51 protein-coding genes, 3 pseudogenes and 1 riboswitch are annotated in these 49,532 nt (G+C 36.0%); of the genes and pseudogenes, 15 read left to right on the forward strand and 39 right to left on the reverse strand.

Translation table 11 applies throughout. The features are described 5' to 3' along the window. Window positions 1–15 precede the first annotated feature (15 nt). Complete coding sequence (locus tag AC4D4A_RS09255) at window positions 16–714, reverse strand: Crp/Fnr family transcriptional regulator (RefSeq protein WP_490995625.1); 699 nt, start codon at window positions 712–714, stop codon at window positions 16–18. Window positions 715–892: 178 nt separating this feature from the next. Next, a complete protein-coding gene (locus tag AC4D4A_RS09260; protein WP_490995626.1) occupies window positions 893–1,681 on the reverse strand; it encodes an HAD family hydrolase in 789 nt (262 codons plus the stop codon). Between the two features lie 270 nt (window positions 1,682–1,951). On the opposite strand from AC4D4A_RS09260, the gene AC4D4A_RS09265 reads away from it, so the two are divergent. The 3 genes from AC4D4A_RS09265 to AC4D4A_RS09275 all read left to right on the forward strand — a co-directional run bounded on the left by AC4D4A_RS09265 (window position 1,952) and on the right by AC4D4A_RS09275 (window position 3,924). Then, the gene (locus AC4D4A_RS09265) at window positions 1,952–3,136 is read left to right on the forward strand and encodes a NupC/NupG family nucleoside CNT transporter (protein WP_066102060.1); all 1,185 of its coding nucleotides are present in this window, start codon (window positions 1,952–1,954) and stop codon (window positions 3,134–3,136) included. A gap of 182 nt (window positions 3,137–3,318) precedes the next feature. Continuing rightward, the gene (locus tag AC4D4A_RS09270; RefSeq protein WP_490995627.1) at window positions 3,319–3,447 is read left to right on the forward strand and encodes a YpzI family protein; all 129 of its coding nucleotides are present in this window, start codon (window positions 3,319–3,321) and stop codon (window positions 3,445–3,447) included. A gap of 66 nt (window positions 3,448–3,513) precedes the next feature. After that, complete coding sequence (locus AC4D4A_RS09275) at window positions 3,514–3,924, forward strand: putative ABC transporter permease (protein WP_490995628.1); 411 nt, start codon at window positions 3,514–3,516, stop codon at window positions 3,922–3,924. Between the two features lie 28 nt (window positions 3,925–3,952). Here the strand turns inward: AC4D4A_RS09275 and AC4D4A_RS09280 are convergent, their stop codons facing one another. Then, window positions 3,953–5,176, reverse strand: a complete 1,224-nt coding sequence (locus AC4D4A_RS09280; RefSeq protein ID WP_490995629.1) for a BRCT domain-containing protein — start codon at window positions 5,174–5,176, stop codon at window positions 3,953–3,955. A gap of 258 nt (window positions 5,177–5,434) precedes the next feature. Between AC4D4A_RS09280 and AC4D4A_RS09285 the strand changes: the two genes are divergently transcribed. Beyond that, a complete protein-coding gene (locus AC4D4A_RS09285) occupies window positions 5,435–6,373 on the forward strand; it encodes an alpha/beta hydrolase (RefSeq protein ID WP_490995630.1) in 939 nt (312 codons plus the stop codon). 49 nt (window positions 6,374–6,422) lie between these two features. Here AC4D4A_RS09285 and AC4D4A_RS09290 read toward each other — a convergent pair whose 3' ends face one another. The 13 genes and pseudogenes from AC4D4A_RS09290 to AC4D4A_RS09350 form a co-directional block, all read right to left on the reverse strand. After that, window positions 6,423–7,034 carry a DedA family protein gene (locus AC4D4A_RS09290; protein WP_490995631.1) on the reverse strand — a complete coding sequence of 204 codons (612 nt, stop codon included), beginning with the start codon at window positions 7,032–7,034 and terminating at the stop codon, window positions 6,423–6,425. A 1,001-nt stretch (window positions 7,035–8,035) separates the two neighbouring features. Next, window positions 8,036–8,524 carry a GNAT family N-acetyltransferase gene (locus AC4D4A_RS09295; protein WP_490995632.1) on the reverse strand — a complete coding sequence of 163 codons (489 nt, stop codon included), beginning with the start codon at window positions 8,522–8,524 and terminating at the stop codon, window positions 8,036–8,038. Between the two features lie 368 nt (window positions 8,525–8,892). Next, a complete protein-coding gene (locus AC4D4A_RS09300) occupies window positions 8,893–10,074 on the reverse strand; it encodes an MFS transporter (RefSeq protein ID WP_490995633.1) in 1,182 nt (393 codons plus the stop codon). A gap of 73 nt (window positions 10,075–10,147) precedes the next feature. Beyond that, complete coding sequence (locus tag AC4D4A_RS09305; protein WP_490995634.1) at window positions 10,148–10,987, reverse strand: MerR family transcriptional regulator; 840 nt, start codon at window positions 10,985–10,987, stop codon at window positions 10,148–10,150. 109 nt (window positions 10,988–11,096) lie between these two features. Further along, window positions 11,097–11,570 carry a methylated-DNA--[protein]-cysteine S-methyltransferase gene (locus AC4D4A_RS09310; RefSeq protein WP_490995635.1) on the reverse strand — a complete coding sequence of 158 codons (474 nt, stop codon included), beginning with the start codon at window positions 11,568–11,570 and terminating at the stop codon, window positions 11,097–11,099. Between the two features lie 39 nt (window positions 11,571–11,609). Beyond that, a pseudogene (locus tag AC4D4A_RS09315) lies at window positions 11,610–12,054 on the reverse strand (GNAT family N-acetyltransferase). Beyond that, complete coding sequence (locus tag AC4D4A_RS09320) at window positions 12,020–12,616, reverse strand: HAD-IIIA family hydrolase (protein ID WP_490995636.1); 597 nt, start codon at window positions 12,614–12,616, stop codon at window positions 12,020–12,022. The pseudogene AC4D4A_RS09315 and the gene AC4D4A_RS09320 overlap by 35 nt, the downstream one beginning before the upstream one ends. A 103-nt stretch (window positions 12,617–12,719) precedes the next feature. Further along, on the reverse strand, window positions 12,720–14,846 hold the full coding sequence (locus tag AC4D4A_RS09325; RefSeq protein WP_490995637.1) for a heavy metal translocating P-type ATPase: 2,127 nt from the start codon (window positions 14,844–14,846) through the stop codon (window positions 12,720–12,722). Next, a complete protein-coding gene (locus AC4D4A_RS09330) occupies window positions 14,839–15,207 on the reverse strand; it encodes an ArsR/SmtB family transcription factor (RefSeq protein ID WP_490995638.1) in 369 nt (122 codons plus the stop codon). The genes AC4D4A_RS09325 and AC4D4A_RS09330 overlap by 8 nt, the downstream gene beginning before the upstream one ends. Window positions 15,208–15,708: 501 nt before the next feature. Next, window positions 15,709–16,608: an EamA family transporter gene (locus AC4D4A_RS09335; RefSeq protein ID WP_490995639.1), complete on the reverse strand. Its 900-nt coding sequence runs from the start codon at window positions 16,606–16,608 to the stop codon at window positions 15,709–15,711. A 966-nt stretch (window positions 16,609–17,574) separates the two neighbouring features. Continuing rightward, window positions 17,575–17,907 (reverse strand): zinc ribbon domain-containing protein YjdM, encoded by a 333-nt coding sequence (locus tag AC4D4A_RS09340; RefSeq protein ID WP_066102117.1) that lies wholly within the window; start codon window positions 17,905–17,907, stop codon window positions 17,575–17,577. Between the two features lie 225 nt (window positions 17,908–18,132). Next, complete coding sequence (locus AC4D4A_RS09345; protein ID WP_490995640.1) at window positions 18,133–18,729, reverse strand: protein kinase domain-containing protein; 597 nt, start codon at window positions 18,727–18,729, stop codon at window positions 18,133–18,135. A 610-nt stretch (window positions 18,730–19,339) separates the two neighbouring features. Beyond that, window positions 19,340–19,540: a cold-shock protein gene (locus AC4D4A_RS09350; RefSeq protein ID WP_066102120.1), complete on the reverse strand. Its 201-nt coding sequence runs from the start codon at window positions 19,538–19,540 to the stop codon at window positions 19,340–19,342. A gap of 467 nt (window positions 19,541–20,007) precedes the next feature. Here AC4D4A_RS09350 and AC4D4A_RS09355 point away from each other — a divergent pair, with 467 nt between their 5' ends. Further along, entirely contained in the window at window positions 20,008–20,238 is a 231-nt protein-coding gene (locus AC4D4A_RS09355) for a hypothetical protein (protein ID WP_490995641.1), read from the forward strand. A 110-nt stretch (window positions 20,239–20,348) separates the two neighbouring features. On the opposite strand, the gene AC4D4A_RS09360 is transcribed toward AC4D4A_RS09355, so the two are convergent. The 3 genes from AC4D4A_RS09360 to AC4D4A_RS09370 form a co-directional block, all read right to left on the reverse strand. Then, the gene (locus AC4D4A_RS09360) at window positions 20,349–20,531 is read right to left on the reverse strand and encodes a hypothetical protein (RefSeq protein WP_490995642.1); all 183 of its coding nucleotides are present in this window, start codon (window positions 20,529–20,531) and stop codon (window positions 20,349–20,351) included. A 249-nt stretch (window positions 20,532–20,780) separates the two neighbouring features. Beyond that, on the reverse strand, window positions 20,781–21,182 hold the full coding sequence (locus AC4D4A_RS09365; RefSeq protein WP_490995643.1) for a cytidine deaminase: 402 nt from the start codon (window positions 21,180–21,182) through the stop codon (window positions 20,781–20,783). 59 nt (window positions 21,183–21,241) lie between these two features. Next, complete coding sequence (locus AC4D4A_RS09370) at window positions 21,242–22,393, reverse strand: MFS transporter (protein ID WP_490995644.1); 1,152 nt, start codon at window positions 22,391–22,393, stop codon at window positions 21,242–21,244. A 92-nt stretch (window positions 22,394–22,485) separates the two neighbouring features. Between AC4D4A_RS09370 and yeiL the strand changes: the two genes are divergently transcribed. Further along, window positions 22,486–23,148, forward strand: coding sequence for a transcriptional regulator YeiL (yeiL, locus tag AC4D4A_RS09375; protein WP_490995645.1), 663 nt, complete (start codon window positions 22,486–22,488; stop codon window positions 23,146–23,148). A gap of 91 nt (window positions 23,149–23,239) precedes the next feature. Here the strand turns inward: yeiL and arsC are convergent, their stop codons facing one another. From arsC to AC4D4A_RS09395, 4 genes are all read right to left on the reverse strand, one after another. After that, window positions 23,240–23,659, reverse strand: coding sequence for an arsenate reductase (thioredoxin) (gene arsC / locus AC4D4A_RS09380; protein ID WP_490995646.1), 420 nt, complete (start codon window positions 23,657–23,659; stop codon window positions 23,240–23,242). Between the two features lie 4 nt (window positions 23,660–23,663). After that, on the reverse strand, window positions 23,664–24,755 hold the full coding sequence (gene arsB / locus AC4D4A_RS09385; RefSeq protein WP_490995647.1) for an ACR3 family arsenite efflux transporter: 1,092 nt from the start codon (window positions 24,753–24,755) through the stop codon (window positions 23,664–23,666). Window positions 24,756–24,780: 25 nt separating this feature from the next. After that, window positions 24,781–25,083, reverse strand: a complete 303-nt coding sequence (locus AC4D4A_RS09390; RefSeq protein ID WP_490995648.1) for an ArsR/SmtB family transcription factor — start codon at window positions 25,081–25,083, stop codon at window positions 24,781–24,783. A 170-nt stretch (window positions 25,084–25,253) separates the two neighbouring features. After that, window positions 25,254–25,478 (reverse strand): hypothetical protein, encoded by a 225-nt coding sequence (locus tag AC4D4A_RS09395; RefSeq protein WP_490995649.1) that lies wholly within the window; start codon window positions 25,476–25,478, stop codon window positions 25,254–25,256. A 630-nt stretch (window positions 25,479–26,108) separates the two neighbouring features. Between AC4D4A_RS09395 and AC4D4A_RS09400 the strand changes: the two genes are divergently transcribed. Next, window positions 26,109–28,238, forward strand: coding sequence for a beta-glucosidase family protein (locus AC4D4A_RS09400; RefSeq protein WP_490995650.1), 2,130 nt, complete (start codon window positions 26,109–26,111; stop codon window positions 28,236–28,238). Between the two features lie 59 nt (window positions 28,239–28,297). Here AC4D4A_RS09400 and AC4D4A_RS09405 read toward each other — a convergent pair whose 3' ends face one another. Together AC4D4A_RS09405 and AC4D4A_RS09410 are read right to left on the reverse strand one after the other, a co-directional pair. Next, complete coding sequence (locus tag AC4D4A_RS09405) at window positions 28,298–29,047, reverse strand: hypothetical protein (RefSeq protein ID WP_490995651.1); 750 nt, start codon at window positions 29,045–29,047, stop codon at window positions 28,298–28,300. Window positions 29,048–29,529: 482 nt separating this feature from the next. Next, window positions 29,530–29,730, reverse strand: coding sequence for a cold-shock protein (locus tag AC4D4A_RS09410; RefSeq protein WP_066102150.1), 201 nt, complete (start codon window positions 29,728–29,730; stop codon window positions 29,530–29,532). Window positions 29,731–30,216: 486 nt separating this feature from the next. Between AC4D4A_RS09410 and AC4D4A_RS09415 the strand changes: the two genes are divergently transcribed. The 3 genes from AC4D4A_RS09415 (at window position 30,217) to AC4D4A_RS09425 (ending at window position 32,771) form a co-directional block, all read left to right on the forward strand. Next, window positions 30,217–31,398 (forward strand): DUF418 domain-containing protein, encoded by a 1,182-nt coding sequence (locus AC4D4A_RS09415; RefSeq protein ID WP_490995652.1) that lies wholly within the window; start codon window positions 30,217–30,219, stop codon window positions 31,396–31,398. 359 nt (window positions 31,399–31,757) lie between these two features. Continuing rightward, window positions 31,758–31,964 carry a hypothetical protein gene (locus AC4D4A_RS09420; protein WP_490995653.1) on the forward strand — a complete coding sequence of 69 codons (207 nt, stop codon included), beginning with the start codon at window positions 31,758–31,760 and terminating at the stop codon, window positions 31,962–31,964. Window positions 31,965–32,036: 72 nt separating this feature from the next. Further along, window positions 32,037–32,771, forward strand: a complete 735-nt coding sequence (locus tag AC4D4A_RS09425; protein WP_490995654.1) for a TMEM164 family acyltransferase — start codon at window positions 32,037–32,039, stop codon at window positions 32,769–32,771. 219 nt (window positions 32,772–32,990) lie between these two features. Here AC4D4A_RS09425 and AC4D4A_RS09430 read toward each other — a convergent pair whose 3' ends face one another. The 6 genes from AC4D4A_RS09430 to AC4D4A_RS09455 form a co-directional block, all read right to left on the reverse strand. Further along, complete coding sequence (locus AC4D4A_RS09430; RefSeq protein ID WP_066102150.1) at window positions 32,991–33,191, reverse strand: cold-shock protein; 201 nt, start codon at window positions 33,189–33,191, stop codon at window positions 32,991–32,993. Between the two features lie 347 nt (window positions 33,192–33,538). Further along, window positions 33,539–34,162, reverse strand: coding sequence for an FMN-dependent NADH-azoreductase (locus tag AC4D4A_RS09435; protein WP_490995655.1), 624 nt, complete (start codon window positions 34,160–34,162; stop codon window positions 33,539–33,541). Window positions 34,163–34,340: 178 nt separating this feature from the next. Then, a complete protein-coding gene (locus tag AC4D4A_RS09440) occupies window positions 34,341–35,384 on the reverse strand; it encodes an LLM class flavin-dependent oxidoreductase (protein WP_490995656.1) in 1,044 nt (347 codons plus the stop codon). Window positions 35,385–35,397: 13 nt separating this feature from the next. Next, complete coding sequence (locus AC4D4A_RS09445; RefSeq protein WP_490995657.1) at window positions 35,398–35,742, reverse strand: DoxX family protein; 345 nt, start codon at window positions 35,740–35,742, stop codon at window positions 35,398–35,400. A 12-nt stretch (window positions 35,743–35,754) separates the two neighbouring features. Continuing rightward, a complete protein-coding gene (locus AC4D4A_RS09450; protein ID WP_490995658.1) occupies window positions 35,755–36,399 on the reverse strand; it encodes an NAD(P)-dependent oxidoreductase in 645 nt (214 codons plus the stop codon). 220 nt (window positions 36,400–36,619) lie between these two features. After that, the gene (locus tag AC4D4A_RS09455; RefSeq protein WP_490995659.1) at window positions 36,620–37,480 is read right to left on the reverse strand and encodes an SDR family oxidoreductase; all 861 of its coding nucleotides are present in this window, start codon (window positions 37,478–37,480) and stop codon (window positions 36,620–36,622) included. 183 nt (window positions 37,481–37,663) lie between these two features. On the opposite strand from AC4D4A_RS09455, the gene AC4D4A_RS09460 reads away from it, so the two are divergent. Beyond that, window positions 37,664–38,218 carry a TetR/AcrR family transcriptional regulator gene (locus AC4D4A_RS09460; RefSeq protein WP_490995660.1) on the forward strand — a complete coding sequence of 185 codons (555 nt, stop codon included), beginning with the start codon at window positions 37,664–37,666 and terminating at the stop codon, window positions 38,216–38,218. A gap of 251 nt (window positions 38,219–38,469) precedes the next feature. Here the strand turns inward: AC4D4A_RS09460 and AC4D4A_RS09465 are convergent, their stop codons facing one another. Further along, window positions 38,470–38,670 (reverse strand): cold-shock protein, encoded by a 201-nt coding sequence (locus AC4D4A_RS09465; RefSeq protein WP_066102150.1) that lies wholly within the window; start codon window positions 38,668–38,670, stop codon window positions 38,470–38,472. Window positions 38,671–39,119: 449 nt separating this feature from the next. Next, entirely contained in the window at window positions 39,120–40,106 is a 987-nt protein-coding gene (locus AC4D4A_RS09470; RefSeq protein WP_490995661.1) for a DNA/RNA non-specific endonuclease, read from the reverse strand. A 502-nt stretch (window positions 40,107–40,608) separates the two neighbouring features. Here AC4D4A_RS09470 and AC4D4A_RS09475 point away from each other — a divergent pair. Beyond that, window positions 40,609–41,136, forward strand: coding sequence for a hypothetical protein (locus AC4D4A_RS09475; RefSeq protein WP_490995662.1), 528 nt, complete (start codon window positions 40,609–40,611; stop codon window positions 41,134–41,136). 235 nt (window positions 41,137–41,371) lie between these two features. Further along, a complete protein-coding gene (locus tag AC4D4A_RS09480) occupies window positions 41,372–41,860 on the forward strand; it encodes a hypothetical protein (protein WP_490995663.1) in 489 nt (162 codons plus the stop codon). A gap of 241 nt (window positions 41,861–42,101) precedes the next feature. On the opposite strand, the gene AC4D4A_RS09485 is transcribed toward AC4D4A_RS09480, so the two are convergent. Beyond that, on the reverse strand, window positions 42,102–42,314 hold the full coding sequence (locus tag AC4D4A_RS09485; RefSeq protein ID WP_490995664.1) for a hypothetical protein: 213 nt from the start codon (window positions 42,312–42,314) through the stop codon (window positions 42,102–42,104). A 573-nt stretch (window positions 42,315–42,887) separates the two neighbouring features. On the opposite strand from AC4D4A_RS09485, the gene AC4D4A_RS09490 reads away from it, so the two are divergent. Further along, on the forward strand, window positions 42,888–43,613 hold the full coding sequence (locus tag AC4D4A_RS09490) for a CBS domain-containing protein (protein ID WP_490995665.1): 726 nt from the start codon (window positions 42,888–42,890) through the stop codon (window positions 43,611–43,613). Window positions 43,614–43,984: 371 nt separating this feature from the next. Here AC4D4A_RS09490 and AC4D4A_RS09495 read toward each other — a convergent pair whose 3' ends face one another. Both AC4D4A_RS09495 and AC4D4A_RS09500 read right to left on the reverse strand, forming a co-directional pair. Then, complete coding sequence (locus AC4D4A_RS09495) at window positions 43,985–44,281, reverse strand: hypothetical protein (protein ID WP_490995666.1); 297 nt, start codon at window positions 44,279–44,281, stop codon at window positions 43,985–43,987. After that, window positions 44,253–44,366 (reverse strand): annotated as a pseudogene (locus tag AC4D4A_RS09500) (SpoVR family protein); the annotation flags it as partial. The pseudogene AC4D4A_RS09500 and the gene AC4D4A_RS09495, both read right to left, overlap by 29 nt. Before the next feature lie 568 nt (window positions 44,367–44,934). Continuing rightward, window positions 44,935–45,035: riboswitch (purine riboswitch) on the forward strand. A 141-nt stretch (window positions 45,036–45,176) separates the two neighbouring features. Here AC4D4A_RS09500 and AC4D4A_RS09505 point away from each other — a divergent pair. After that, window positions 45,177–46,472: an NCS2 family permease gene (locus AC4D4A_RS09505; RefSeq protein WP_490995667.1), complete on the forward strand. Its 1,296-nt coding sequence runs from the start codon at window positions 45,177–45,179 to the stop codon at window positions 46,470–46,472. A gap of 142 nt (window positions 46,473–46,614) precedes the next feature. On the opposite strand, the pseudogene AC4D4A_RS09510 reads toward AC4D4A_RS09505, so the two are convergent. The 3 genes and pseudogenes from AC4D4A_RS09510 to AC4D4A_RS09520 all read right to left on the reverse strand — a co-directional run. After that, a pseudogene (locus tag AC4D4A_RS09510) lies at window positions 46,615–47,247 on the reverse strand (SpoVR family protein); the annotation flags it as partial. Window positions 47,248–47,373: 126 nt separating this feature from the next. Then, a complete protein-coding gene (locus AC4D4A_RS09515; RefSeq protein ID WP_490995668.1) occupies window positions 47,374–47,775 on the reverse strand; it encodes a CDI toxin immunity protein in 402 nt (133 codons plus the stop codon). Between the two features lie 627 nt (window positions 47,776–48,402). Beyond that, the gene (locus tag AC4D4A_RS09520) at window positions 48,403–48,873 is read right to left on the reverse strand and encodes a CarD family transcriptional regulator (RefSeq protein WP_490995669.1); all 471 of its coding nucleotides are present in this window, start codon (window positions 48,871–48,873) and stop codon (window positions 48,403–48,405) included. Window positions 48,874–49,532: the final 659 nt, after the last annotated feature.

A 49,532-nucleotide genomic window follows, 5' to 3' on the forward strand; every position in this document is an offset into this window, starting at 1 on the left:
ACTCTTTACTTGCCGTTATTCATAAATATTATTTTTTGCTATTTCCTTTAGCCTATTGAGATCCTTAACAAAAAGTTTTCCGTTCGACCTACTGATTATATTCTCATTGCAAAGGGTTTTTATGACACGGTTTAAATGTCGATAGCTTGTTCCTACCATGTCCGCAATATCCTTTAAGCTTGAGCCTACAGCTTCTTCATGATAAACCGGACGCTCACCATCTGTAGTTGTTGATAATAAGAAACTAGCTAATCTCACTTCTACAGGATACAAAAGATTTAATGTTGCTGCATCAGTTTTAGCGCGAAATCTACGTGTAACCACATCTAGTAAAAATGACAGAAACCTTGCATCATTACCTACTGTATGTCTAATGGTTTGAAACGGTATTTTAAGCACCAGACAATCGGTACTAGCTTCAATCGTGTGAAGCACAAGCGTACCTTGTATATATTCAATATCACCAATGATCCCTAATGATTTTTGGAAGCGCAATATTAAACGTTTATCATCAGGCGTAATGGTGTATATTTTAACTTTTCCTTCAACGAGAAAATACATATCATTGATTTCATCGCCTTTAGAACAAATCAACTGTCCTTTTTTTATTTGCACAACATCAATCTCATTTAAATCAATGCCAGAAAAAATCTCGCACATATCATATTTTTTTAGATACTTTAAAATGAACTTCTCTCTTTCAGCTTTTTGCATCAGATGTTTCACCTTCAATTATTTAACCTTCGTTTGTCAGTAATCTTCCCTATTCCATCACGAAATACGAGTAGAAGTATAGCTTTTAAATTTGCGATGGTAAATATATAATCATTTCCAACCAAAATAAGAGTGACTTTTTCTACCAAAGTCACTCTACTTTAAATCTATCAAATTGTTATGCAATCAGTATATGCTCTTTAATCGTTTCGGTCACGCCTGATTGATTATTTGTTTTTGTTTCAAATCTGGCTGTATCCTTTATTTGATCATGGGCATTTCCCATCGCAAAGCTGTAATAAGCACTTTGCATCATTTCAAGATCATTTAAATAATCACCGAATACCATTGTTTCATTGGGGTCTATATTTAAAAGCTCTTGTACTCGCTTTATGGCAATACCTTTATTGGCACCCGCATTCATAATATCCATCCAAAAATATCCACCCATTGTTACTTGATAATTATTTTTATATGAAGTAAAGAAGGTTGCACTGTTTTGCTCAGCCCCTTTGAAATCAAGAAGGCTTACCTTTAAAATTTCATCTTCTACAAGCATCAAATCTTCCACCAACTCACATCGGGCATAATATTTATTTATTTCTGCCAAAGCCTCTGGTTCCGACCTTTCAATATAGGCTGCTTTTTTTCCACAAAGGACGATATGCACTCCCTCGATGGTTCTTGCTATATTCACAAATTTTTTTGCCTCTTCAATGTTTAGTGTATGAGAAAATAACTCTTTCCCTTTATATACAACATACGTTCCATTCTCAGCAATAAACAACATTTGTTCTTTTATATCATGAAACCTCTCTACGAGATTATAATATTGACGTCCACTGGCTGCTCCAAAAATAATCCCTTTCTTTTTTAATTTATCAAAAACTTCATAAAAGTCCTCAGGGAATTGATTATGATCATCTAAAAATGTGCCGTCCATATCTGTTGCTATTAGTTTAATCATGTACTGCCCTCTCTCCTCGATGCTATTTATAATTTATTATAATTGACTTCTACCTGTTTTACATGATTCAAGGCATTCTCCATTCTTATAAAAATAAATAAACGGCCTCATTTTCAGAAAATTTTTATATTTATTTTGAAGCTTTTTTAGGACATATGTCCTTGTAAGCCAATATGTTATATAAGTATAATTCTTCAAGGCTGATGGTTAATTTTATTGCCATTGAGCAAAATGATTGTAAATAAATAAAAAGATTGAGAGGTTTTTTTAATGAGCATTATTCTCGGTATTCTCGGAATCGCATTGCTAATAGGAATTTCCTATTTATTTTCCAATGATAAAAAGAATATCAATTTTAAAGCTGTTGCCATCATGATTGGCTTCCAGTTAGTTCTAACTTTCTTATTACTAGGTACAACTGTCGGTTTAAAGGTAGTTGATGCAGTAGCTGGAGCGTTCAATAAGTTATTAAGTTACTCCCAGGAAGGTATCGAATTCGTAATTGGTGGATGGATTCCTGAAGGAGGTTCTCCATTCTTTGTAAATGTCTTAATGCCTGTTATTTTTACATCTGCATTATTATCTGTTCTTACACATTACAAAATTCTTCCTTATATTATCAAATATATTGGCGGACTTATTTCAAAAATCACTGGTTTACCTCAGGTAGAAAGTTTCAATGCAGTTAACTCTATCTTTTTCGGTCAATCAGAAGCAATTCTTGCAATTAAAAGTCAAATTGGCAAGTTAAATTCAAACAGACTATTTATTGTTTCAACATCAGCAATGGCAAGCGTATCTGCAGCGTTGATTGCATCCTATATGACCATGCTGCCTGCGAAATTTGTATTAATCGCTATTTTCCTTAATATGTTCAGTGCATTAATCATTACTTCCATCATGACACCAGTTAAAGCAACGAAGGAAGATACTGAAATCGATATTAACGATATGGTTCAAACAAAAAATGTATTTGAAGCCATTGGTGCCGGAGCATTAGACGGTGGAAAAGTAGTGGTAATTGTTGCTGTAATGCTAGTTGCATATTTAGCAATCCTAGGACTTTTAAATGGTATTGTTGGCGGAATTGTTGGAGTTGATTTAACTACAATTGTAGGATATCTCTTATCTCCAATCGCTTTCATTATGGGTATTCCAGCAAGCGAAATGATCACAGCTGGATCTGTAATGGGTACAAAATTGTTAGCAAACGAATTTGCGGCGATTTTACAATTCCAACCTTTAATGGCTGACATGTCTGAAAAAGCAGTTGCCGTTATTTCTACATTCTTAATTTCATTTGCAAACTTCTCTTCTATTGGTATCATTAGCGGATCTATCCAAGCGATCAATGGTGCAAAAGCAAAAGAAGTAAGCGCATTTGGTTTCAAACTATTCATCGTAGCTACAATGGCATCTATCTTGTCTGCTACAATTGTAGGATTATTTATTTAATAGTTACCTCGGATAGGATTCTTGGAGATAACCCAAGAATCCTATCTTTTTTTATTAAAATTAGCGATCCCTATTCCTACGATTTCTCCTAACTTGTACTTGTATATTTTCCCTTTAAAAATAGTAATGAAAAACCAAAGAAAGGTTACCCTAAGCTTAATCCACAAAAAGGAGTGAGTAATATGGGTAAAGACAGACAAGAAAAGAAGCTGAGAAACAGCAAGCGCGTTGAATCCGACCGTGATCAAGCACTACATAATAATGGTTCAACTCGTTTGGACACACCTGATGAAGCACGAAAAGACCAATAAATGAATTATTACTTTGGTTAAAGACAGTATTTTATCCTATTGACCTTAATGCCAGGAGGTGTCCCAATGTTTTATAATCTGATGAAAACCTTACATCTCGGGATTATTGGCGGTGCTCTTTATCTATTTGTAGAGTTACTATGGCGAGGACATACACATTGGACGATGGGGGTGCTCGGGGGCATTTGTTTCACTTTGTTCGGCTTGCTTACTCTAATTAAAATCCCCCTATATATGAAAGCTTTGGCAGGTACTCTTTTAGTGACCTTCCTAGAACTATGCGCCGGTCTTATTTTAAATATATGGCTCAAGCTTTCTATATGGGATTACAGTGCCCTTCCTTATAATCTCTATGGACAAATTTGTGTGCCATATGCTCTATTATGGTTGCCTTTATCAATAGCTGGAATCAGTCTGTATCCCCGTTTACACTCTTGGTTATTCCAGAAAAATCACTCAAACCTTCGCATAAATTAATAAAGGACCAATGAAATTCATTGGTCCCTCATCTAATCATCAATCGGAATTGTTCTTCCGTTATGATAGGCACATTAAGAGATTTTGCCTTTCTATATTTGACTGTCCCTACCCCTTTTGACCCCATTAATAAGTAATCTGTTTGGTTCGTAACCGCTCCCGCCAGTACTCCACCCGCTTGTTCAATTAATTTCCTGAAATCATACCTTCTTATTGAAAGTGTTCCAGTAATAACAACGGTCTTACCTTTTATTCCATGCTTTTGAGGCACTTGATGGAATACCGGTTTATGAATACAAACGCTATTTGTACAATATAGTTGCTCACCATCATTCTTTACTTTATTCCCACAATCAGGGCAATATTCAGGTAGTACAAAGCAAGTTTCTGTACCTGTCCGTTTTTCTATTTCCACACCAATAATAGTTTGTACATCCGACATTAAAACCTGGTCGCCAATTCGAATATCCATTAACTTGATTAAAGAGAATCCAGGCATCTGAAGAGAATAATAACGTTCTCCTGCTAAATCAATCGCTTTTATTCTGACAACAGGCTCAATCCTTCCAGATGAACTTACCTCAGGACAAATATCATCAACTGTTAAAATTGCTTCATCAGGTGAAAAAGGTAATATGAACCCTTCGTTGCAGTCATGTGAATCAGCAGAAAGTATTTGCAGACCTGATACGGAATAGCCTATCCCTTGACGGTGATATTCCATAAAAGTCTCGTAAAATAAATGAATTCCTTCAATACTATTTTCTATTTGCTCATAATAGACCACGTGAAATCCTTGATTCTTTAGAAACTCTAGCTGTTCAATCTCGTTATAACCACTGTCATTATCCAAGCCGAATAGATCAATAATATTTGAAACAATGACCCTTAGCTTTCTTTGCTCATAATCCATCTGCTGCTGGAGTATTTTTTTCGTTAAATCTTTATGATGTAAATACAAGCCATTTCGATTCAACTTTTCAAAATCCGAGAAAGTGTGAATGACATATGCCCTCACCTTTAATAATCCCTTAAACAAAATCTTGTCAGGGACATCCACACTGTTTCGAACCACTTGAGTTACATCCACTTCAAAATGGTTTTGATCAACCATGATTATCTTATTAAGAAGTCCGTTTTGATAGGTCATTTCTACTGTTAAACCATTGATGAGTAATTTGATAAGTAAAGGATTGCCAGCTTGCTTTAAGTATTCTTTAAGTCGTTGTTGGTATTTATCTGTATGAGTCATTGTCAGTTCCTTTATAAAATCCTATTAGACTTGTAAATTGTGTATCTATATTTTAACAGGTTGTTTGGCCATTTTATTTAAGGAAATTTTAACATCTATTAACTGCAATGATGTGAAAATTTCTCTTAAGATAAGTCTTCCAAGTATTCAATTGCACACTGGTACAGTCCTTACTGCTTTATAGATATACCTTATACCAAAAATTCATTTTTAGATGTATGATAGTTGTTATGACAATTTAGAAGAAGGATGTGGACTATGAAAAAGTGGATTGCAATTATCACCATACTCATACTAGCCATTCTGACTGCAGCCAGCTTCTACTTTTATAAAGTAGCCGTTAATCGTTCTGATAAGGATTTTCTAGATGATAATCCAGATTTAGATGTCTCAACCGACAACTCTCTACTGGAACAGGCACTTTCATGGATGAGCAAATCAAACTTTGAGACTGTATCAATTACTTCTATGGATGGTCTGAAATTAAGTGGCTATTATTTGGAAGCTAATGAACCAACCAATAAAACCGTTATTATTGCGCATGGATACGCAGGCAAGGCTAAGAATATGGCTGCATACGCAAAATATTATCATGAAACCTTAAATTATAATGTACTTATGCCGGATGCGCGTGGACATGGTGCTAGCGAAGGGGATTATATTGGTTTTGGTTGGCCAGAGCGCAAGGATTATCTTCAATGGATTGATTATATGATCGATCGTAAAGGAGAAGATTCAAACATCGCCCTGCACGGTGTTTCGATGGGAGCATCTACTGTCTTAATGACAAGCGGCGAAGAGCTGCCAAATCAAGTAAAAGCCATTATTGCCGATTGCGGATATACTTCTGCTAAAGATGTTCTATCCTATCAATTGAAAAGAATGTACCATCTTCCAAGTTTCCCAATTATCCAAACTACTAGTTTGTTAACAAAAATCCGGGCAGGGTACTCTTTTGGAGAAGCTTCAGCCATTGAACAGGTGAAGAAAACAAACCTGCCTATTCTCTATTTTCATGGTGGGTCAGATACTTTTGTTCCAGTAGAAATGGTACATGAGCTTTATGAGGCTACTTCTTCTGAAAAAGATATCTATTTAGTACCGAAAGCAGAGCATGGCAATGCCTATGATATAAATCCAGCTTTATATGAAGAAAAGGTTAGCTCGTTTTTAACAAACTATATGCCAAACAAATAATAAAAGCCCTTGTCCTCCATTTCATCTGGAGAATAAGGGCTTTTCAAGTTTACTTCCGTTCTTTTCTTTTTCGAATATACCAAACAATACACAGGATAAATAGTACAAAGAGTATGACATAGATTACATTTGAGAAAGTGTCCATATAGTTTACAATCTCATGCCAATTTTCTCCCACACTTGCTCCCAGATTGACCAGGATGGTATTCCAGACAACTGTCCCTATTGTTGTAAACAAAATGAACAATGGAAAATTCATATTGGACATCCCTGCAGGTATAGAAATCAGGCTCCGAATTAAGGGAATTAGACGGCAAAATAAGACTGTCCAAATACCATACCTATCAAACCAGGCATCAGCCTTATAAATGTCCTCTTTTGTAAGACGAAGGACCTTCCCATATCGATCAATGATTTTTTCTAAACGACTGACATCAAGCAATCGGCCAATGAAATATAAGATGATTGCACCAGAAACCGAACCTATTGTAGATACCATTATGACACCAACTACCGTCAACTGAGTTTTATGTGTTAAAGCTCCTCCAAACGTTAAAATCACTTCAGACGGAATAGGAGGAAATACATTTTCTAAGGCAATCAGGAAAAACACACCCCAATAACCAAATTGATTCATCAAGTCCATTATCCAAGACTCCAATTGGACCATCCTTTCTATGTATCAGTTATATGTTATGACCAATCAGAAATACCTTTAAAGCACTATCATAATATTCCTTCTTTGGACAATCATAGTAATCTTCATTATACAATATCAACATAAAGCAAGGAGAAAGTAAAATAAATACCCTTAGCCTCTCCTATGATATAGGCTAGGAAGAAAAACATATAGATGTATATTTCCAAATTACTGCTGGTGTCTTTCCTTCTAGTACACCAACTCAGCAGATATCAACCGATAAAATTTATGCAACCTATGAACAAATCTCGATGCGTATAGACTTACTTTCTTTCCTGACTTGTCGATCTCATCTATGGAAGATTAAAGAGTAGCGATCTTGCTGCTAAGGGGACATGATAATTATGTTTTTAATTCTATTATTTATTGGTGTCCTTCTTTTTCTATGACTGTTTATGTATAGATTGTTGTATGTAATATATAACGAAATATCTTTAAATTGGTTTCAAAAATCTATTGAAGTAATGTTTTTAATCATATATTATATTAAAATAATGATTACCAAGTTATACACGGAGGACTAAATTATGCTTAAAAATCCAATCCTATGGACAAGCATCACTGCCATATTTACTGTTCTAGTTTATATCGATACTTTTTTTCTTGGCGTATTTTTATTCACTATTCCTATGGCAGTGGTAGTTGCTATTATTTCAACAATTATATCTGTACTACAAAAAAAATATAAATACATATTCTATAACTTAGTTTTAGCTATAATTGCATGTTTGTGTTATCTCATATTTCCGTGGTAGTAATTACTTTTCAAAAGGATGCCTATTTGGGTGTCCTTTTTTAGTTGGCTAGTTTCCATAAAAATGTCTTATTAATACGTTCACTCATTACTTAATATTCCTATATTCCATTACCATTTCTTCAACATTTGATACTTAAACTTTTTTTAAAATCTAAATATCTTTTATTACCAATCTTCTTTACTGCATCCTCTTGATTGCACCTTTTTAAATACTCTTTTCATATTTATTAAATTCTTCGGTGGATCCCACTAATTTGAATTGACAGTCCTGATAAAACTGGTTAAGTTTGGGGTTGCATGAGACACAATCAAGTCTTAAATACAAATATTGGCCTGAAAACTCCGCTTCAATCCACCGAATTATTTCACTTCCCATTCTCTGACCTCTATATTGATTATTTACAGCAAGGCGATGTAAATATAAGGAACTATCCTCTTGATTCCCCCATAAATCTAGATCCCATTCACTTTGAACAGATGATAAAGTAAACGTTCCTATCAAATTATGATCATACTTGACTACATAAGTCTCATTGTTAAGAATAGCACGCTCTATATCCAGATCCTCCCCTCCAGACAACAAATAAGACCATTGGTCAATTTCTTCTGATTTAAGCCAGGAGGCAACCCCTTTTAATAATTGGATAATCTCCATGGTTTCTGATTCTTTGGCTAATCGAATTTGAAGTTCCATCTATCGCTTACTCCTTTGCGAATTTAATAAATCTGGTTACAAGTTAATAGACAGGGTACAGCTTTTATTCAGGGACAAACTCCCTGTGAATCACTTTTGAAAACACTTCTATTTTAATCCTTATATAATTAGTGAGTTTATATCTTAATCTTACGATTGAATAGAAACGTGGATTACTACCTATGTCTTTTTATAATACCTCAAAAATACTTGTCCGATATTATTGGACGGACTTCCTTCACTACACGATTATATGCTAAAGGAGATAGAAAAATGAGCTTTAAGGAAATCAATACAGTCATATTGTCCGTAAATAATTTCAAAAAATAAAACCAGCCGCACAAAAAACACAGCTGGTTTTCCTCTATCTATGACTGGACTTCCGTTGTCCTTTCACGCCACACAAATGAAATCAGCAAGCTAATTCCCAATAATATAGCCGCAAACATATATGGGTAGATGAGATCAATATCAAATAAAATCCCGCCAATTGCCGGTCCGATAATATTCCCAACACTCGTGAATGCTGAGTTCATACCACTGACAAATCCTTGATCTTTTCCGGCTATACGAGATAGATAAGTCGTTATTGCCGGTCTGATTAAGTCAAAAGCAAGGAATACCATAAACGTTACCGCCAACACGCTCCAATAAGCAGATGCTCTTGTTAAAAGGAATGCAAAAACAGCTCCTACCAGTAAACATATCTTAACCAGCCATATTTCCCCGATTACTCTTGTAATTCGCTCGAATAAAAATACTTGTGCGATGACTCCTAATATGGCACTAACCGTAATGAGCATGGCTATATCTTTAGCAGTGAAGCCATACTTTTGATCAACGAATAAGCTATACATAGATTCAAAGGTTGATAGACCAAGTGAAGCTGATAAGATAATTAAGAACGGAATAAGGTAAATAATTGTAAATAGTTTATGATATCCTTTCTTGCCAGGAGCTTCTTTTGAAGAATTCGTCTCTACTGTGCGCTCAGGTTCCTTCAACATTAAAATGGAGAAGATTCCCGCGAATATCCCTAATCCAGCGGCGAAATAAAAAGGCACTCGCGTACCTATATCCGCTAAGAATCCACCAATTCCCGGCCCAATGATAAAGCCTGTATTAATTGCTGCTGACAAATACCCCAATGCTCTTGGACGTTCCTTCATCGTGGTAATATCTGCGATAAATGCTGTTACTGCAGGCATAATAAATGCCGCACTAACTCCACCTAAAATTCTGGACAGGAACAGTACCCATACCTGTTCTCCCAAACCGAATATCAACTCTGATATGCCAAATAAAAACATACCGATTATAATCATACGCTTACGTCCGTATAAATCTACCCATTTTCCTGCAAATGGTGAGAAAATGAGTTGTGCGACCGCAAACGCTGAAACGAGGTAGCCCATAATCGTGCCATCGAGGTTAAGTTCTCGCATAAGTGTAGGCATAACTGGTATTACAAGGCCAATCCCTAAAAATGCAATAAACATATTACTTAATAAAAGGATAAGTACTTTATTCTGATTCTTGCTGCCTGACATCGTTTTACTCCTTTTCTTGTATACTAGTTTATAATTCCTACTAATAAAAATAAACCCTATAGTTACTATAGGGTCAAGTAGATTTTATTCGTACTTTCAATTCAACGATAAAATCATCTTCATTGACTGCCGTATCGGTAAAAGGCATATACAACTCATAGACGATTTTTTCAGTTGGTATTTTTCTGTTTATAATATAAGAATAAAGCGTCTCATAAGAGGATTCATATACTCCTTCTGCTGAATGGAAGGCAATACATACGTATTCACCAGCAGGTAATTCACCAATCTCCATATATTTATTTGAGACCGTGATTTCCTCGTCTGTGAGAACTGGTGTAAAGATAGATGTATATTGCCAATCTAGCATAGAATCATATTTTTTTAATGGATACGTCGCACAATAGACACTATCAAATACCGTCCCATGGTCTTCTAATACTTTCATTAAATGGCCATATTCTTTTACTGGTATGGCAGTGGCGGATGAAGGTACCTGATTATATGTAAGGATACGCTGTTTATCATATTTTTTTATATACACTTTTTCTAATTGATCAGGAGAGGGTTGATTTAGTATTTGCTTCTTCTTATAACGCAGAATGGCCTTAACATCCTCCAGCCGACGCAGCTGCTGCTCAATTTTACTTTCCTGCGCTTCTAAAAATTCAGCCATCTCCCCCGCTGATAACTGTAATACAGATTTTATCTCACTCAACGGGACCCCGACATGCTTCAGTGATTTAATGATATCCAAATAAAACAGCTGCGTATTACTATAATATCGATACTGATTATTAGGATCGGTATAGGAAGGTTTAAATAAGCCAATCTTATCGTAAAACCGCAGTGTTTGAACGGATGTATTGGTTAGCTTTGACACTTCACCAATCAAAAAATATTGTTTCTCCATTTCTGACTCCTTATTGTCTCTTTCGTGCAATTAGATATACTTCATTATAGACTATCAGCCAAAATAAAACTGATTCTAAACGAATCAATGCGATCCGCTCAAATTACCTTTAATTTGTAATCCGTTCAAACTCCAGTCCCAAAAGCTTCTCTTTTATATCAAGTCCTCCACCATAGCCGACCAATTTTCCAGTAGCACCGATGACTCGGTGGCATGGAACGATAATGAAAATCGGATTCTTATTATTCGCCATCCCTACTGCTCGAGAAGCACTAGGATTCCCTATCCTCTCTGCCACCTGTTTATAGCTTCTCGTCTCTCCATAAGGAATCTGCAACAATTCCTGCCATACACTCTGTTGAAATGGTGTCCCATGAGGATTCAGCTTTAGAGTAAATTGCTCCCGCTCCCCTTTAAAATATTCCTCTAGTTGCTTGGCTGTTTCTTTGATTAACTGAGTTTCCTTCTCCTCAGCTTCTATTGGCTTTTCACCTAAAAACACATCTGTAATCCCGATCCCATCTTCTGCGATCCCTACTTTACCTATTAGCGTCGAATAATAATAGACATATTTATTCCCCACTTAAAATTTCCTCCTTTGTATTAATCATTCTGTTCATTATTATCTAAAATACCTAATAAATGAGTCATACTCATTATCTAAAGTAAAACCATTATTTTTATACAATCTTCGCGCATGTTCATTGTCAGGTGCTGTTTGAAGGGATAATGATTTTGCCCCCGTTTTTCGTGCATAAGTTAATAGCTGCATCCATTAACAGCTGTCCAATCCCCTCTCGTCTTGCTTCATGTATAACATACAAATCATTAAGTATCCAAGTTCGTTTCATGGCAATAGAGGAGAAAGACGGGTAAAGCTGTATAAATCTCACATACCTTGTATGATTCACAGCCACAAAAATAATTGAATCCCTCTTTTCTAAACGTTCACTAATAAAAGTCATCGCACCATCAAAATCACTAGGTTGATGATAAAATTCTCGATACGAATTAAATAAATGGCTAACCCCTTCACGATCTTTTTGAGTAGCCTGATAAATTTCCATCTATTTTGTCCTCCTCTTTATCAGATAAAAGGGATTGGAAAATCCATTGCACAGCATCCTTTAAATCCTCAGCAATAAACTCTATTGTCATTCCCTTAATTTTTTTCTGATGTTCCAATAATGTTGCATATCCTGATCCTGTTTTTACAAGTATTTTCAAACAATTCGCCTGTTTAGCTGCTTCCATATCACTCCATCTGTCACCAATGACTATGCAATTTTCTAAGTTTAATAGATATTTAGAAGCAGCCTTCAATAACATTCCTATCCCTGGCTTTCTGCACTTGCACCCATTTTCCTGAGAATGAGGACATATTAAAACGTCATCGAAACCAAAGCCTTTTAACTCATTGATAAAATCTTGCTCGGTTGCCATTCCTCTAGAAATCCCTGGCTGATTTGTAAATGAAAAAACTTTTATATTATTTTCTTTTAACTGCTCAATACAAGAATGTGTAAAGGGAAAACACTCAAATTTACCAGGATAATAAATCGTATCATCCCCACCTATTGTTCCATCTCGATCAATAAAAACCGCTTCAATTTTATTTTGCTGATTCATAATATGGTCCCCCTCCTTCTTACAACTTCTCTATATCATTTACAAAATCCTTTTTAATCCTTTTATATAAAAAAACAGGAAGCAAATGCTTCCTGCATCATCTCTATTCTTTTACTCTCAACAATCTTAAACTATTTAATGTCACGATTAACGTCGCACCCATATCAGCAAAGATAGCAATCCATAGTGTTAACCAGCCTGGAATGACTAACAATAGGGCGATCGCTTTAATTGCCAATGAGAAGGTGATGTTTTGTTTAATGATGGTCAGCGCCTTACGACTTAACTTAATTGTATATGGCAATTTACTTAAATCATCAGACATCAATGCTATATCAGCTGTTTCCAAGGCTGTGTCTGTTCCAGCACCGCCCATAGCAACTCCAAGATTCGCTGCAGCCAGCGCAGGAGCATCATTAATTCCATCTCCAATCATAGCTACATGCAGATTACTTTTACGGAGATTTTTAATATAGTTTAATTTATCCTCCGGAAGTAAGTCAGCCTTTATATCTGAAACCCCAACTTCATGACCTATTGCTGCTGCTGTTCCTTCATTATCTCCTGTGAGCATAATCGTTTTTTGTATTCCAATTTGATGAAGCTTCTTAATAACCGCTTTAGAGGATACCCTCACTTCATCAGCCACTGCAATGATTGCTAATATTTCTTTTTCCGTACCAAGAATCATCATCGTTTTACCTTGGGTTTGAAGTGACTGAATCTGATTCCTTTGCTCTGTTTTAATCTGATCCATTAACAAATCTTCAAATAAGTGCAAGCTTCCTACATAATACGTTTCTTTATTAACACTGGCTTTTATTCCCTTACCTGTAATGGATTGAAATTCATCCACGATTATATCTTTATAACTCAGACCCATCTCTTCAGCTTTTTTTGTTATCGCTGAGGCCAATGGATGCTGTGAACCATTTTCTATTGCAGCAGCAATCATGAATAACTCATTTTTATTTTCAGCTAAGGCGATAAAATCTGTTACAGTAGGGATACCTTTTGTAAGGGTACCTGTTTTATCGAAGGCTATTGCATTTAAATGGCCAGCTTCTTCAAGATGAATACCACCTTTAATCAAAACACCATTTTTAGCAGCGTTCCCAATGGCTGTTACAATAGCAACCGGCGTGGATACGACCAAAGCACACGGACAGCCTACCACTAAAGCAGCCAACCCTTGATAAATCCAAGCACTCCACTCTGCACCGAAAAATAGTGGAGGCACAATGGCAATTAAGAACGCAACCACGATGATCGCAGGGGTGTAATACTTTGCAAATTTATCTACAAAAGCTTGTGAAGGAGCTTTTTCTGCCTGAGCCTCTTCTACTAAATGAATGATTTTAGATAATGTTGTATCTTCTACCCGTTTTGTAACCTCTACTTCGAGCAATCCTTCTTCATTTAATGTACCTGCATACACATCATCATCGATGGCTTTAAAAACCGGAACACTTTCGCCCGTAATGGCTGCCTGATTTAAAGTTGACGTCCCTTTTATCACTTTACCGTCCATCGCTATTTTTTGTCCTGGCTTTACGATCATGACGTCACCGATCACAATATTTTCGACATCCACCATAATTTCATGATGCCCACGTCGTATCAAGGCTTCTTTCGGAGCAATATCCATTAAAGATTCAATCGATTTTCGTGCTTTATCCATTGAATAACGCTCCAATGCTTCACTAATGGCAAAAAGGACAACTACTGTAGCTCCTTCACTCCACTCCCCAATCAACGCTGCACCAATAATGGCAATAGTCATCAACGTATTCATGTCAAAGGTTAATTTACCCAAATTTTTCAGACCGTTTATAAAAAGGGTATAACCGCCTATTAAAATCGCTGCTCCATATCCAATTGTAGGAATTATATGGTCCTCACCATATATCTGACCTAAAAACCAGCTAATTACAATTAATACAGCTGAGATATAAACTTTATAGGTTTCTTTCTGTTTCCAAAACGGAGTCTTTTCGATTTTTTTCTCTTTTTCATCACGTATTTTTAAATGCTCGAAAGCACCCGCTTTTTCTATATCTTCAATTGTAGCTGAGCCTTGCACATAAATCTTGGATGCTCCGAAATTTACCTTAGCTTCTTTGACTCCATCCAGATTCTTCACATTGTTTTCAAATATATTGGCACAATTAGCACAACTCAGCCCTTCAATTCGGTATGTTTTTTGATCTGTTTTTACATGTTCACTCATTTGATTTCACCTCTTTCTTGTGCGTTAAGGCAATCATGATGATTTGTTTAATATGTTCATCATCTAATGAATATAGAGCTAATTTGCCCTCTTTTCGATATTTAACAATATCTTGTTTATAAAGGGTTCTTAGGTGGTGAGAAGCAGTCGCAACTGATGAACCAATAATATTCGCTATATCACAAACACATAGCTCTTCATCCTGGCATAAAGCATACGCTATTTTCGCCCTATTCTCATCAGCTAGCGCTTTGAATAATTGAGCAACGCTGGACAAATTTTCTCTTTGTATATCTGTACTTATGCGATCAACCTTAGTTTGATCAAACCCATATACATCACATGTATCCTTTTTACTCATTATTTCACCCTCTTCATTCAAACCTTCGTTTGATTATATTATATATCCCTTCTACTTATCATTCAAATATATGTTTGAATATTAAAAAAGGTTTGGGTTATTTTATTATTCAGGCAAAAGTCTATTTCATTTACTTTCTCACAGATATAACTAATTTAAAAAGGCTGTCTTCTAAATCTTCCTTCTTTCCTCCTAACTTTGATTTGATGATACAACAAAAAATATGGGAATTACCTGGAATTCCAACAAAGAATAGAGATGAGGTTGATAGACTGTTGGCAAGGTGTAGACACTGTAATTTCAAGTGGAAAGTTAAAGACATTTGGTCACTCGGCTTTACTAAACAAGGGAAGGATTGTCCAAGCTGCAAAAACAAGCAGTATGTATCTTTTAAAGATAGAGGATTTCGTGCTAGGCGATATCTACAAAAAAAGACTGTCGACATTGTCGGCAGCCTCTAGATTGAACTAAGTAAATCTTTATTGTAAAAAAAAAATAATATTATAATTCAATCGGTTCATTTCGAATTTCACGGTTCCATCGTATCCTCATATTCGGATAAGCAATTCCGCATAAAATGATAATTACACCTATCCATTGTGCTCCCGTGACTACTTCATTAAGCACAAGAGCAGACATTAATACAGCCATAGGCAATTCGGAAGCACTTAAGATGGTCCCGAGCCCACTTCCTATCCTAGGCATACCTATATTAAAGAATATAGGCGGAATTAAGGAAGCGCATAAACCTGCAACTATACTATATATAAATAAGCCGTCCATCAATGTACCATTTAAAAGGAACATTGGCGGGAATACGATTAAAATGAGTAACGCTGCTCCCGTTGTCATAAATGCACTCTTATAAATAGGATGAATTTCAATATTGCTTCGTCCACTTACTACAATGAAAGAGGCAAATGATGTCGCAGACAGGAGTCCCCAAATTATGCCCACCATCGAAACTTCCCCATTACTTGCCAAGACACCTGATGCAAGAATGGAGCCTAATAAAATGATCACAGTAGCAATAATATTTTTCTTACCAGGAGCCTTTTTCTCGAAAATATATTGCAATACAAAACTAATCCATGTAAATTGCAAAAGCAAAATGATGGCAAACGATGCATCTACATAGGTCAGCGATTTATTATAAAAGATTCCTGTCAATCCCATTGGGAAGCCACTTATTAATAAAATGATTATTTGCTTACCTGACAACTTAACCTTAGGTACAAATAATGCTACAATCCACAGCATAACAGCACCCAACAAATACTGACTACCTGTAATTTCACCTTGAGTGAACCCTTCCCCATAGGCAAGTTTCACAAAAGTAGAAACCACCCCATACGAACATCCACCTAAAAAAACAAGTAAAGCATATCTCCAAATCCCCATAAAAACCTCCTAAAATTATAAAGCTGAAGCGACTGCCCAGGTCCGACAAGTATAAGAGGAGGTGCATAGGGAGAGCGATTTTTCTCTCCCGCAGCAGCTCACTTATGTCTCGAGGACCTAGGAGCTGAAGCTAGATTAAATAAAAAGCTGAAACGGCTCGCTCAGAAACGAGGAGCATAAGACAGAGACTCGAAGGGGAGGTTCATCCCCCGTAGAGGCTATGCTTATGTCCTGAGTTTCTAGCCGTTGAAGCTAGATTGCATATAAAGCTAAAACTCATGGAACGAAGACTAAGTACGCCACGTCCTGTGGCAACGTCTTCATGACCTACATCCTGTAGGCCCGCGAGGAGCATAAGACAAAGGCACGGAGGGAGTTTCATCCCCGCAGCAGTGGCTTTGCTTATGTCCCGAGCTCCTAGGCCCTGAAGCTGGATTGCATATAAAGCTGAAACTCAAGGAACGAAGACTAAGTACGCCACGTCCTGTGGCAACGTCTTCATGACCTACATCCTGTAGGCCCTCGAGGAGCATAAGACAGAGGCTCGAAGGGGAGGTTCTTCCCCCGTAGAGACTATGCTTATGTCCTGAGTTTCTAGCCGTTGAAGCTGGATTACAAAAACCTAACCACATACAAAACACCCACCCCTAATAAGGGATGGGTGGCGAAAATAATTCCTATAAAAATCCACCTGCCACATAATTCATATATGCAGCTTTTATAAAATATATCGTATTTAAAGATTATATGGGCAAAATAGAGAAAAGTAAAATATTTTACTCTCTCCGCTCTATAACCTGTTAATCTATCATTAATGCTGAGGCTCTTATCCGAATATAAGAATTCACAGTGTATTCCACTTTTTTATTTTTATTCCTTTTTTATTCGTTGCGCTACATTCAATTCCCTTTGCAAATAAAAAAGCGTTCATCAAACCTATATCTAATTTGATAAACGCTTTTTTTATTATATCTTCTTAACAAATTCTGATTTTAATTTCATTGGTCCAAAGCCGTCGATTTTACAATCAATGTCATGATCAGCATCCACAAGACGAATATTCTTCACCTTTGTACCTTGTTTCAAAACCGATGAGCTTCCTTTTACTTTTAAATCTTTAATAACAGTTACAGTGTCACCATCATTTAAAATATTCCCGTTAGCATCTTTATACACTTTCACATCTTCACTTTCAGATTCTAACGTCCACTCATGCCCGCATTCCGGACATACTAAAAGCGGGCCATCTTCATATGTGTATTCAGAATTACATTTAGGGCAATTTGGCAATGTTGTCATTTTTATTTAACCTCCGAGCATTTAATACTATTTATACACTAATAGTATTCGCATTTTACGTATTTTCATGTTTATCCATAAAATTGATTATAACCATGACAACCAGCCTTTTAAAAGTAGTGTTTTATTGGTAAATAGCCACAATAGATTTAGGTTGAGTTGAAATAAGGTTTCTATATAACATTTTCCTTCACAACTCTCCTTTTCAACTGTAAGCCCAAATATCTACTCGGTAGAATCAAATAAAACCCGTATTGGCTTTGGGAGATATCTTTTTTTATAAATGAATGAAGTCAAATTGAGGATGAAGGTTGGAATTTTTTTAGGGAAATATTTTTTTGAGTAGATCTGAAAATACGCTCGCTCCAAATCTTTCCACTGATTATCTTTTTCCTGTTGCATGAAACGGGCAACATCTATCACTTTTACTCCTCCACCAGAAGTAATGATAATATTCTTAAGATGTATATCAGCGGGATTTAATCCGGCTTCCTCTGCCATTTCTAAAGCTTTGCTTATCTCTTTAACTTTCTCTTCAGGTACAAAAATACCTTTTTGCAGACATTGAAACAATGTATGGCCCTCAATAAAATCAATGACAATATAATTATTACCATCATCATATAACGACGGATAATAATCTATATGTTGCAATTTACGGTAAATGGCCGCTTCCTCAAAGGCTATTCTCTTTTTATGAGGAAAATATACTTTTAAAGCCAAATCCTTATCTTTAATTTTAAATACAAAAGCACTCCTGCCTGTACCTATTAGCATTAGATTTTGGCTATATTTATTTAATCTTGGTTTAGATCCATTCATTTCAATCTCTACACTATCGGCTAAAGCTTTATATAATATAGTAAACACCTCATTTTAAAATAAAAACCCCACATCATATAAGTCCAAAACTATCTAGGCTTATTTGAAATGGGGACTTTCCTTATTAATATTAAGAATTAGCATCATTATACTATATACCTTTGAAGTAATTAAAATTTCTGCTTTATATTATTTATTGGGTGAAAGAAATGATTCATTTAAAGATGCCCAAATAACAATATCCCTTTTTTCTTTAGCACTGGTAAACAGTTTATAAGATAGGTGAAAAGATTCGAAAATCTGTATAGTAGTATATTTCAGATTACTTTTGATAATAGTATTTTTTATACAACAAGAAGTTTAAGAGCCTTACAGCATACTAATCAATCGTATATCTCTTTTAAAGAAATAAACGTGAAAACTCATCATATACCTAAGGGGATTAGTATATCCTATCCTACACTAAGTTCCATTTATACATTTTACTTGTTGAACATATAGATGCATAAAGGCCCTATTCAATTTGGAATAGGGCCTTACAGTATGCCTATCTCGTTATTAAATAAAAGAAAGACTCTCCAGGGAGAGTCTTTCTTAATAGCTTTGGCTATTATGCTTTTTGAACATTAGTAGCTTGAGGTCCACGTTGACCTTGTTCTACTTCAAAAGTTACACTTTGACCTTCGTCTAAAGATTTGAAACCTTCGCCTTGGATTGCTGAGAAATGTACAAATACATCTTCTCCGCCTTCGCGTTCGATAAATCCAAAACCTTTTTCTGCATTAAACCATTTAACTTTACCTTGTTCCATGTTTGTTGCCTCCCAGTGTGTATATCACACAATGTATTAATATCCTTGCTCAAATTACCTTAGACGAAAAACAAAATCTTTTCTCAATCTGCCTAGAACAAAAATAATTCTTCTTAAGAATAACACGCTTTATAAAAATTAGCAAATTTTAGAATCTGAATGATAGAAACTACTTAAATATTTCAAGACAAATATAAAAAATCCCGCTTTAATACTCCTCATACTAGAGAATGGATAATTATCTTTAATTATTCACAGTTTCTTCTGCTCCTATTCTATAATCATATCCATAAATCCAGGCTGAATATATTTCCTATTTTCTTTTTATCCTTTCTTTATTTTCAGAAAATAACAAATTGAATGGAAGTTAACAAGAAGACCATAAGTATCTAACAGGTGTGTTAGATATACAGAATCGAAAAAATATTATGCTAGTATAAAATCAAGAAAACTATGAGGTGACTATTATGAAAGAAACAATCGTAAATACGAGCTTAAAAAGCATGATTAATATAGAAATCTTAAAGGCTGCAAAGGCGGTTGACTCAGCTACGGATTCCTCTGAATATTATTATAAAATCATGGAATATAAAAGAGCGAGAAAATTAAAAGAACTAATATCCGAATTAAATAAAGGTAATGATTATGTCTTACAAAAATTAAATGAACTATCCAACAGAAAATCAGCTTCTATATAAAAGTCAGCAGACAGGCTGACTTTTATCTTTTTTTTAAATTTGTACAATATAAGGACTAAAAAGTACCTTTTCATTGAAGAGCCAAATCTCGTTAAATTACAACCAAAAATTCAGTTCTTTATTTGAGTAAAATTCTTTAGAAATTCACTTTCATTTATAGATATCACTTTTTTCAAATCCGTCGTTCTTAATACAAACTCCTTAACACCAATAAATTCTGATTCTGCAATCAAATAAAACTCTGTTTCCTTTTTAAATCCCTTAAACTGTCTGTTTAATCTAAATAACTTCATTAAATAACTCCTGGCGATCAATTAAAATTCGATAAATAATTCCTGTCTATCTTCTGTTTCATAAAATTATTTCTACAATTTAATTATACTTTACTTAAATATTCAGTAAAGATTGTAATCAATCTTCAACGCCTTCAAAGAATCATTGATAACTTCTATCTGGATAATATCTAACCCTTCCGAATAGCGGGGATTCTATTGTATAAAACAAAAGAGAGAGCTGGCAGCTCCCTCTTTATCCACAATCTATTACATATCTAATTCTGTAAAAGCATATGGCACTAATTCTTTTAAAGTCAATTCCTTACATTCTTTCTTTGCATTCGTTAAATAAACTGGCATGTCAGGAGAACAAAATTCAACTAAAACCTGTCTGCAAATACTGCAAGGCGGTAAATAATCCTCTGTGGCCCCTGAAATAGCTATCGCCTGAAAATCACCTTTTTGATAGCCTTTTGTAATTGCCGTAAAAATGGCTGTTCTTTCTGCACAATTTGTTGCACCAAAAGATACATTTTCAACATTTACACCATTAATAATACTTCCATCTTTAAGTAAAAGGGCAGCCCCAACAGGAAATTTGGAATACGGCATATACGCATTTGATTTTATAGCACGGGCACTTTCCAATAATGTTTCTTTATTTACCATCTAGATCATCTCCAATTACAATAAATTGAAAAGACACTCATTTATACGATTGTACCAAATTAATAACTATATTTTCTTCTTGTCACTAAAATGATCATAATTGCTGGCAATGTAAAAATAGCCATTCCGGCAAAAGAGAGTCCTGGAGAAATATCATATAAAAATCCACCTGCCAGTGTCAATATCGCCGTGCTAAAACTCATAGCAAAAGCCGAGTATACACCCTGTGCATTGGAATTTTGCTCTTTTGGCAGCGAGTTTGTTATATAAAGGATAAATGCATAATGTGCCAAAGCAAAGGATAGTGCATGTAAACTCTGTGATAACATAAAAACCCAAACATTTGGGAATACGGCTACCAGCAACCAGCGCAAAGTTGATCCAGCAGCAGCTACCAATAGTAAAGAAGATGGTTGCCATTTTCTAAACAGATGATCAGCCTTTGCAAAACAGATGATCTCAAAAATAACAGCAATATTAATAATCATACCTATATAGTATGTGTTTACACCTAAATCCTGTAAATAAATATAGCCATAATTATAATAAGATGCGTGAGCACCCTGAAGTAAAAATACGATTAGCAAAACAATCGGGAAGCTTTTAATCTTCCATAAGCTGCTCATTTTCATTGTATTTTTGCTTTCATTTTTGATCGGCTTTTCAGTTAGTATATCCGGGCTAGGTAAAATATACTTGATAAGCATTAAAACAAGCATGAACATCATTGCCCATAAAATCCCACTATCCCCAAAATACCCGGTAACCATACTAATTACTAGCACAGAGACAATAAATCCAAGAGAGCCATATGATCGAGCTTTTCCATATGCCCCATCCCCCTGTCTCATTAAAATACTAGCTGTACCTTCCACTGCGGGAAGTAAAGTTGGATAAAAGGCACTAAAAATAAGAGTGACAGCAAATAGAGAAGCAAATGATGTCGATGGTATATATAGGATTGTCACAGCTAATGAGCAGATAATTAAAAGGAAAGCGACTTTATGGGCACTCCAATATTTAGAGGCGAATGGATAAACAAAGAGTGCTGATAACCCTCGTACTACCAATCCAAATCCCATAATTAAGCTTGCTTCTGACACTGTTAATCCTTTTCCTTGTACAAGAAAACCTGTCCAATAAGGTAAAAATATACCCCATGTCATAAAAAATAAAAAAAAGTTCTGTGAAAACCAACGCGGATTGTTCATTCTTTCTCCCTCCATACTTATTGCATCATAGCATGTTTCACGTTTACAATAATGTGAGATATCTCATATTTTTAATAATTTGGAGGAAAAAAGTGCAGATTTTATCTGAACCATGGCGCAGCCAATATATTGATTTATACAGCATCCAACCCTTTTCCAGTGTTTCGATAAAACCATTTATTCAAGTCCATGAATTTGAGCGTGGTGAATTCATTTACAAAGAAGGTTCTATACCAGAGTATCTATACCTTATTGTTGAAGGGAAAGCGAAACTATATATCACGCTTGAAAATGGAAAAGTATCTCTACTTAATTTTATTGAAGCACCGTCACTTATTGGCGAACTCGAATTATTGGGAGTAGAGCAATATTCTATAGGGGTCCAAACATCAACAAAAACTATCTGTTTAGCTATTCCCATGCATACATGTAAAAATCAATTATTAGAAGATCCGGTTTTCCTGAGGCATTTGTCCATATTTTTAAGCAAAAAAACACATCATCTTTCATTTAAATCTGTCCAAACTCAAATTTATCCGCTCGAAAATCGGTTAGCCTCATTTATTTTAATGTCAGCTGAAAATGATTTTTACAAAGAAAAACACACAGAAGTCAGTGAATATTTAGGAGTCTCCTACCGCCATCTATTACATGTTATCTCACAATTCTGTAAGGGTAATCTTATAAAAAAACATGAACGTGGCTATCTCATTTTGGATAGGGAGCGGCTTCAGGAATTAGCAAAAATTGATTAATGATAGATATGTCCAATTCACTATCCAAATGAAAAAAGCTAATCTAAATGATTAGCTTTTTTCATTACATTATCTTTAATAATTAACAAGCTTATTCCCCAGTTTTAGCAAACCGATCGATGCGATTTCTTATCTCATCGCGTACCCTTTGGAAGAATACCCATTTTTCTTCCTCACTTCCTTCCGCTTTTGCCGGATCATCAAATCCCCAATGAACTCGTTTTACGCTTGGCGGTGTTACTGGACAATGTTCATCTGCATGCCCACATAAAGTTACGACCAAATCCGCATGATTTAAAATATCCGGGTCAATCACATCCGATGTGTGATTAGTTATGTCTATGTTTACTTCCTGCATCGCTTTCACTGCACTCGGATTTAAACCATGCGCTTCAAGTCCAGCACTTTTGACATTCCAGTCAGGCAGGATTTCCTTAGCCCACCCTTCCGCCATCTGACTGCGACACGAATTACCTGTACATAAAAAATAAATTGTTTTTTCCTTTGGCATTAAATTATTCCCCCTGATTGAACTTTTGTTCAGACGTTTCTACTTTGTTCCTATGGAAATATTTCTTTTCCCAGCGCAGTGCTACACTTACAAGTGCAATCAAAACAGGAACTTCCACTAGTGGACCGATAACAGCTGCAAAAGCTACGCCGCTATTAATTCCAAACATAGCAACCGCAACTGCAATTGCCAATTCAAAGTTATTACTCGCTGCTGTAAAGGATAACGATGCCGTTACAGGATAGGATGCTCCTGCTTTTCTTGAAGCAAAAAATGATACGGCAAACATGATTAAAAAGTAAATGAGCAATGGTATAGCAATTCGAATTGCATCCAATGGGAGTTCAACAATTTTATCTCCTTTTAAGGAGAACATCATCACAATCGTAAATAATAAAGCAATAAGTGTAAGAGGAGAGATTTTAGGTAAAAAAGATTCCTGATACCACTTTTCCCCTTTTAATTTCAACCCAATGAATCGTGTTGCCATTCCTGCTATAAAAGGAATACCTAAATAAATGAGAACGCTTTTTGTAACTTCCCACATCGAAATGATAACAGTAAAATTCTCCAGCCCAAATACGCCTGGCAAGATATTTAAGAAAAAGTAAGCAAATGCCGAATAAAATAGAATCTGAAATACAGAGTTAAAGGCGACAAGTCCAGCTACATATTCACGGTCCCCACGCGCCAGATCATTCCACACAATAACCATAGCTATACAACGCGCAAGACCAATCATAATCAGGCCAGCCATATAATCGGGATAATCATGTAAAAAGATAATTGCTAAGAAGAACATTAGAACCGGACCGAGCAACCAGTTTTGGAATAAGGATAGCAATAATACCTTCCAATCCTTAAATACACGCCACATCTCTTCATACTTCACTTTTGCCAATGGCGGATACATCATTACAATCAATCCAATAGCAATTGGAATGGATGTCGTCCCTACGGACATAGTATCTAACATTGTTTTAAAATCAGGTACCAACAGCGCAATTAAAATACCCACTGCCATGGCTGTAAAGATCCATACCGTTAAATATCGATCCAAAAAAGACAGCCTTTTCGTCACACTTTTTTCTGCCATCTGGTTCTCCCCCAATCTTTGTTGATTAACAATCTGATGAACAGCATTTCACACTAATTGGCTCTAACTGGTCAATGATCGCTTGAATATACGGTTGTTGAGTTTCATTTAGGCGAAAATGTTTCCATGTGCCTTTTTTTCTTTCCAGAATGATCCCTGCATCTTTCAACTTTTTCACTTGTTGGCTGACTGCAGGCTGGGATATTTGAAGAACATCCACAAAATCACAAACACATACCTCTCCCTTTTTCAGACAAGCCAATAATTTTAACCGATTCGGATCACTGACAGCTTTTAATTGCTGAGCCATTTTCTCAATTGTATTCATATATACCTCCAATATATAACCAAGCTCTTATATAAGATATTACTTATATTATATGGGTTAATGATTAAAATCAAGAAAATAAAAAACAGTAAGCTAAAGCATCACCAGCTTACTGCTTCAACTTTCAAAAATCATAAGTAAAATCTCTTATCTATTAACAACATTCTAATTTAAAAATATCCACCTATCCCAATAACCAGGTAAAACACAATGATTCCTGCTATCTTTGCCTTTGAATCTCTACTTTTAATAAGCAAAGCTGCACAAAGAATACTATATAGTATAAAGGCGATTAATCTTAACAGCCCCGTATAGGGACCCATATTATGTAGTAGAAAAATAATGATTGATATAAAGGCAAGCAGCCTATAAAACCATTTTTGTAATAAGCTCAAATTACCGTCCCCTTATATGTTATTAGAAATACTCCTCAATCATGATATTATGAGTTCCGTCTTTTTCTTATCTTTACTAGAGATCTTTTAATATCATTTAACACTTTTTCAAATCTTTAAGAGGTAGTTTAATATGTTGATTTTCTGTTTATCCCATTAAACTTTTTTCTCATAACCACAGCTCTAGTTATCCTTATGATATATAAAACCAGTTTTCCATCTTACTTTCTTTATAACTACTAAGCCAACCGCTTGCTCTTTGTCGAAGACTTCAACCGTCAAAACTCAAAACTCATTTATTCTATTTTCCACTTTAATAATTAGCATAATACTAAAATATCTACTAATAAAACAAAAATAGTACGAGTAAAACAATGATAAAAAAAATATAATTTACACATTGATACCAAATCATAAAAGGGAATTCGCAGATCTAACAGGGAAGTCTCATTTGCTTCACTTAGGATTTTATAGAATTATCTGGTTACCATAAATATGTAAGCGGTTTAGACTTTCAGATAAAAGTATTAGAAATAATACGTTTATTTTTATAAAAATATTGTGTTAGGAGTGTTCAACATGAATAATCAACATACTACTGATACAGAAAAGAATGGACAGTTTCCATGGATGGACAAGTCATTGTCACCACGTGAGCGTGCTGAAAAGCTTGTAGCTGCAATGACATTGGAGCAGAAGATTGCTCAGCTTCACGGTGCGATGGCGACCATCAACATCTACGATATGCCTCCAATGGATGAAATGAATGCCATGACTCCTGAGGAGCAGGACAAACTTATGGCCCAGCTTCAAGTACAGCGCCATGTAAAAGGCATTGATGAGTTAGGAATCCCTCGTTTCCGTATTACAAACGGTCCTGTCGGCGTAGGTATGGGTGACGGACACCCAAGCCCGCCTGCTACAGCCTTGCCAATGACCATCGGACTTGCTGCCGGCTTTGATCCGGAGCTAGCGCGTGAGTACGGGGATATCATTGGTTCTGAGACAGCTACACTTGGTCAGCACGTACTAGAGGGACCAGGGGTTTGCCTACACAGAACTCCAATTGCTGGACGTAACTTTGAATATTTCTCCGAAGATCCATACCTTTCTGGCGTAATGGGCGTTGAGGTTACGAAAGCGATTCAAGAGCATGATGTTATTGCTATGGGTAAGCATTATGCCGTTAACGATCAAGAGTACGAGCGCTTCCGCACAAGTGTAGAATTGGATGAGCATGTATTGCGCGAACTATACCTTCTTCCTTTCGAAATGTTAGTCAAAGATGGTGACATTGCCGCAATGATGAGCGCCTACAACCGTGTTCGCGGTGTTTACGCAACGGAAAGCCGCTACCTCCTTAACGATATTCTTCGTGACGAGTGGGGCTTCCAAGGCTATGTACAATCTGACTTCTGGTCTTGCCGTTCTGCCGCTGCATCATTGAATGCTGGTATGGACCATGAAATGCCGGATGCTAAATGGTTGAACGAGACGAATGTAAAGAACGCTCTTCAAGACACTAGCCTTGAGATTGAAACTGTTGACCGCGCATTGGTGCGCCGCTATACACAAATGTTCCGTTTTAATCAATTCGAGCGCCCTTACAATCCTGGTGAGATTGATGCGAAAGGTCATGGTGCTAGATCTCGCAAAATCGGTTCCCAGACCGCTGTCCTTCTGAAAAATGAAGGCGAAATGCTGCCACTTGATCCAAAAGCTTATGACTCCATCGTAATCATTGGTCAATCTGAGTACGTTGATGATGCGTGCAATGGTGGGGGTGGTTCTTCAAAGGTTACTCCGCTCTACACGGTACCACCGGTAGAAGGCATGCAAAATGTCCTTAAAGGTCTTGGTTCACACACGTCAGTCAGCAAGGTTACTGTAGCTAAAGATCTATCAAATCTTAACGAAGCCAAAGAAGCAGCTGCTAAAGCTGATATGGTTATTCTAATGGCCGGCTTAGTTGCCTCTGAAGGTTTTGATTTACCTAGTCCAAACATGCTAAATGATCAGAATCGTATGATCGACGAACTATTAGATATCAATCCGCAGACGGTTGTAGTTATGAAAGACAGCAGCCCTGTCATGATGCCATGGATCTCCAAAGCTAAAGCTGTTCTTGAGGCATGGAACCAAGGTACTGAAGATGGTCACGTCGTTGCCGATTTACTCTTTGGCGTTGTAAATCCATCCGGTAAAGTTCCTACCACATACGCAGCATCTGAGGATGATCTTTTATACGCAGGCAGACCTGAGCGCTACCCTGGCACAGATGAAGGCAATGGCTTCCCGGTTATTCGATATTCTGAGGGCCTTAATATGGGCTATCGTTGGTTCCAGTCCCAAGGAATTAAGCCATTATTCCCGTTTGGATACGGTCTATCCTACACATCCTTTGAGCTTTCCGGATTTTCAGTAACACCTTCACAAACAGATGGCAAATCCCCTATTACGGTAAAAGTGACCGTAACCAACACAGGAAAAGTTGCTGGAGCTGAGGTTGTTCAAGTATATCTAGGTATTCCTGTCCAAGGACAGCCACCTAAGCGTCTTGTTGGTTTCCAAAAAGTTTACCTAGAGCCTAATGAGTCACGTGAAGTTACCATCACGATTGACCCAACTGCTACGAACCATCCAATGGGTGTATGGGACTACTACGAACACGATTTCGTGGTTAAACCTGGCGAGTACACTGTATATCTTGGTACTTCCAGTGAAGATACTCCTTACAAAGGAACAGTAGTCGTTGATTAAGCAATATTAATAGGTAGAAGGATTGAATCAATAATAGGATTCAATCCTTTTTTCGTACATTAAAATATGCTTTCCAATTGAAAGTACTCTATTAAAGGCTTTGTTCTTCCTTCGTTATGCCAATTATGATAGTCTTCGAAAACTTGTTTTGGGTTATTATTAGCCCTCTCTTCAACCAAATACTTTACTGCAAGAAAGCTTCGCCAGTAATCGAACATAATACTTGTTAAACTCCCTTGATAACTGTCACTTCCGAACTCCTCTAACGAATGGATACCATATTTGTGCTTAAACAGACCCATCAATTCTATCTCAATATTTGTAATCTGCTTATTTTCTGTATCAGTTAGTAAGTATTTTCTTGATAAGTACTCACACATTCCTTCCTCAAACCAAATACTGTTCTCTCTTTCATCATCAAATTCATCCAAAAACAAATCGGAGTGATGGGTTAATTCGTGTCCAAGTATAGTTAATATATGGTTTTCAGACATATTAATATAGAAGTCTTCTATTTTAGAATGTTTCTTTCCCTCTAATTGTGTAAGAAATAACCTCCTCCAGCTTACCAAATCAGGAGAAAGATAAATGAGATCTTTATTTGTAAAGGCTGGGATCGGTATATTGGAAAAAACAGTTGTGGCTAGTTCATCTGTTGTCCATACAACTCCTTTTGGCAATTCTTTGAGCTCATAATGATTTACTAATTCAAGCTGATAGCCTTTTATTTTTTTGGAAAACCTCTCAATCAAATATTTGTATTCCTGAAAATCCTCTTCTTTCTCAAATGCAAATATATGCTTCAACACCAAAGACTCCCTCTACTATAAAATTCAAGTTAAACCTTGATATTATTTTAAATGAATTTTCTGTAAATAAATAAATAAAAAATACTCTAAATTATTTTATCGAGAGAAAATCAAGCGTTATGATTATAATGTGTAAAAAAGTAGTGAGTGGCAGATTGCCTTTTCCGTATTCAGAGTATAATAATTTGATTGGAAGCCCCTCATTCATTGGATGTGGAAACATAAGAAGATGTCCGCCGTGTTTGAATAAATAAAACTAAGAGTAGGATACAAATATATGATAAAAAACCCCTTGCAAGTAAGCAGGTTTAAATTAGGGATTATTCAAGCACTGTGCTATACTTAGCCTACCATTTGCTATACAGTTTCATTCTTTTGTTGTCTAAGCTCTATTCATTTCTTGAATAGGGCTTTTTTATTGCGCAAATTGATTTAAAAACAAAAAAAGACCCTGCATATGCAGGGTCTTTCATTAGCTCTTATTAAGCTTTTTGAACGTTTGTAGCTTGTGGGCCACGTTGTCCTTGTTCTACTTCAAACGTTACGCTTTGACCTTCGTCTAAAGATTTGAAACCTTCGCTTTGGATAGCTGAGAAATGTACGAATACGTCTTCTCCGCCTTCACGTTCGATAAATCCAAAACCTTTTTCTGCATTAAACCATTTCACTTTACCTTGTTCCATAATATGTTGCCTCCTAGTGTGGATTTCCACACAATGTGTTACTATCCTTGCTCAAATACCTTAGACGAAAATCAAAATCGCTTCTCAATCTGAAACCGAACAAAAATAATTCTTCTTTAGAATAACAGGTAATTCCAATAATAGCAATTGATACGCCTCACCTTTCATAATTGGATGTTTATCTATGATGTAATATAGTACTTTTGAAGGCTTATGAAATACTTCAATCCCTATTATTTCTGGAAGGAATTTGAATGTTTTTGTCGAATTTATAGTCTGTTACACCTATGAAGACGGAAAAAAATGATAGAGAACATAAGAGAAAACAGGACAAAGTAGGATATCGCCATCCTAATCTGGTTGCGTTACAGCTTGCCCTGTCCACACTTTCAAACATTCCATCAACCACTTCCGTATACGAACCAAAGTTAACAGGTAACTAGCACAAAGAACAAATTTGGAAAAAGAATCAGGAGGAAATACATAATGCTCAAAAATCGAGTAACACTAATTGATTCGCTAAGAGGATTCAGCTTGTTCGGGATTTTGATGGCGAACTTATTGATTTTTCAATTCAGTTTATGGGGTAAAGACATAATCAATACAGATGAACTGTCTAAGATAGACTTGGTATCTCTACGTTTCATCCAAGTAGCCTTTGAATACTCATTTTTACCGATCTTTTCATTACTATTCGGGTATTCATTGGTGAAGCTTGCTGAATCGATTAAACAAAAACGAGATAAATCAAGGTGGCATCTTGTACGAAGGGCCATTGGTTTAATGACGATTGGTACTCTACATGCCACATATATATGGGATGGTGATATTTTATCGTATTATGGTGTGATGTTATTCTTACTGCTCCCCTTTCTGCACAGAAAACCGAAGACTCTCTTGATTTGGTCAGGGATATCATTCGTATTGTTTACAGCAGCAAGTTATGGTGATGTATCTGAAATGTTCAAAACTCCAGATATGCTGGCATTCGTTGAGATGACTGATGAGGTACATGCAAACGGAACATATCAGGAAATTCTAGATTATCGTGAAAACGCCATGCCGCCAATTTTTGATATCGATCCATTACTGGCAGTTGGCGCTCTGTTGCTGTCCCCTTTTTATATGCTGCCCATGTTTTTAGTCGGTATGGCGATGGCAAAACAGCGATGGTTTTCTAATCCATCCCAACAAACAAACATCTATAGGCACGGTTGGTGGTTACTCGCTATCGGTCTCACTATGAAGCTATTGGCTCATCTAGAAGGATGGGAAGCTTTCACCGGTATATTCGCTCAATCAGGCGGGCAATTGCTTGCGATTGGTTATGTTTTTGTATTTGCCTACTTATATGTACGTTACCAACATTTTTTTCTGTTTACTGTATTAGAAAGTATGGGAAAATTATCACTCACCAACTATTTGATGCAATCTGTCATCATGACATTCATTTTCTATGGTTACGGGCTCGGATATTACCAACAAATCAGCATTGCAGCAAGCATTTTCATCGGTATCCTGGTCTATGTCGCCCAATGCCTATGCAGCGTACTATATCTCAAATATGCGAAGAGAGGTCCAGTTGAATATCTCCTTCGTATGTGGACTAACCTTTCTTGGCGAGGAAAAGTAAAAGAAGCAAACTCCTCTCTTATTAAATCTGCATAAAACAGATCGATTATTTTATTTACAATGAATATTTCTGAAACATACAAGTTGACAACCTACATGGAAAAACCTATTTCATAGAAAATATGGTGTACCTGCGATCGACGTAGGTAACCCTAAAAATAAGCGCTGATACCCCCTCACCAAAGGTGAGGGGGTATTCTTAAGGTATCAATAATGAGGGGGAAAAGCCACATTCTCTTCGGCTAAGATATTGGTTTACTCTCATTCTAAGGGAATTTAAACCTAACTTAATCTTGAGTTTCAAAGTATTCCTGTATAAAAATATATTCTAATCAATGATCATCCCCATGTAGAGTATATATAGAAATCCTGTTCATAAAAAGGAAAGGCAGAAATTGAAAGAATTAGAAAATTCCAACCGATTGTTTGTCGTACCGATTATTGCTATTTTAATATTAGGAATTATTTTTATGACAGCCGTATTGCCAATGGGGAAAATGGAGACTTATTCTTTAGCCATGAAGTCATTAATACTTTATAATGTTGTTCTTCTTAGGGCGCTAGTCGTGGCACTTATATTAGTTTGGATATCAGTAATTTAGTAGAAAAAACAGTCACGAAACAATTATCATAATAAACCCAGCCATTTTGCGATTTTGCAAGATGGCTTCTTCATGAATAAAAAGGAAGGTAGAAAAATGGGATTTTCATTATTTGGACCATATCATATTGGATGGCTCATTGTAATAACGCTAACCGTCATCATGGTTAGTAAGCATTTCAAAAAATTAGATGCCAAAAGTCAGAGTATTGTACAACGAAGAATCGCATGGTTTATTTTACTATTTGAGATTTTTAAGAATATCTATTTGATTAGCAGAAATGAATTTACGGTTGACTATCTACCGTTCGAATTATGTAGTTTTGCGATTTTTGCGATTTTTTATCATGCCTATACAAATAGCTTAATGATTGGGGAAAAGCTCTATAATTTATTCTTGCCTGGTGCAATTGCAGCTTTGTTATTTTGTAACTGGACACATCGACCGATATATGAGTTTATGAGTTTATTTAGCTTTATTTTTCATTTAGCACTTGTTATGTATTGTGTCATGGTGGTATATGCGGGGATTGTTAAACCAGATAAAAAAAGAATAATAGGTTCAATCCTATTTTTAGCTGTGACAGGATCAATTATCTATCCATTAAATAAAATATGGGGTACAAACTTTATGTTTTTAAATGTCCCCTCACCTGGTTCTCCACTTGTTCCACTTGAAAATATCTTTGGAAATCCAGGGTACATATTTGGTTTAGCTTGTATGATTGTTATTTTATGGGTTGTAATGTATTTACCATGGAATAAGCTGCAATGGTTAAAAGAGACTAATGATTTCTCAGCACACTAAAATCGTTACTTCTTTTACCAGGTGATTTTTTCGTCACTCGCTAAATTCATAGAGAAACGGCTTTAATATAGAAGAATGAATTGAAGACAAATTCCAGTAGTTGGCGTGGAAAGTCGGAAAAATAAAAGTGATTCTTTCTTAAATAGGGCTTTTTGTTGATCAAATTGAATAAAAAACAAAAAAAGACCCTGCATATGCAGGGTCTTTCATTAGCTCTTATTAAGCTTTTTGAACGTTTGTAGCTTGTGGGCCACGTTGTCCTTGTTCTACTTCAAACGTTACGCTTTGACCTTCGTCTAAAGATTTGAAACCTTCGCTTTGGATAGCTGAGAAATGTACGAATACGTCTTCTCCGCCTTCACGTTCGATAAATCCAAAACCTTTTTCTGCATTAAACCATTTCACTTTACCTTGTTCCATAATATGTTGCCTCCTAGTGTGGATTTCCACACAATGTGTTACTATCCTTGCTCAAATACCTTAGACGAAAATCAAAATCGCTTCTCAATCTGAAACCGAACAAAAATAACTCTTCTTAAGAATAACAGGTAATTCCAATAATAGCAATTAATACGACCTCACCTTTCATAATAGGATGTTTATTCGTGTGCTATATACTGCTTCATAATGTCTAAAGAACTCATCCATATAAGATTTTTCATTTAATTTACTTATATTATTTAGAATCAAAAGGACACTACACAGCGGTTACATACCAATCATGTAGTGTCCTTTTAAATTTGTATCACAAGTATTGTAAAAACTACTTATAATTTTGCTGCTGCTTCTTTAACTTTTTCCAAACCTTCCGCGATAATCGTTGCGGCATTATCAGGATCTTGCGCATGGCCTTCGATGATTACTTCGTCAATAATTTCAAAGCCGAAGAAGTTTGTCATAACGGTACGCATATAATTCACAGCCATGTCCATGCTGTTCATTTCTGGAGAACTATAGAAGCCGCCACGAGCATTTAATAAAATCACTTTTTTACCTTTTAATAAAAATTCCTTTTGACCTTGCTCATTGTACTTAAATGTAAAGCCAGCTTGTAAATTGTAATCAATAAATGCTTGTAACGCTGAAGGAATAGTTAAGTTCCATAATGGGAAGGTAAAGACTAGCACATCTGCATTTGTAATGGCTTTTTGTGCTTTTTGCTGGGCCGCTATTGAAGCAGCTTCCCTTTCGTTTAAGTCTTCACCGATTTGCAATTTACCGAAGGCATCGAACAAATCCTGGCCGTAATGTGGCATGTTCTCTTCAAATACATCAAAAGTCGTTACTTGTAGCTTGTTATTTTTTGTTGCTTCTTCTACGAACATTTCATACATCTTTGTTGAAATACCATCTGGACGATTGTTTGCCTTAATTACTAGTACGTTAGTCATGACGTTAACCTCGCTTTAGAATGTATTTTCCAACAAGAAATTGGTCTATATAAATATTTTAAAATACTAAAAAAAACTATTCCATTTATATGAATCCAACTAATTCTTGTATACGAAAATATATAGATTTAAATAAAAATATTTTTGAAAACTAATAATGTAAGTTGGTTTAATCTCATTATTTACTTAATGCATTCCGAACCATTGGGGCAACTTTATTTGCCAGTAAGTCAATGGCTTTTTCTACACGAGCAGGTGGTTGATTTCCCATATCAAACTGACCCATAAAACGTGTATGTCCGATTAATTCATGCTGGTATAGAATTTTCTCCGCTAATTCTTCAGCACTTCCTACCGCTAAAATTTGATTTGCCGCTCGCTGAGGCATCGTTTGTTCAGCAGTAACAGGATTGAAGAATTGCCCACGATCTTTCATAAAATGCTGCATGTACTGATTATAATGAGGGGTAAACTCGCGTATCGCTTGATCACCATCTGTTGCAATATAGCCATGTCCTGTTACAGAAACTTTTAATTTTGATAAATCATGTCCTGCTTCATTCGCAGCTTTCCAATAAAGATTAGTTAAATATTGAACGCGCTCTGGTTCACCAGCCAATAGCCCCATTGCCATATTCACCCCAAGCTTTCCTGCACGCACTGCACTGGCAGGCGTTCCGCCAACTCCAATCCACATTGGAATTTTTGGCTGCAAAGGACGAGGGGAGATCTGCGCGTTACGAAGCGGCGGACGGAATTCTCCATGCCAATTGACGACTTCATGTTCTTGTAATTGCATATATAGCTCAAGCTTTTCTTCAAACAAATGATCATAATCATCTAAGCTTGCTCCAAATAGTGCGAAGCTTTCTAAAAAGGCACCACGACCCAGAATGATTTCGGTACGCCCACCACTTAATAAATCAAGCGTGGCAAAATCCTCATATACTCGTACAGGATCTGCTGTACTAATAACGGATAAAGTGCTCGTTAATTTAATCTTCTTTGTTTCACGTGCAATGGCCCCAAGCAGCATGGCATAGCTTGATGTAACAAAGTCTAATCGGTGATGCTCACCTGTACCAAACACATAAAGCCCCGCCTCATCTGCCCACTTCGCCATTTGAATAATGTTATCTACCCTCTCTTTGGCAGATAACACCTGGCCGTTTGCATCTGGGATACGTTCACCCAATGAATAAACTCCAAATTCAAAATTCATTTTTCTCCACCCACTATAAAAGAATGATTACTAACAGAATTGATAAAATTCCCAAAATTCCTATCATAGCTGTATCCTTAAATGTATCTTTTACACGAATATGTGTAATCACTCCACCGATACCGACTGCCACTAAAATCAAAGCTCCCAGAATTGCAAATCCTTCAATCCAGAATCCTATAATTAGTAATACAGCTGCCCCTAACTCGACCAAGCCTGTTACGACTCTAAACCACTGAGGATATCCCCATTTAGCAAACGATTCTTTGTGCATTTTGGAACCATATATTTTCTGAACGCCAGCTATTAAAAATAGTAACGCTAAAATTCCTTGTAAAATCCAAGCTAATATAGTCATTGTCCATCCCCCCTATTTGTTGAATACAATCGGCATTTTGCCAATCCATTCATTTTTACTGATCGCGTCGTATATGCAATGTGCGATATTTTTGCGTGAAACGCTCATTTTTGCTTTTGTATCTCCAAATGAAATGGCATAACCATTACCGTCCGTTCTTACATTTGGATTAATGATTCTGACGACTGTCCAATCAACTTTACTTGCCTTCACCAACTGCTCAATACCTTTCATTTCTAGATATCCAGGAGGGAAAAACAACTTCGGCATAAGCGCAGGTATAATCGTTGCGATTTGTTTTTTGTCTTCCTTGGAACTTACAGATGGTGTTGCAAGAGTAATGAAACGTTTCACACCTTGTGTTTCCATAACGTTTAAAATTGTTTCATGTGCATCACAAATCGGTAATTCTTTTACTTTTCGTCCACCATTCAGTTTAGGACCAAGTGTACTCACGACTGCATCTTGCCCTTTAATCGCTTCTGTTACGACCTTTTCATCAGTTAAGCTACCTACGATCGTTGTCAAATTGGCATGCGATACGTTTAACGCACCTTCCCGGCGAACGAATGCTTTAACCTTATCTCCATTTTGCAGGGCAATATTGATAAATTGTTGACCAATCTGTCCATTGGCTCCAAAAACAGTAATATTCATTTAATAACCTCCGACACCTTTTGTTTATGCAACACTTGTTGTAAATCAATAATAATACGAATATACACACCGAACAACCAACAAACCGATAGGAAAATCGTATATACAACATTTCAGCCTAAATGTTGAAAAAGTAGGAGGTTATCGAACAATGATAAGATTCAATTGCTTTAGAGAGAAAAAACGCCTCCGTAAACAATCGTTTACAGAGGCGTTTTAGTTAACTCAATAGTTGTTGCAATGCTTCTTTAACAGATGTTGGTTTACGTCCAAGGAGCATTTCTAAATCTGAATGAGGGTTCTCTAATCCGCCTTCACGAATACCTTGTTGAATCATCGTAGTCATTGCTACTGCTTCTTCTGGTAAATTCGCTTCTTTTAACATGTTGCCGTACGTAGCATCATCCACATTCATTACCTGAATTTCTTTACCTGTAACTTCATTTACAGCATGAACAAATTGACCTTGCGTTAAGTTTTCACCTGCTAATTCATACGCTTTATTTTCGTGTCCTTCACCTGCAAGTACATTTGCTGTTGCTTCTGCTAAATCTGGACGGTAAACCCATCCTACTTTACCTTCACCTGCGGCGGTAACCCAAGGGGCACCATTTAAGCTTTGCTGAATACTGCCTAATTCATTTTCAACGTACCAGTTATTACGTACAAATACGTATGGAATACCTGATTCTTTAATAATGTTTTCACGGACACGATGAATTCCTGCTAAGACAAACTCACTCACGTCTGCACGCGGAGCACTAGAATAAACCATTTGTGCAACGCCAGCTTCTTTGGCTGCTTCTACCGCATTATTTTGTTGGCGAGCTGAAGTTTCTGGATCACTGAATGTCGAAATGATAAATACACGATCGACACCTTGGAAAGCCTCTACTAATGTTTCTTTTCTATCAAAATCAGTTTCACGTATTTCAATACCCTGGGCAGCGAAATAATTTCCTTTTTCTGATTCTGTTTCACGCATACCTGCAATAATATCTGAAGTTGGAACCTTCTTCATTAAATGTTCCACAATTTTTGATCCTAAATGTCCTGATGCACCCGTTACTAAAATGTTCATACTATCTTCCTCCTATTGAATCATTTATCCTAGTCCAACTCGTTTGTTGGCACTTTTCGGATAAACAACACTTGTTGTATAATTAATTCTATATTTCATCAATAAAATGTACAATCAACAATACAAGCAAAACATCGTATATACGACATTTCGTTAAATATGACGAAAAAATAGGAGGATATTATGGAGAAAAAGTTAGATCCTCGATTCCTAAGAACACGTAAATTAATTATGGAATCATTTATGGAGTTAGTAATTGAGAAGGATTTCAAGGATATTACAATAAAAGACATTACGCAACGAGCAACTGTTAATCGCGCAACGTTTTATTATCACTTCTTTGATAAATATGACTTATTGGAAACAGTCATCAGTGAAGATGTGTTGCAGGGGATATTAAAAGATGTAACTTCGCACGAAGCATTAACACCAGAAGTTTTAAATGACATATTCTTTAGTTTATTATCCTTTCAAAGTGGGTTGGCCAATCAATGTGCACGTAGTTATGAAGCATTTACACCCAAAATTGAAACTATCGTAAAAGAAGAACTCGCAAGGGTATTTAAAGATTTATTAAAGAAAAAGTACCCCTCTTGGTCAAATGAAAAAGCAGACTTGCTTAGTATTATGATTAGTTGGAGCCTATATGGGATGTCAACTAAATATGTAAAAAGTGGAGACCATCCATCTGAAGAAGTGATGAAGGAAACTTTTGTTACCTTATTAAATGTTTATTGAAGGATTTTTAAGAAAGCTAGCAGTTATTGTATTCGTAAAAAGTAATAGAAAAATACTCTCTTTGCAAGTAAGCAAGTTTAAATTAGGGATTATTCAAGCACTGTGCTATACTTAGCCTACCATTTGCTATACAGTTTCATTCTTTTGTTGTCTAAGCTCTATTCATTTCTTGAATAGGGCTTTTTTATTGCCCAAATTGAATAAAAAACAAAAAAAGACCCTGCATATGCAGGATCTTTCATTAGCTCTTATTAAGCTTTTTGAACGTTTGTAGCTTGTGGGCCACGTTGTCCTTGTTCTACTTCAAACGTTACGCTTTGACCTTCGTCTAAAGATTTGAAACCTTCGCTTTGGATAGCTGAGAAATGTACGAATACGTCTTCTCCGCCTTCACGTTCGATAAATCCAAAACCTTTTTCTGCATTAAACCATTTCACTTTACCTTGTTCCATAATATGTTGCCTCCTAGTGTGGATTTCCACACAATGTGTTACTATCCTTGCTCAAATACCTTAGACGAAAATCAAAATCGCTTCTCAATCTGAAACCGAACAAAAATAATTCTTCTTAAGAATAACAGGTAATTCCAATAATAGCAATTGATACGCCTCACCTTTCATAATAGGATGTTTATTCGTGCGTAATAGTAGCAGAACCATCACCACAACCTATCGTCATATAGTAGCATCCTCTAATACCTCGTTCACATTCCCTATCCTCATCCTCTAAAAAAGACATCAAATATAAAGCACAGCTCAAATACCATCCGTTTTCCTAACAAAAATAGCTAATGATTGAGTAAACCTATTAATAAAAAATAAGCTTGGGATATCCCAAGCTTATAGATCTTTAACGAAGAACTATTCTCTCGTTCATCTAGTTTGTCTCAGAGTTAAAAGTGTTACTCCCCTACCATTCCATCATTATCGTTATCGCGCATATAAGGATATAACCAATGGTCACTCGTTATGGGCATACTGAAACCTGCATCTTTTGCTTCTTTAATTGTCACTTGTCCATTACCATTCACATCAACACTAGAAATATCACCTTTCGTGTTTGAACTAGTTGAACTAGTTGAATCAGAAGGCTTACTTTCTGTTAAACCGAGCGATGCGTTTACTTCATCAGGGTTTACATTGTCAAATTTATCCACAATCTCGTTACCCCTTATAGTATAGGAATACTGGTAATGGGAAGGGACCTGTGTTTTCGTATTCGGATAGGTGATAATTGCTTCGAAATTAGTAGCTCCACCCGCACGACGAATCGCATCTTCCATATAAGCTTGGTCACCATGTCGGTTGAGTGTACTATCCTGCGGGGTAATATTATAAGCATTCGATACCCCGCCGAGAGAATCAGCGATGATATGTCCTTCATCTAAATTATCACTCTCGACACCAGGAACTTTCGCCTCATCAGAGTAGTATCTCCCAGATGATGTTACAGGTTCGCTACGATCATCTTGCAGAATAATTTCGTCAGCAATGACCCGCACTAATTGCCCGTATTCATTCGTAAATGCCCAATATTCACGATCCCCAAAGCCAATGTCAACGACAACGTTAGCTTCACGATATCCAGACAAATCGCCACCATCAACTTCAATCCGTTTGTATCCTGAGAACCGTTCATCCTTTGATTGGGTTTTTGTTTCCTCTATTACTGATTCATCAACTACTTGTTCCTCTACTGCTGGTTCATCACTAACCGTAGGGGTAGTTTCTTCTTTTTCTTCTTTTTGGCTATTTTCTTCTGTATTAACTGTGGTTACTTTTTGTGATTCTGTTTCTACATCTGTAATAGATGTATCATCAGCGTTCGAACAACCCACCAATAAGATAATCATTAAAAGTGAGATTATATAGTTTATTTTCTTTTTCATTCTAGGACTCCCCTATAATTAACGTTAATAACATGTAAGTATATTTTATCATATAATATTATTCTATTTTTACTTTCGTTTTCATTTGCCTTTCATTTCCACGATTTTTGATTTAGAATGCGCTGCATATAAATTAAATGAAAAAAATAAATCATAACAAAAAAGCTCGCAGACTTTTATGCGAAATATTGTACGTTTTGGCTCAATATTTACTAGTATGTGGCTCACAAATAAACCCAACAAGAAAAGTCCAATTAACAAAATGTTCTTATATATCCCTTCCTCTTGAATGGCATTTTTAAGATTGCGGTTTTATTTCCCAAATTTCTCCATTAAAATAATTATAAAGCCCGCTTGAAATAAAGCAATATAAAAACAACTGCCTTAAAATTAGATACTTATATTAAATAATATTCTTCATTAATAACAAATTTACGGTAAGGTTATTCCGAAATACCAGTTGAATTAAAGTTATGTGGATTATAAGAGGAGGATGAGCAGTATGAACAGTTGGCGAACGGCTAAAGGATTTGGGTTGGTTCTGTTCTTTCTCTTAGGGAGCCTGTCCTTCCCCACTATGGGAGAGGCTTTGAGCTGCGCGGAACCTGAACGTGCGGAAAAAACTTTCAAGAACGCCGATTTCGTATTTAAAGGGATGGTAAATGAGCGAAAAGGAGATAGTTACATTATCCAAGTGGACACGGTCTATAAAGGGGACCTGAAACCTAGGGCTGAAGTGAAAGACATGATTGGGGATTGGTTACAAGAAACCCTCAAAGAAGGCAGAGTCTACCTTATCTACGGACATAAAAAAGGATTGCACATCGAGGTTGATCCGTGCGGTCGAACAGATGAATGGTTGAAGCTGACAACGGATGTGGAAAAGTTTCCGAACGGGGCACTTGCAGATTATGAAGCAGGTGACTTTTTAGAATATACCCGAAGCCGCGATCAAAGAATTGCTGGTACCATTGCAGGATTACTTCTCTTGTCAAACGTGTGGATTTGGCGAAGGAAACGACTGCAATAGCCGGTTTTTATTTGCTCAATTCTCCTGTAGTGAAATCTTTAGATAAAACATTTCCATTCTCCCTTCATCTAAGGATCTCCTTGCTTAATTAATATAGCCACAATCTCACCAAGATGAAGAAAATATTAAATGTGAAGAAATATCCTCTAAGCGGACTAACTTCCTTAATGACCAAACAGGGCAGTAGAGTTTAATATGATGTGAATTTTGGCATTAACTATGCAGGGGGAAATGTATGATGAACAAATGGTTGAAATGTTTTATCGGAATCTTATTAATTTTCACCGTTTCAGGATGTTTTGCGGAGGATTATGATGTAGGGCTTCCGAGCGCTCGTTTAGAAGTAGGCGAGATGGAGGGCCTCCTAGCATACCCGTTAACCGAAGCCAATGTCAGTTGGAGCTCGTCGAGTGGCGAGGTAAAGAACATTGTGTTAAATATTGAAGAATTCGGTCCTAAACAGAATAAAATATTTGCATATCCCACCCAGGAGGCCAGAATTGACATTATCGAAAATGAGGAAAATAACGGAAGCAGTGGGGCCAGCTGGCCAGACTCTATTGCAGTCACATTGTGGGAAAACGGGAAAGATACCGATCTCGATGTGAATGAAAATGGGGAATTCACCTTCCCTGATACCGAAGGAACCTTCGTAATGGAAGTTATTACAAGAAATTCATCAAACAAGGCTCAGTATGTCGGATATGTCGAAATAAAAAAATAGATACGGAAACCAATAAAAAATCGTATCTTTTCCAATAGATAATTCATTCAATAAATTTCGAAGTATTTACTTAACAATAAAAAGGAAGCCAATCCCTGATTGGCTTCTACTTTAACACACATACTTCTCCCATCATTTAAAACCAGTGGATTCAGTTCTCCTTTAACATTTAATACAATAACGTTTCGTTAATGATTGGAAGATAGATTGGTGGCACTAAGAGTACAAAGAACACCAGAAATTACTCTCCTTGTCTTGAAACGTCATCGTTATTTTCGTTATTATCGTAATTTTCCTGACGAACTGGAACCAGGTCACGCATCACCCAATGAGTGACAAATACGGTGATAAGCGCATCGAAGTATGGCTGAGTCGTCCCCATAACAGAAGTGAGACATCCAAAGAAGCAAATGCTAATCAGAATAACTAACCCGCCGTAAGCTAAGGGATTCATAAAATTCCCACCTTTTCGTTTCTTCCTCCATTAGTCATTACAAACTATGACAAACATAGAAAACCATATTAATGCAATACTACCCTTCTCTACTTCAACTATCCTTAGATTTTTCTAATCATAGTATATGTATATTCATTTGTGATACTTGAAATAACACTACCCATGGAAAAAGGAAGCTACATCCTTTTTATCTAATACTAAGCCTTCTCTTTGTTAATTTCACTAATCCTGACCATTCTTGTATCAGCGCTGTAATATTTAATAATGCAACAACATTCATTAAATTAATGTTGTAGAGTGAGGGTCCGTACGACACTTCCATTGGCGGAATATATCCCCAGTTTCATTGATTGAACAAGAGAGAATATAAAAATATTGAATCTAACCTTTTCAAAAAAATAGATTAAAAGGAGGTTATAGAAATCAGAACTTTATGATGGAAGGCTTCTAGTCAAACTAATGCACATTCGGCATCGATTCTGTTCAATGTTGGTATCTATGACTTGTTGATGCTAATGATTGGAAACGGCAGGAGCAACAGACATATTCAAATAAACTGGGGGTATACACATGAATAATGCAGATAGGTTTTTAGCAGCTTACAACAGAATACATAATTATATGAAAGATAAAGACCCTAAATATCAAAACGACAAAGGATTCGCAGATTTCAAAACCTTACTACGAAAAAGCACCAATCCAGTCATCAAAAATATGCGTAATAACTCGCGCTTATTGAAATTCCATGAGTTGCGCAATGTCCTGGTCCATGAAAAAGGCAATAATGGATTAGAATATATTGCGACTCCGCACTCCAGCATAGTGGAAGAAATCGAGAAGTTTGCTGAAGAATTGGAAAGTCCTCGTTCGGCAGAATCAATCTGCACGAAAGAAATGGCGATCATTCATTCTGCGGACAACATTAAAACAGCTTTGGACTTGATGAAAAACGAAGGCAAAGGCGAATATTCACAAATTCCTATTTATGATGAGAACCGCTTCGTAGCGCTTTTGACAGACGGCGGCATCTCTCGTTGGATAGCGCACGCTTTCAATGATGACGGCCTGTTGATGGAAAATATGAGCGTCCAAGAAGTTATTCAATACGAAAATCCAAGAAATGTTGCTTTTGTTGGTAGACACGACAGTGTATTTAAGGTTAAAGAGATTTTCGAAAACCGTATATCCAACAATCAATTGAATCTTCAAGCTATTATTGTCACTGAACACGGTAAACCCCATGAAAAAGCTTTGGGTATCATCACGGCTTGGGATATTGTCGGCATCGAGATGTAATATAGGCTTTATTAAACAATTGCCTTATCGGAACAGTCTGGATAAGTTATTGACACCAGCGTTTTCTCCGAGAGCTTCATTTTACGAGCTTTTAAAACCTAAAAAGAAGAACTCAGAGATATTAATCATTGAGTTCTTCTTTAAAAAAAAAAGGAGAATTCTATAAAAGTTTCAACTTTGAAGATGTTGCAACGAATTACATTTCCTGAGATAGTTCTCACCATATTCTTTAATCGAATTAACAGAAATAATTTATCACTTATTCAAATCATTTTACAATTCAAATAACATTAAAAGGGATATGTATACGTTTTTGTGTATGCGTAAGTAAATAAAAACACTGCTAAAAAAAGCGATGTTTTTTCCTAAACTCATTTGAAAGTTTCTTTTAAAGCCGTTTCATAGTCAGCCGCCTGGTCAGGGGTTAAACTTTTAGATAATCGAAGAAGAACGTTATTCTCCACATACGAATATTCCGTCAGAAGTCCGCCCATTTCTTTCGTTACAGTTTCAATATATTCTTTACGTTTCTCAGCATCTTCATTAGTTTCGAACATTTCTATACTTCCACCGTTATCCACTCCAAATGACTCCCGAATGGATTGTTTTACTTCCGCTTCGTTGGATCCTTCCTCCACCGGTTCTTGACGGCTGCACCACTCCTGCATTTAGTTTTGCAAATTCAATGGATTCTCCGCTTGTTAAATCAAGTTCACGAAGGATGCGCTGATGCCAATAGCTCGCCCAGCCTTCTTTCTGCTAAGAATCTTCATTAATGGCGCTATTCATAAACAGTATTGCTAAAAAAGAGGATACTTTTTAAGCTTCGTTATTCCGTTAACGCCCCCAATAGAAAAGAACTTACACCACTTATGTTAGCTTTATGAATTACCACAATAATTTATTGTTGAAAGGAAGAATTAATTGTTGTAGTAAAGAGGGTCATTTGTAGTATCAAAAGAGGATAGATAAAACAAATATCATAATAGTTTTGAGTATGTGGTTTATCAATATTATTAATCAACATGGTTTTTGTTATGAAAGCAATAGCAGTGATTATGTCTATTAAAGTCGATAGTCCATTATCATATAGGAAAACAGGGATTATTGGACAAAAAAGTATATCATTTTCAACGCAGTGTTAATACGCTCGAATGCCACGAATACAAATAAAAGATACGCTATCCTAAAAACACAACCAATCTTCACTGAATTTTTTATGATTCTAGTATACTTGTAATTTTTTATTTTTGAATGTTTTTATATCGATAAGATAAAGGTATTGAAATTTTATTGACTATTTAAAATAGTATTGATATAGTTTTTAAAAAAAGATATACCTTGTATAAATTCAAGAATACGGCTTGAAAGTTTCTACCAGCTACCGATAAATAGCTGACTACAAGGAATGGGAAAATAATATATATTTATTCCATTTTGTAGAAAAACTTTGGCCAAATTGTGGTTAAAGTTTTTTATATTTTTAGGGAAAAAATTATTGATAAAATGGTAGTTATACTTATTTCCGTTCAATCTTTGAACTAGTAATTAGGAGCTTACAACATGAAAAACTTTTTTAAATTTGCAGAACGGGGTACTTCCTATAAAACGGAAACACTCGCAGGGATTACGACCTTCTTATCGATTGCCTATATTTTAATCGTCAATCCAATTATCCTAAGTCAATCGGGAATGGATCAAGGGGCTGTATTCACGGCAACTGCGCTTACTGCCATCATCGGCACAGTGCTGATGGGCTTACTGGCGAACTTCCCAATCGCCATTGCACCGAGTATGGGATTAAACTCATTTTTTACGTTCTCAGTATGTATCGGGATGGGTATTGATTGGCAAGTTACCTTAACAGGCGTTTTCGTTGCCAGCATCATTTTTATGCTATTAAGTTTATTTAAAATTCGAGAGAAGATTATTAATATTATTCCAATCGATTTAAAATATGCTATCGCTTCGGGTATTGGGTTCTTCATCACATTTGTCGGATTAAAAAATGGTGGCATTGTAGTCGGCAACCCAGATACATTTGTGTCGATTGGTGATTTAACATCGCCGATGACACTACTAGCCGTTCTAGGTCTTATTATTACGATCATTATGTTAGTACGTGGCATCAATGGCGGCATTTTCTACGGCATGGTGATTACAACAATTGTTGGTATGACTTTCGGATTAATCGATGTACCTGTATCGATTGTTGGCAGTATCCCAAGCATTGAACCAACATTTGGCGTTGTGTTTGGTCATTTAGATGAGATTTTCACACCAGAAATCCTAACAGTTATTTTCACGTTCTTAATTGTCGCGTTCTTTGATACAGCAGGTGCATTAATTGGACTAACAAGTCAAGCAGGCATGATGAAAGACAATAAGATTCCGAATATCGGTAAAGGCTTACTTGCCGATTCGGCTGCGGGTGTAATTGGTGCTATTTTAGGTACATCAACACCTGCAACAAGCGTTGAATCTTCTGCTGGTATTGCTGTCGGCGGAAAAACAGGCTTTACATCTGTCGTAACTGCCGCTTGTTTTGTCGTTGCGTTATTCTTCTCACCACTTGTTAACGTTATTTCAGTGGAAGTGACATCAGCTGCATTAATAATTGTAGGAGCACTAATGGCTATGGAAATCCGTCGAATCAATTGGACGAAGTTAGAGATTGTGATTCCATCATTTTTAACAATTATTATGATGCCGCTAACTTCTAGTGTGGTTATCGGGATTGGGTTAGGTTTTATTCTTTATCCAATTTGTTTAGTCGCACAAAAGCGTGCTAAAGAAGTACATCCAATTATGTATGTGCTTTGTCTGTTATTTCTTTTATACTTTGCGTTTATCATATAGGAACGAGCATTCGAGATGAAGGAAACTTTTATTACGTTATTAAATATTTAATGTTCATATACTTCAACCCTCTTAATTGAACTTTGCTATGATACCGAATAACCAACAAGAAGCCAATCCCCGATTGGCTTCTTCTTATCACTCACACATACTTCCTACTCACACTCTTCCCATCATAACTAAACAAAATCTCCTTACCTTCCGACACCGTTTCAATATGAACCGTACGCCCCCATAAATAATGCATATGCGGCAAAACTTTCTCCAAGTATTTCACATCCAGCTCAATATCTTCATACCAATGTTTCAGATAAAGCTCCCCATTTTTCAAATAGTCACCATCGTTTACCGTAATGTATGGAAATCCTCCATTGACCCGCATACCAACAAGCTGATCACGTACTTCTTTCCATCCCTTATCCACGATTTTATAATCGCGGCCTTTTTTCTGGAACAAATACATATCTTCGCGCATGACTAAATCCTTTGTGAGGTAATTGCGGAGGAAGGAAATGTCCGATTCAATCTCCCGTACCTCAAACATTTTTTCACGGCCTGAATTTGGTTTAACCCCGTGCCTTATCATTTCTTCATCAGGATTGTTATATCGCTCTTCAATATCCTCAAACATCTTAATGCCCAAATAATACGGATTAATACCTGTTCGTGACGGCTGCACCACACCCGCATACAATTTCGCAAATTCAATCGATTCCCCGCTTGTTAAATCAAGTCCGCGGAGGATGCGTTGGTGCCAATAGCTTGCCCAGCCTTCCTTCTCCTAAGGATCTTCATTAATGAAGCTATTCATAAGCAGTATTGCTAAAAAAGAGGATACTTTTAAGGTTTGATATTCCGTTAACGCCCCCATTTGTTAAATAAGGATAAAGTCTTTGTTGACCTAAATCCACCCCAAATTAACCGTATCATCATGAAAGAATTCAATAACATATTTCTGTGTAAGACAATAAATATATAAATCATTTCCTAACCAAACAATATCCTCAATATTACTTATTAATTCTCCAGTCAATTTAGTTTTTACACATGGATAACTATCGTATCCCCAAAAGATATATATAGGAATTGAAGTATCAAATCCTTTACAAATGAGAAAGTATGGAATGCTCTTTATTTCTTGGTCATTTACTTCAACTCGGTTAACAATAGGCTTTTCCCAGTCAATTCTGATCCAAAAAGCAATCGGGAAATTTTCAGAGAAATCTTCTACAATTGAATGACTGTTATTAGAACCTAGAATTTCAAATACTTCCGTATTCACAAACTTGGTTTTTTCATACATTATTTAATATTATTAGTTATCCTTTAATCTGTTCCACAATAGTATTAAAATCCTTCTTGTACGCGTTGCCCTTCAAAGGATATAAACCCTCACTAGTGATTTTTACTATTGTTATGTAAATAAAATAAAAAACGGTTTCCTGGTCTGGAATCCATTTTTGTAGTTGACCATATGGTGTTACCGATTCGTTTCTCTCTTTTACGTAAAGAAGATAAACAATTACTATTCACTGTCTCAGATGATATAAAAAATTCTTAAAGATAGAGGTGAGATTGATTGTTTTTTTCTTCTAGAAATAATGACTTAAATAATATATTGTATACCTAAAACAATGAAAGCCCTACCTCTCTTTCATCCTTACGGCTCCTTGTCCGTGCCAGTGTGAATCAGGATTGCAAAAATCAAGTGACTATTTTATCGAGTTATTTGATGAAACTTCAAACGTTCATAAAAGAAATTTAAATAATAAAAATGGATTAGATTGTAGAGATTACAAAAGAGGTTAATGCTCTAAAGGTGAGTTGGAGAAGTTGAATGTCTCTGAAAAGATTTATTTTTAATAATAAACATATTTCCAAAAAATCAGGATATTTTTGAAGGAAATGTAATCAATTTCTTAAATTAACCTTAACAGAAACTTTTTATTTGATTTTCAGTAATACCTTTAATTAATCCCAGTTCACTAATCAAAAATTCATGTGCGTTATCTAACATTTTTTTTTCGCTTGTATTGAGTGCTTTTTCTTTCTTCATACGCATTAAATCACGTACAACTTCAGTACATTCTTGTATTTTACCTGTTTTTATTTTGTCCGTGTTCACTTTATACCTTTGTTTCCACGGCAGTAATCTATCTGATTCTCCATGATGAAAGATGTTTATGATGTGTTTTAATGCAATTATGTCAGTAACAGGGCGTATACTTGAGCTCTTACCAGTAGGAATCATGACTTGCATATTACCGATTAACATTTTTATGACATAATACTGTTGTTTTTCCTCTGATATTTCCTTTTCTTCTATGGCTCTAATTATACCTACTCCATGCATTGGATAAACAATGTTATCGCCAATTTGAAACAAATAATCCACCTCCATATATGGTAACCTTCTTAACCTTACCATATATATTATTTTTTAGCAAATATTTAATAATATCATAAATTATTTTTTGTTGTCAACTACTTTTTTTCTTAAAGATCAGAAAAAGCACAAACAATAGGAATCGTATCGGATTACCAATAAGGGAAGGTTGATTTTCCCGCGTATATCCTGAAACCTCTACTAACCTTAATATTATTATTCTTTATAAAACCTTGTTCAATTTGATATATGACGCTTGTCACCCCAAGGAAAAAGGCTATAAGGCCATAAAAAAAATAAACACTCGAATCATCTGATTTCCCTTGCAACTTATACGACAGTGAAATTATTAGTAAGATACCAAATGAGATAGACCCTCTATATAATCCCTTTAAAAACAACTGCAACATAAAATCCTCTTTCCTGGTATTTCCTATTATTAATTATATACGACGGATACTAGTTTGAAGTTTCAGAAAATTTTTCATTCCGCTAACCTACCCCGTTTTTACAATAAGAAATTCAACACAAAAAGGCATTAATCCTTCTTTGAACTGCCCCGTAAAAGTTAGACATCAATCTAACTTTTACGGGGTGTTTTTTATGGCTAATTTTAATTCAGAAGAAAAATTAAAAATTGTATTAAGGTATTTAGAAGGGACTGAAAGTATAAA

It is taken from the genome of Pradoshia sp. Z5_111 (assembly GCF_058267535.1).

Bases quoted from the DNA above. Each gene is read 5' to 3' on its own strand.
- AC4D4A_RS09490 (WP_490995665.1), top strand. From the start codon at position 42,888: ATGAATAATGCAGATAGGTTTTTAGCAGCTTACAACAGAATACATAAT.
- AC4D4A_RS09435 (WP_490995655.1), bottom strand. From the start codon at position 34,162: ATGACTAACGTACTAGTAATTAAGGCAAACAATCGTCCAGATGGTATT.
- AC4D4A_RS09340 (WP_066102117.1), bottom strand. From the start codon at position 17,907: ATGACAACATTGCCAAATTGCCCTAAATGTAATTCTGAATACACATAT.
- AC4D4A_RS09285 (WP_490995630.1), top strand. From the start codon at position 5,435: ATGAAAAAGTGGATTGCAATTATCACCATACTCATACTAGCCATTCTG.
- AC4D4A_RS09295 (WP_490995632.1), bottom strand. From the start codon at position 8,524: ATGGAACTTCAAATTCGATTAGCCAAAGAATCAGAAACCATGGAGATT.
- AC4D4A_RS09465 (WP_066102150.1), bottom strand. From the start codon at position 38,670: ATGGAACAAGGTAAAGTGAAATGGTTTAATGCAGAAAAAGGTTTTGGA.
- AC4D4A_RS09455 (WP_490995659.1), bottom strand. From the start codon at position 37,480: ATGAACATTTTAGTAACGGGTGCATCAGGACATTTAGGATCAAAAATT.
- AC4D4A_RS09475 (WP_490995662.1), top strand. From the start codon at position 40,609: ATGAACAGTTGGCGAACGGCTAAAGGATTTGGGTTGGTTCTGTTCTTT.
- arsB (WP_490995647.1), bottom strand. From the start codon at position 24,755: ATGGCAGAAAAAAGTGTGACGAAAAGGCTGTCTTTTTTGGATCGATAT.
- AC4D4A_RS09485 (WP_490995664.1), bottom strand. From the start codon at position 42,314: ATGAATCCCTTAGCTTACGGCGGGTTAGTTATTCTGATTAGCATTTGC.
- AC4D4A_RS09460 (WP_490995660.1), top strand. From the start codon at position 37,664: ATGGAGAAAAAGTTAGATCCTCGATTCCTAAGAACACGTAAATTAATT.
- AC4D4A_RS09495 (WP_490995666.1), bottom strand. From the start codon at position 44,281: ATGCAGGAGTGGTGCAGCCGTCAAGAACCGGTGGAGGAAGGATCCAAC.
- AC4D4A_RS09425 (WP_490995654.1), top strand. From the start codon at position 32,037: ATGAATAAAAAGGAAGGTAGAAAAATGGGATTTTCATTATTTGGACCA.
- AC4D4A_RS09390 (WP_490995648.1), bottom strand. From the start codon at position 25,083: ATGAATACAATTGAGAAAATGGCTCAGCAATTAAAAGCTGTCAGTGAT.
- AC4D4A_RS09440 (WP_490995656.1), bottom strand. From the start codon at position 35,384: ATGAATTTTGAATTTGGAGTTTATTCATTGGGTGAACGTATCCCAGAT.
- AC4D4A_RS09280 (WP_490995629.1), bottom strand. From the start codon at position 5,176: ATGACTCATACAGATAAATACCAACAACGACTTAAAGAATACTTAAAG.
- AC4D4A_RS09305 (WP_490995634.1), bottom strand. From the start codon at position 10,987: ATGGAGAAACAATATTTTTTGATTGGTGAAGTGTCAAAGCTAACCAAT.
- AC4D4A_RS09350 (WP_066102120.1), bottom strand. From the start codon at position 19,540: ATGGAACAAGGTAAAGTTAAATGGTTTAATGCAGAAAAAGGTTTTGGA.
- AC4D4A_RS09275 (WP_490995628.1), top strand. From the start codon at position 3,514: ATGTTTTATAATCTGATGAAAACCTTACATCTCGGGATTATTGGCGGT.
- arsC (WP_490995646.1), bottom strand. From the start codon at position 23,659: ATGCCAAAGGAAAAAACAATTTATTTTTTATGTACAGGTAATTCGTGT.
- AC4D4A_RS09520 (WP_490995669.1), bottom strand. From the start codon at position 48,873: ATGGAGGTGGATTATTTGTTTCAAATTGGCGATAACATTGTTTATCCA.
- AC4D4A_RS09265 (WP_066102060.1), top strand. From the start codon at position 1,952: ATGAGCATTATTCTCGGTATTCTCGGAATCGCATTGCTAATAGGAATT.
- AC4D4A_RS09515 (WP_490995668.1), bottom strand. From the start codon at position 47,775: ATGTATGAAAAAACCAAGTTTGTGAATACGGAAGTATTTGAAATTCTA.
- AC4D4A_RS09330 (WP_490995638.1), bottom strand. From the start codon at position 15,207: ATGAGTAAAAAGGATACATGTGATGTATATGGGTTTGATCAAACTAAG.
- AC4D4A_RS09445 (WP_490995657.1), bottom strand. From the start codon at position 35,742: ATGACTATATTAGCTTGGATTTTACAAGGAATTTTAGCGTTACTATTT.
- AC4D4A_RS09415 (WP_490995652.1), top strand. From the start codon at position 30,217: ATGCTCAAAAATCGAGTAACACTAATTGATTCGCTAAGAGGATTCAGC.
- AC4D4A_RS09345 (WP_490995640.1), bottom strand. From the start codon at position 18,729: ATGAATGGATCTAAACCAAGATTAAATAAATATAGCCAAAATCTAATG.
- AC4D4A_RS09355 (WP_490995641.1), top strand. From the start codon at position 20,008: ATGAAAGAAACAATCGTAAATACGAGCTTAAAAAGCATGATTAATATA.
- AC4D4A_RS09470 (WP_490995661.1), bottom strand. From the start codon at position 40,106: ATGAAAAAGAAAATAAACTATATAATCTCACTTTTAATGATTATCTTA.
- AC4D4A_RS09410 (WP_066102150.1), bottom strand. From the start codon at position 29,730: ATGGAACAAGGTAAAGTGAAATGGTTTAATGCAGAAAAAGGTTTTGGA.
- AC4D4A_RS09370 (WP_490995644.1), bottom strand. From the start codon at position 22,393: ATGAACAATCCGCGTTGGTTTTCACAGAACTTTTTTTTATTTTTTATG.
- AC4D4A_RS09450 (WP_490995658.1), bottom strand. From the start codon at position 36,399: ATGAATATTACTGTTTTTGGAGCCAATGGACAGATTGGTCAACAATTT.
- AC4D4A_RS09365 (WP_490995643.1), bottom strand. From the start codon at position 21,182: ATGGTAAATAAAGAAACATTATTGGAAAGTGCCCGTGCTATAAAATCA.
- AC4D4A_RS09480 (WP_490995663.1), top strand. From the start codon at position 41,372: ATGATGAACAAATGGTTGAAATGTTTTATCGGAATCTTATTAATTTTC.
- AC4D4A_RS09360 (WP_490995642.1), bottom strand. From the start codon at position 20,531: ATGAAGTTATTTAGATTAAACAGACAGTTTAAGGGATTTAAAAAGGAA.
- AC4D4A_RS09400 (WP_490995650.1), top strand. From the start codon at position 26,109: ATGGACAAGTCATTGTCACCACGTGAGCGTGCTGAAAAGCTTGTAGCT.
- AC4D4A_RS09505 (WP_490995667.1), top strand. From the start codon at position 45,177: ATGAAAAACTTTTTTAAATTTGCAGAACGGGGTACTTCCTATAAAACG.
- AC4D4A_RS09270 (WP_490995627.1), top strand. From the start codon at position 3,319: ATGGGTAAAGACAGACAAGAAAAGAAGCTGAGAAACAGCAAGCGCGTT.
- AC4D4A_RS09255 (WP_490995625.1), bottom strand. From the start codon at position 714: ATGCAAAAAGCTGAAAGAGAGAAGTTCATTTTAAAGTATCTAAAAAAA.
- AC4D4A_RS09260 (WP_490995626.1), bottom strand. From the start codon at position 1,681: ATGATTAAACTAATAGCAACAGATATGGACGGCACATTTTTAGATGAT.
- AC4D4A_RS09325 (WP_490995637.1), bottom strand. From the start codon at position 14,846: ATGAGTGAACATGTAAAAACAGATCAAAAAACATACCGAATTGAAGGG.
- AC4D4A_RS09300 (WP_490995633.1), bottom strand. From the start codon at position 10,074: ATGTCAGGCAGCAAGAATCAGAATAAAGTACTTATCCTTTTATTAAGT.
- AC4D4A_RS09320 (WP_490995636.1), bottom strand. From the start codon at position 12,616: ATGAATCAGCAAAATAAAATTGAAGCGGTTTTTATTGATCGAGATGGA.
- AC4D4A_RS09430 (WP_066102150.1), bottom strand. From the start codon at position 33,191: ATGGAACAAGGTAAAGTGAAATGGTTTAATGCAGAAAAAGGTTTTGGA.
- AC4D4A_RS09335 (WP_490995639.1), bottom strand. From the start codon at position 16,608: ATGGGGATTTGGAGATATGCTTTACTTGTTTTTTTAGGTGGATGTTCG.